The sequence below is a fragment of the Bacillus sp. FJAT-49736 genome (genome assembly GCF_018343615.1).
Taxonomy (GTDB): Bacteria; Bacillota; Bacilli; order Bacillales; family Bacillaceae_C; genus Margalitia.
Genome location: NZ_JAGYPI010000001.1, coordinates 1919536 through 1977206 on the forward strand (window position 1 = coordinate 1919536; position 57671 = coordinate 1977206).

At 37.2% G+C, this 57671-nt stretch carries 58 protein-coding genes, 1 other RNA gene and 2 other annotated features (2 of these 61 only partly in view); of the genes, 6 read left to right on the plus strand and 53 right to left on the minus strand.

Annotated features, from left to right (window positions below):
* From recD2 to KHA87_RS10155, 6 genes are all read right to left on the minus strand, one after another.
* A protein-coding gene (gene recD2 / locus KHA87_RS10130) for an SF1B family DNA helicase RecD2 (protein WP_213093934.1) crosses the window boundary here: on the minus strand, window positions 1-174 show its beginning. Its footprint begins 2229 nt before the window's first position; only the first 174 of its 2403 coding nucleotides appear in the window; the start codon lies at window positions 172-174; the stop codon falls past the left edge of the window.
* 12 nt (window positions 175-186) lie between these two features.
* Window positions 187-852, minus strand: coding sequence for a tetratricopeptide repeat protein (locus KHA87_RS10135; protein WP_213093935.1), 666 nt, complete (start codon window positions 850-852; stop codon window positions 187-189).
* A gap of 248 nt (window positions 853-1100) precedes the next feature.
* The gene (mnmA, locus tag KHA87_RS10140) at window positions 1101-2216 is read right to left on the minus strand and encodes a tRNA 2-thiouridine(34) synthase MnmA (RefSeq protein ID WP_213093936.1); all 1116 of its coding nucleotides are present in this window, start codon (window positions 2214-2216) and stop codon (window positions 1101-1103) included.
* A gap of 17 nt (window positions 2217-2233) precedes the next feature.
* Window positions 2234-3376, minus strand: coding sequence for a cysteine desulfurase family protein (locus KHA87_RS10145; RefSeq protein WP_213093937.1), 1143 nt, complete (start codon window positions 3374-3376; stop codon window positions 2234-2236).
* A 28-nt stretch (window positions 3377-3404) separates the two neighbouring features.
* Entirely contained in the window at window positions 3405-3824 is a 420-nt protein-coding gene (gene cymR, locus KHA87_RS10150; RefSeq protein WP_213093938.1) for a cysteine metabolism transcriptional regulator CymR, read from the minus strand.
* Window positions 3821-4489 carry a YczE/YyaS/YitT family protein gene (locus tag KHA87_RS10155; RefSeq protein WP_213093939.1) on the minus strand — a complete coding sequence of 223 codons (669 nt, stop codon included), beginning with the start codon at window positions 4487-4489 and terminating at the stop codon, window positions 3821-3823. Before KHA87_RS10155 ends, cymR begins: the two co-directional genes overlap by 4 nt.
* Before the next feature lie 438 nt (window positions 4490-4927).
* On the opposite strand from KHA87_RS10155, the gene KHA87_RS10160 reads away from it, so the two are divergent.
* Entirely contained in the window at window positions 4928-6214 is a 1287-nt protein-coding gene (locus KHA87_RS10160; protein ID WP_213093940.1) for a replication-associated recombination protein A, read from the plus strand.
* A 25-nt stretch (window positions 6215-6239) separates the two neighbouring features.
* On the opposite strand, the gene KHA87_RS10165 is transcribed toward KHA87_RS10160, so the two are convergent.
* From KHA87_RS10165 to KHA87_RS10210, 10 genes are all read right to left on the minus strand, one after another.
* On the minus strand, window positions 6240-7184 hold the full coding sequence (locus KHA87_RS10165) for an ABC transporter permease (protein WP_213093941.1): 945 nt from the start codon (window positions 7182-7184) through the stop codon (window positions 6240-6242).
* A complete protein-coding gene (locus KHA87_RS10170; protein ID WP_213093942.1) occupies window positions 7177-8091 on the minus strand; it encodes an ABC transporter ATP-binding protein in 915 nt (304 codons plus the stop codon). The genes KHA87_RS10165 and KHA87_RS10170 overlap by 8 nt, the downstream gene beginning before the upstream one ends.
* The gene (locus KHA87_RS10175; RefSeq protein ID WP_249310253.1) at window positions 8088-8807 is read right to left on the minus strand and encodes an ABC transporter ATP-binding protein; all 720 of its coding nucleotides are present in this window, start codon (window positions 8805-8807) and stop codon (window positions 8088-8090) included. The genes KHA87_RS10170 and KHA87_RS10175 overlap by 4 nt, the downstream gene beginning before the upstream one ends.
* Window positions 8800-9177 (minus strand): GntR family transcriptional regulator, encoded by a 378-nt coding sequence (locus tag KHA87_RS10180; protein ID WP_213093944.1) that lies wholly within the window; start codon window positions 9175-9177, stop codon window positions 8800-8802. Before KHA87_RS10180 ends, KHA87_RS10175 begins: the two co-directional genes overlap by 8 nt.
* 3 nt (window positions 9178-9180) lie before the next feature.
* Complete coding sequence (locus tag KHA87_RS10185; protein ID WP_213093945.1) at window positions 9181-9960, minus strand: hypothetical protein; 780 nt, start codon at window positions 9958-9960, stop codon at window positions 9181-9183.
* A 275-nt stretch (window positions 9961-10235) separates the two neighbouring features.
* The gene (locus KHA87_RS10190; protein WP_213093946.1) at window positions 10236-11000 is read right to left on the minus strand and encodes a tRNA threonylcarbamoyladenosine dehydratase; all 765 of its coding nucleotides are present in this window, start codon (window positions 10998-11000) and stop codon (window positions 10236-10238) included.
* 264 nt (window positions 11001-11264) lie between these two features.
* Window positions 11265-11455, minus strand: a non-coding RNA gene (ssrS, locus tag KHA87_RS10195) — 6S RNA.
* Between the two features lie 89 nt (window positions 11456-11544).
* On the minus strand, window positions 11545-13314 hold the full coding sequence (gene aspS, locus KHA87_RS10200; protein WP_213093947.1) for an aspartate--tRNA ligase: 1770 nt from the start codon (window positions 13312-13314) through the stop codon (window positions 11545-11547).
* Between the two features lie 22 nt (window positions 13315-13336).
* Complete coding sequence (gene hisS / locus KHA87_RS10205; RefSeq protein ID WP_213093948.1) at window positions 13337-14605, minus strand: histidine--tRNA ligase; 1269 nt, start codon at window positions 14603-14605, stop codon at window positions 13337-13339.
* A gap of 84 nt (window positions 14606-14689) precedes the next feature.
* Window positions 14690-14931, minus strand: a binding site (T-box leader).
* A gap of 74 nt (window positions 14932-15005) precedes the next feature.
* Window positions 15006-15182 (minus strand): RNA polymerase subunit sigma-70, encoded by a 177-nt coding sequence (locus KHA87_RS10210; RefSeq protein WP_213093949.1) that lies wholly within the window; start codon window positions 15180-15182, stop codon window positions 15006-15008.
* Window positions 15183-15358: 176 nt separating this feature from the next.
* Here KHA87_RS10210 and KHA87_RS10215 point away from each other — a divergent pair, with 176 nt between their 5' ends.
* Entirely contained in the window at window positions 15359-17107 is a 1749-nt protein-coding gene (locus KHA87_RS10215; RefSeq protein WP_213093950.1) for an N-acetylmuramoyl-L-alanine amidase family protein, read from the plus strand.
* A gap of 227 nt (window positions 17108-17334) precedes the next feature.
* On the opposite strand, the gene dtd is transcribed toward KHA87_RS10215, so the two are convergent.
* The 9 genes from dtd to KHA87_RS10260 form a co-directional block, all read right to left on the minus strand.
* Window positions 17335-17784: a D-aminoacyl-tRNA deacylase gene (gene dtd / locus KHA87_RS10220; RefSeq protein WP_213093951.1), complete on the minus strand. Its 450-nt coding sequence runs from the start codon at window positions 17782-17784 to the stop codon at window positions 17335-17337.
* A 14-nt stretch (window positions 17785-17798) separates the two neighbouring features.
* Entirely contained in the window at window positions 17799-19991 is a 2193-nt protein-coding gene (locus KHA87_RS10225) for a RelA/SpoT family protein (RefSeq protein ID WP_213093952.1), read from the minus strand.
* Between the two features lie 494 nt (window positions 19992-20485).
* Window positions 20486-20998, minus strand: a complete 513-nt coding sequence (locus tag KHA87_RS10230) for an adenine phosphoribosyltransferase (protein ID WP_213093953.1) — start codon at window positions 20996-20998, stop codon at window positions 20486-20488.
* A complete protein-coding gene (gene recJ, locus KHA87_RS10235) occupies window positions 20989-23361 on the minus strand; it encodes a single-stranded-DNA-specific exonuclease RecJ (RefSeq protein ID WP_213093954.1) in 2373 nt (790 codons plus the stop codon). The genes KHA87_RS10230 and recJ overlap by 10 nt, the downstream gene beginning before the upstream one ends.
* Before the next feature lie 139 nt (window positions 23362-23500).
* Complete coding sequence (locus KHA87_RS10240; protein ID WP_213093955.1) at window positions 23501-23860, minus strand: VOC family protein; 360 nt, start codon at window positions 23858-23860, stop codon at window positions 23501-23503.
* Between the two features lie 11 nt (window positions 23861-23871).
* Window positions 23872-24906, minus strand: coding sequence for an S-adenosylmethionine:tRNA ribosyltransferase-isomerase (locus tag KHA87_RS10245; RefSeq protein ID WP_213093956.1), 1035 nt, complete (start codon window positions 24904-24906; stop codon window positions 23872-23874).
* Window positions 24906-25631 (minus strand): SDR family oxidoreductase, encoded by a 726-nt coding sequence (locus tag KHA87_RS10250; RefSeq protein WP_213093957.1) that lies wholly within the window; start codon window positions 25629-25631, stop codon window positions 24906-24908. Before KHA87_RS10250 ends, KHA87_RS10245 begins: the two co-directional genes overlap by 1 nt.
* 643 nt (window positions 25632-26274) lie before the next feature.
* A complete protein-coding gene (gene secDF, locus KHA87_RS10255; RefSeq protein ID WP_213093958.1) occupies window positions 26275-28542 on the minus strand; it encodes a protein translocase subunit SecDF in 2268 nt (755 codons plus the stop codon).
* A 121-nt stretch (window positions 28543-28663) separates the two neighbouring features.
* The gene (locus KHA87_RS10260) at window positions 28664-28984 is read right to left on the minus strand and encodes a post-transcriptional regulator (RefSeq protein ID WP_213093959.1); all 321 of its coding nucleotides are present in this window, start codon (window positions 28982-28984) and stop codon (window positions 28664-28666) included.
* 105 nt (window positions 28985-29089) lie between these two features.
* Between KHA87_RS10260 and spoVB the strand changes: the two genes are divergently transcribed.
* Window positions 29090-30634 (plus strand): stage V sporulation protein B, encoded by a 1545-nt coding sequence (gene spoVB / locus KHA87_RS10265; protein ID WP_213093960.1) that lies wholly within the window; start codon window positions 29090-29092, stop codon window positions 30632-30634.
* A gap of 24 nt (window positions 30635-30658) precedes the next feature.
* On the opposite strand, the gene KHA87_RS10270 is transcribed toward spoVB, so the two are convergent.
* Window positions 30659-31315 (minus strand): DUF421 domain-containing protein, encoded by a 657-nt coding sequence (locus KHA87_RS10270; protein WP_213093961.1) that lies wholly within the window; start codon window positions 31313-31315, stop codon window positions 30659-30661.
* A gap of 216 nt (window positions 31316-31531) precedes the next feature.
* On the opposite strand from KHA87_RS10270, the gene KHA87_RS10275 reads away from it, so the two are divergent.
* On the plus strand, window positions 31532-31891 hold the full coding sequence (locus KHA87_RS10275; RefSeq protein ID WP_249310254.1) for a TIGR04086 family membrane protein: 360 nt from the start codon (window positions 31532-31534) through the stop codon (window positions 31889-31891).
* 107 nt (window positions 31892-31998) lie between these two features.
* Here the strand turns inward: KHA87_RS10275 and yajC are convergent, their stop codons facing one another.
* The 12 genes from yajC to nadB all read right to left on the minus strand — a co-directional run bounded on the left by yajC (window position 31999) and on the right by nadB (window position 43953).
* Window positions 31999-32283 (minus strand): preprotein translocase subunit YajC, encoded by a 285-nt coding sequence (yajC, locus tag KHA87_RS10280; RefSeq protein ID WP_213093962.1) that lies wholly within the window; start codon window positions 32281-32283, stop codon window positions 31999-32001.
* Between the two features lie 29 nt (window positions 32284-32312).
* Window positions 32313-33452 (minus strand): tRNA guanosine(34) transglycosylase Tgt, encoded by a 1140-nt coding sequence (tgt, locus tag KHA87_RS10285; RefSeq protein ID WP_213093963.1) that lies wholly within the window; start codon window positions 33450-33452, stop codon window positions 32313-32315.
* Between the two features lie 164 nt (window positions 33453-33616).
* The gene (gene queA / locus KHA87_RS10290) at window positions 33617-34645 is read right to left on the minus strand and encodes a tRNA preQ1(34) S-adenosylmethionine ribosyltransferase-isomerase QueA (RefSeq protein WP_213093964.1); all 1029 of its coding nucleotides are present in this window, start codon (window positions 34643-34645) and stop codon (window positions 33617-33619) included.
* A gap of 176 nt (window positions 34646-34821) precedes the next feature.
* Window positions 34822-35790, minus strand: a complete 969-nt coding sequence (gene ruvB, locus KHA87_RS10295) for a Holliday junction branch migration DNA helicase RuvB (protein ID WP_213094314.1) — start codon at window positions 35788-35790, stop codon at window positions 34822-34824.
* Window positions 35791-35835: 45 nt separating this feature from the next.
* The gene (gene ruvA / locus KHA87_RS10300) at window positions 35836-36444 is read right to left on the minus strand and encodes a Holliday junction branch migration protein RuvA (protein WP_213093965.1); all 609 of its coding nucleotides are present in this window, start codon (window positions 36442-36444) and stop codon (window positions 35836-35838) included.
* A 141-nt stretch (window positions 36445-36585) separates the two neighbouring features.
* On the minus strand, window positions 36586-37137 hold the full coding sequence (locus tag KHA87_RS10305; protein WP_213093966.1) for a BofC C-terminal domain-containing protein: 552 nt from the start codon (window positions 37135-37137) through the stop codon (window positions 36586-36588).
* Between the two features lie 174 nt (window positions 37138-37311).
* Window positions 37312-38034 carry a YhcN/YlaJ family sporulation lipoprotein gene (locus KHA87_RS10310; RefSeq protein ID WP_213093967.1) on the minus strand — a complete coding sequence of 241 codons (723 nt, stop codon included), beginning with the start codon at window positions 38032-38034 and terminating at the stop codon, window positions 37312-37314.
* Window positions 38035-38138: 104 nt separating this feature from the next.
* A complete protein-coding gene (locus KHA87_RS10315) occupies window positions 38139-39119 on the minus strand; it encodes a phosphotransferase (protein ID WP_213093968.1) in 981 nt (326 codons plus the stop codon).
* Window positions 39106-40281: a SafA/ExsA family spore coat assembly protein gene (safA, locus tag KHA87_RS10320; RefSeq protein ID WP_213093969.1), complete on the minus strand. Its 1176-nt coding sequence runs from the start codon at window positions 40279-40281 to the stop codon at window positions 39106-39108. Before safA ends, KHA87_RS10315 begins: the two co-directional genes overlap by 14 nt.
* 157 nt (window positions 40282-40438) lie before the next feature.
* Complete coding sequence (gene nadA, locus KHA87_RS10325) at window positions 40439-41545, minus strand: quinolinate synthase NadA (RefSeq protein WP_213093970.1); 1107 nt, start codon at window positions 41543-41545, stop codon at window positions 40439-40441.
* 19 nt (window positions 41546-41564) lie between these two features.
* Complete coding sequence (gene nadC / locus KHA87_RS10330) at window positions 41565-42404, minus strand: carboxylating nicotinate-nucleotide diphosphorylase (RefSeq protein ID WP_213093971.1); 840 nt, start codon at window positions 42402-42404, stop codon at window positions 41565-41567.
* Window positions 42373-43953, minus strand: coding sequence for an L-aspartate oxidase (gene nadB, locus KHA87_RS10335; RefSeq protein ID WP_213093972.1), 1581 nt, complete (start codon window positions 43951-43953; stop codon window positions 42373-42375). The genes nadC and nadB overlap by 32 nt, the downstream gene beginning before the upstream one ends.
* A gap of 91 nt (window positions 43954-44044) precedes the next feature.
* Between nadB and KHA87_RS10340 the strand changes: the two genes are divergently transcribed.
* Together KHA87_RS10340 and KHA87_RS10345 are read left to right on the plus strand one after the other, a co-directional pair.
* Window positions 44045-45199 (plus strand): IscS subfamily cysteine desulfurase, encoded by a 1155-nt coding sequence (locus tag KHA87_RS10340; protein ID WP_213093973.1) that lies wholly within the window; start codon window positions 44045-44047, stop codon window positions 45197-45199.
* 46 nt (window positions 45200-45245) lie between these two features.
* Window positions 45246-45788: a transcription repressor NadR gene (locus KHA87_RS10345; RefSeq protein WP_213093974.1), complete on the plus strand. Its 543-nt coding sequence runs from the start codon at window positions 45246-45248 to the stop codon at window positions 45786-45788.
* 33 nt (window positions 45789-45821) lie between these two features.
* On the opposite strand, the gene pheA is transcribed toward KHA87_RS10345, so the two are convergent.
* From pheA to KHA87_RS10420, 15 genes are all read right to left on the minus strand, one after another.
* Window positions 45822-46682 (minus strand): prephenate dehydratase, encoded by an 861-nt coding sequence (gene pheA / locus KHA87_RS10350; RefSeq protein ID WP_213093975.1) that lies wholly within the window; start codon window positions 46680-46682, stop codon window positions 45822-45824.
* Between the two features lie 24 nt (window positions 46683-46706).
* The gene (locus tag KHA87_RS10355; RefSeq protein ID WP_213093976.1) at window positions 46707-47159 is read right to left on the minus strand and encodes an ACT domain-containing protein; all 453 of its coding nucleotides are present in this window, start codon (window positions 47157-47159) and stop codon (window positions 46707-46709) included.
* Between the two features lie 71 nt (window positions 47160-47230).
* On the minus strand, window positions 47231-48523 hold the full coding sequence (gene obgE / locus KHA87_RS10360; RefSeq protein WP_213093977.1) for a GTPase ObgE: 1293 nt from the start codon (window positions 48521-48523) through the stop codon (window positions 47231-47233).
* A 49-nt stretch (window positions 48524-48572) separates the two neighbouring features.
* Complete coding sequence (locus KHA87_RS10365; RefSeq protein WP_213093978.1) at window positions 48573-49100, minus strand: sporulation initiation phosphotransferase B; 528 nt, start codon at window positions 49098-49100, stop codon at window positions 48573-48575.
* 313 nt (window positions 49101-49413) lie between these two features.
* A complete protein-coding gene (gene rpmA / locus KHA87_RS10370) occupies window positions 49414-49704 on the minus strand; it encodes a 50S ribosomal protein L27 (protein ID WP_213093979.1) in 291 nt (96 codons plus the stop codon).
* Window positions 49705-49717: 13 nt separating this feature from the next.
* Window positions 49718-50047 carry a ribosomal-processing cysteine protease Prp gene (locus KHA87_RS10375; RefSeq protein ID WP_213093980.1) on the minus strand — a complete coding sequence of 110 codons (330 nt, stop codon included), beginning with the start codon at window positions 50045-50047 and terminating at the stop codon, window positions 49718-49720.
* A 12-nt stretch (window positions 50048-50059) separates the two neighbouring features.
* A complete protein-coding gene (gene rplU / locus KHA87_RS10380; protein WP_213093981.1) occupies window positions 50060-50368 on the minus strand; it encodes a 50S ribosomal protein L21 in 309 nt (102 codons plus the stop codon).
* 14 nt (window positions 50369-50382) lie between these two features.
* Window positions 50383-50467: a sequence feature (ribosomal protein L21 leader region), on the minus strand.
* Between the two features lie 52 nt (window positions 50468-50519).
* Window positions 50520-51992: an Rne/Rng family ribonuclease gene (locus tag KHA87_RS10385; protein WP_213093982.1), complete on the minus strand. Its 1473-nt coding sequence runs from the start codon at window positions 51990-51992 to the stop codon at window positions 50520-50522.
* A 228-nt stretch (window positions 51993-52220) separates the two neighbouring features.
* Complete coding sequence (locus tag KHA87_RS10390; protein WP_249310256.1) at window positions 52221-53087, minus strand: M50 family metallopeptidase; 867 nt, start codon at window positions 53085-53087, stop codon at window positions 52221-52223.
* Window positions 53080-53850: a peptidoglycan DD-metalloendopeptidase family protein gene (locus KHA87_RS10395; RefSeq protein ID WP_213093983.1), complete on the minus strand. Its 771-nt coding sequence runs from the start codon at window positions 53848-53850 to the stop codon at window positions 53080-53082. The genes KHA87_RS10390 and KHA87_RS10395 overlap by 8 nt, the downstream gene beginning before the upstream one ends.
* Window positions 53851-54099: 249 nt before the next feature.
* The gene (minD, locus tag KHA87_RS10400; protein ID WP_213093984.1) at window positions 54100-54903 is read right to left on the minus strand and encodes a septum site-determining protein MinD; all 804 of its coding nucleotides are present in this window, start codon (window positions 54901-54903) and stop codon (window positions 54100-54102) included.
* Window positions 54904-54905: 2 nt separating this feature from the next.
* Window positions 54906-55586: a septum site-determining protein MinC gene (minC, locus tag KHA87_RS10405; RefSeq protein WP_213093985.1), complete on the minus strand. Its 681-nt coding sequence runs from the start codon at window positions 55584-55586 to the stop codon at window positions 54906-54908.
* A 133-nt stretch (window positions 55587-55719) separates the two neighbouring features.
* Window positions 55720-56238, minus strand: a complete 519-nt coding sequence (gene mreD / locus KHA87_RS10410) for a rod shape-determining protein MreD (protein ID WP_213093986.1) — start codon at window positions 56236-56238, stop codon at window positions 55720-55722.
* Window positions 56238-57113 (minus strand): rod shape-determining protein MreC, encoded by an 876-nt coding sequence (mreC, locus tag KHA87_RS10415; RefSeq protein ID WP_213093987.1) that lies wholly within the window; start codon window positions 57111-57113, stop codon window positions 56238-56240. The genes mreD and mreC overlap by 1 nt, the downstream gene beginning before the upstream one ends.
* Before the next feature lie 148 nt (window positions 57114-57261).
* Window positions 57262-57671, minus strand: the end of a protein-coding gene (locus tag KHA87_RS10420; RefSeq protein WP_213093988.1) for a rod shape-determining protein. 604 nt of this gene lie beyond the right edge of the window; only the last 410 of its 1014 coding nucleotides appear in the window; the start codon falls outside the window, past its right edge — the gene reads right to left on this strand; it ends in the stop codon at window positions 57262-57264.

Sequence of the window (57671 nt, forward strand, 5' to 3'; positions counted from 1 at the left end):
AAAAAAACCAGTAATAATAGCTTCTTTATCTTCCATATTCTCATTTGTTTCGTCTACTCTAATGCGAATGACAGAATAAAGATTTTGTTCATTGTGAAAAATCGTGACAAGATGACGGCCTTTTATATACTTTTCCTCATTTTCAAATAAGTCCATGGAATTTTGCCGTTCCAAAAAAAGCCCCCCTTACTCCGGGTCCTTCATTTTTTCAATCATTTTTAAGCCATATCCTGCTAACATATGGTCTGGTTGGATATCCAATGCTTTCGTAAAATATTCAAAGGCAAGCTCCGGTTTGTCGTATACTCCTAAATAAGCGACACCCAAATTATAATAAGCATCTGCATGATTCGAATCTTTTTTAATTACTTCCTGAAATTGCTTTGTTGCTTCCTCGTAAATTTCACATTTCGCTAGTGCCAGTCCATATTGAAAGCGTGCTTCCACATCTTCTTCTTCTAATTCAACACTTCTCTGAAGATACGGAATAGCAAGACGTACATTATCTAAATGAACAAAGCACATTCCCAACATATAGTAAACATCATTTGTCTGAAGACCGAATCTAATTGCCTTTTCAAATTGTCCTGCAGCTTCTGAGAATTGACTCAAGTTAAAAAATAAATTTCCTAAGCAATAATAAGCACTCGAAGCTTTTTCATCAAGCTCGATTGCCTTATTGTAAAAATTGATTGCTCTATCGTTTTCCCCAACCGCTGTTAAAACATTTCCGAAATTAATATATGCCACTGGATCTTTGGGATTTTCATCTATTGCTTCACTAAAGTATTTAATAGCATCCTCATATTTTCCTGCTTGTAAGCTCTCAATACCTAATTTATTTTTATCCATTCTTTCACACTCCGTACTCAAATAATTTGTACCCAAATTATAACATGATTGTTGAAGAAAATGGCCGCCTGAACTCAGAAAGAGCACGGGCGGCCATTTTTTTTGAACTTTCTACCTCTATTATTCGAAAATAGATATTAATTTCGTAAATTTCTAATCGATTCTAGCGAAAATAGGTGCTATTCTATCGAAAAGGAATGTTATTCTCGCGAAATTAACGGTTTTTCTCGCGAATCAGGTACAAAGACCTATCCTACATAAAGTAATTGCTGTTCGTTTTTATAAATTTTGTCAATCGTTCCTCCACCAAGACATTCCTCGCCATTGTAGAAAACTACAGCTTGTCCAGGTGTTACGGCACGAACAGGTTCATCAAATATAACCTTTACTTCGTTATTCGGCATCAGATGCACCGTTACTTTATGATCTGGTTGACGATAACGGAATTTTGCCGTGCACTTAAATACTTCCGTCTTCTCACGATCGGACACCCAGCTTACATTTACAGCAGAGATTGAATCAGAATACAATGACACATGATCAAAGCCTTGCTCTACAAACAGTACATTTTCTTTTAAATCCTTGCCAACGACAAACCAAGGATCACCTGAACCGCCGATGCCAAGCCCGTGTCTTTGTCCAATAGTATAGTACATTAAACCATCATGGGTGCCCATTTCTTTACCGTTCAATGTCTTCATTTTCCCTTTTTGAGCAGGTAAATAATTGCTTAAAAACTCTTTAAAGTTTCTTTCCCCGATAAAACAAATACCAGTACTATCCTTTTTCGTTGCAGTAGCAAGTCCCGCTTCTGAAGCAATTTCCCTTACCCGTTTCTTATTTATATTTCCTATCGGGAACATTACTTTTTCTAGTTGATGCTGTTGTAATTGATTCAAGAAATAAGTTTGATCTTTATTCTCATCTAAGCCTCTTAGCATTTTATATTCTCCATCTTGAAATGCTACTTGGGCATAGTGGCCAGTAGCCAAGTAATCAGCCCCGAGGTTCATCGCATGTTCAAGGAACGCTTTGAATTTAATTTCTTTATTACACATGACATCCGGATTTGGAGTTCTGCCTGCTTTATATTCATCAAGGAAATACGTAAATACCTTATCCCAATATTGTTTTTCAAAATTCACCGCATAATAAGGGATCCCGATTTGATTACATACTCTAATAACATCATTGTAATCTTCTGTAGCTGTACAAACTCCAAATTCGTCTGTATCATCCCAATTTTTCATAAAAATGCCGATGACATCATAGCCTTGTTGTTTTAAAAGCAGTGCAGCAACAGATGAGTCCACTCCGCCTGACATACCGACTACTACTCTTGTATCTTTTGGTAATTTTTCCATTTCACTTTCCTACTTTCTTATTCCTGAAAACGGCGTACAATGCTTGCAATCTTCCCAGCTGCGTCTTCAATTTGCTCCATCGTATTTGTAATTCCGAAGCTGAATCTTACTGAGTTCCGCAAGCGTTCCGAATCCTTCCCAAACATGGCAACTAATACATGTGAAGGTTCAATAGATCCAGCCGTACACGCTGAACCGCTCGACGCTGCAATTCCAGCTAGATCTAAATTAACAAGCAAGGATTCTACGTCCGTACCAGGAAAACTAATATTTAACACATGTGGCAAACTAAAATCCATTGTACTGTTAACAGAATACTGTACCTGATTATTTGTTAATATATTTAAAAATGTTTCTTTATATTTACTATATAATTTTTGCTTTTCTTCCATTGTTTCTTGGGCAATTTTCACTGCCTCTGAGAATCCAGCAATCGAGCTAATATTTTCTGTACCAGCTCTTCTCTTTAATTCCTGTTCTCCGCCGTGGGCACGCGGGGCAATTTTCACTCCATTACGTGCATACAAGAAGCCCACACCTTTTGGACCATTTATTTTATGAGCAGATACAGACAGCATATCCACATTTAAATCATTCACATCTAGTTTGACAACACCGTACGCTTGTACTGCATCCGTATGAAAATAAGCGGAGTGTTCCTTTAACAATTCACCGATTTCCTTAATCGGCTGGATACTTCCAACCTCATTATTTCCATACATGATGGTTACAAGAATTGTATCATCACGAAGGGCATTTTGGACATCTTCCACCTTAACCCTACCATCTTGGTCCACATCTAAATAGGTGATTTCAAAACCTTTTTTTTCTAAATATTGACATGCATGGAGTACGGCATGGTGCTCGATGTTACTTGTGATAATATGTTTTCCTTGATGTTGTCTAGCTTCCGCTGTTCCAATAATGGCATAATTATCAGCCTCGGTTCCACCGCTAGTAAAAATTATTTCATTAAAGTGAGCACTGATGCTGTCTGCAATTGTGGTTCTTGCTTCATCAAGTAGATGTCTAGCTTCGCGGCCATAAGCATGTATACTTGAAGGATTACCAAAAGAATCCTGAAGCACCCCAACCATTCTATCAATAACCTTTGGATGTACAGCCGATGTCGCCGCATGATCCAAATATATCCGTTCCATTTATATCACCTCTAATTAAATACAAACATTAAATATAAAACATGTATGAGTCAGTTTCTCCATCATCTTTATAATTTGCTAAATCTTCTAAAGTAGTATTATCAAGAACATTTTTAACAGCATCACGAATACGTATCCATAAAGAACGTTTTACCGGTTCTTCATCTTCAATTCCTTCCACCGGACTAATAGGTCCCTCTAACACACGGATAATGTCGCCGGCCGTAATTTGGGATGGCTCATCCGCTAAGACATAACCTCCGTACGCACCTCTTATGCTTTTCACTAAACCCGCATTGCGTAATGGAGCAATTAATTGTTCCAAATAATGCTCCGACAAGTCATGGATTTGCGCTATTGTTTTTAAGGAGATTGGACCTTCCCCATATCTTTTGCCTAATTCAATCATAATGGTTAATCCGTATCGTCCTTTTGTAGATATTTTCATAAGCTAGCACCTCTATTGATATCTTTATTCCATTTTTTGTTTCTAAGCTTTTCGATAATGGTATCCGTTAGAAGCTGACATTTTGGCAAAGCAATTCCAACAATTGTCCCAATCGAAACACTAAAAATGATTGTTCCCCAATAAACCGGGCCGCCTAATGACCAACCGATCAGTAACACGATTACTTCCATTAAACGTCTAACATGTGATACCTTCCAACCAGTTAATTTTGTAAATACAAGCATAAAACTATCTCTAGGGCCTGCACCTAACTGGGCAGAAATATATACACCCATTCCGATTCCATTAATAATAACACCCGCCACAAACATGAGTATTTTTCCAAGAATTGAAACAGGCATCATCATGAACGGTAAGTGAAAAAGCATATCCATAAATATTCCGACTAAAAGCATATTTAAATAAGCACCTAGTTTGGGCCATTTCCTCATTAAAACGGACGAAATCGCTAAAACAAAAAAGCCGACGATTATCGACCATCTGCCAATTGTTAAACCAAAATGTTGATTTAATCCCACATGCAATACATCCCATGGCGTTGCTCCAAAATGAGCAACAATCATTAAATCAAGTCCGCACGCCATGATAAGTAATCCGATCACAAAAATAAGAAATCGAACCATTAATATGCCTTTGTCCCTCATTTGTACTCCCCAATTCATGTGGTTAAAGTATTATTAGCTTATGACATTATAGCACACACGAATGCAAATTTACATTATGTTGCAATTGGTGGATTTTCTCTCGGCGGCAGACGCTTTGTTACCATGACTGTGAACGATACCACGATTTTTTCACGGAAGCGGGCACTTTAAATCGCGGAATGTGACCGATACTCCTTTTTCCTCTCGGCAACGGGCACTATTAACTTCGATGAATTCCAATGACATAACTATTCCAATTAAGAACGAATTCCAATAACTCTGAAGGAATCAAATAAAACCCTCTTAATCTAAAATGTTCTAGACAGAAGATTATCATAAAATCTGATTGATAAAACAACATTCATTGCAAAAACAACCTTTATTTAAAGGCTTTTGAAATGTTATACTTCAAATATCATACTTTTGGAGAGAGAAATAATGAATGATCAACCATTAGCATATCGAATGAGACCTAGGACGATTGGAGAGGTTGCCGGTCAAAAGCATCTCGTTGGAGATGGGAAAATAATTCACAGAATGGTGGCAGCTAAGCAATTATCGTCCATGATTTTGTATGGTCCGCCAGGGATAGGAAAAACCTCGATTGCAAGTGCGATTGCTGGCAGCACGAAATATGCATTTCGGAAATTAAATGCCGTAACAAATAATAAAAAAGATATGGAAATTGTCGCAGCCGAAGCGAAAATGTCCGGTAAGGTTATTTTATTGCTAGATGAAGTCCATCGTCTGGATAAAACGAAGCAGGATTTCCTCCTGCCTTATTTGGAAAATGGGATGATTATTTTAATCGGGGCAACAACGAGCAACCCATATCATGCCATTAATCCTGCGATTCGAAGTAGATGCCAAATTTTCGAGCTATTTCCGCTTTCATCGGAAGATTTAATGTCTGTATTAATTAATGCCCTTTCTGATGAGGAAAGAGGATTAGGTAAATATAAAGTAGTGATGGAAGAGGCCGCATTAGGGCATTTTGCGCAAGCCAGTAATGGAGACGTAAGAAGTGCCTTAAATGCATTGGAACTTGCTGTACTTTCCACACCACCGAATGGAGAAGGTTCCATTCAAATTACAGTAGAGATCGCCGAAGAATGTCTGCAAAAGAAGGCTTTTGCTCACGATAAAGATGGAGATGGCCACTATGATGTTCTAAGTGCCTTTCAGAAATCAATCCGTGGAAGCGATGTGAATGCTGCCCTTCATTATCTTGGAAGACTGATAGAAGCAGGGGATCTTCCGAGCATTAGCCGCCGCTTGCTTGTCATTGCCTATGAGGATATTGGCCTTGCTAGCCCGCAAGCTGGATCCAGAACGCTAGCTGCTATTCAAACAGCAGAAAAAATAGGATTCCCAGAGGCGAGAATACCTTTAGCCAATGCAGTAATTGAGCTTTGTCTATCACCTAAATCAAATTCAGCGATAATGGCTATTGATGAGGCGATCGCAGACATCCGGGCTGGAAAAAGCGGAGATGTACCAATCCATCTGAAGGATGCACACTATCAAGGTGCAAAACAGCTTGGCCGTGGCCTTGAATATAAATACCCTCACGATTATGAAAGTGGCTGGGTTAACCAACAGTATCTACCAAGCACTTTAAAAGGAAAAACTTATTATAAACCAAAGAAAACCGGCAAATTTGAACAGGCTCTTGCAGGCGTGTATGAAAAGATAATAAAAAATGCAAAAAAAGGAACGGAATAATTTTTTTCCGTTCCTTTTCGTGTTATTATGCAGCTACATCCCGTTTCGTAAATACGGTAAATGCAAGCACCTGGAAGATAACAAAATAGATTATGAGCATTGTGATAGAAAATCCTAATGTCATTCCTTCTACAAGAGGAACTCCATCCACATAGCGCATTAAGTCTGTATTTGCAAATAAAATATATTTAACCCAATCGAATTTAACAGCAAGTATGGTTGTAGCATTTGACCCCATGACTAATAAGAAAATAGCTATACCAATTGCAAGAGAACTGTTACGGAAGACAGCCGACACCATAAAGGCCATCGTTGCAAGCATCAACACATTAATGGATGATAACAGGAATTTTTTTACTAAAAACAATAATATACTTTGTTCGACTACATGACCGTTTGTATAGGCTAAGTGTATATTTTCTCCCGAACCTGTTCCAAATAAGATAACTCCAATTAGAGCTGCACTTCCAAATAGAATAGCAGTTATTAGGACACCAAATAATACGACAGTTAAATACTTTGATAGAAGGATTTTCGAGCGTTTTATTGGTCGTATTAACAATAATTTAATCGTTCCCCAACCAAATTCACTAGCGACAATACTCGCAGCAATTATGATGGTGAAAAGTCCTGCAAAGGTAATAAGGCCGGAACTATCATCAATAAAGGAATACATAGAACTACCTGTTTCTGGTGGAATATTATGTTCCAGTCGATATTTATTTACCTCTATTTGTTGTTTTGTAAAATTCTGAGCTATTTTTGGTGTATGCTTTAAATTCTCTTCATCATTTTTTATTTGAGCACTTACTTCTGTTTTCCAATTAGTATTATTTTCATTTGTTTTATCTAAATAAACCTTTTGTATGGTACCCATTAAAATGACGCCAACAATAATAAGTCCAATCATCACATACGTACCAACACGTTTAAAAATTTTCACCCATTCATTATAAATAAGATTATGCATGTGCAACTTCCTCCTTGCCGGTAACTTCTAAGAATCGATCTTCCAAAGATTTTGAAACAGCCTTCACTTCGTAAATACGAATTCCGTTCTCTACTAATACTTTAATGACATCAGGTACCTTTTCTTTTTCCACTTCTACTTCAATACCATTATCATAAGGAACAAATGGAAAATTCGCTAGATTTTGAACAGACTCCATTTTTTCCACATCAAGTTCAATAAAGTACTTATGAATATCACCGCTTACAAAGTCATGAACTTGCTGTACATCTATCAGCTTTCCTTTTTGAATAATGGCAATCCGGTCACACATCATTTCCATTTCCGATAAAAGGTGACTGGACACAATAACCGCCATTCCTCTTTCCTTAGAAAGAATACGCAAGTGATCGCGAATCTCTCTAATTCCTGCAGGGTCTAACCCATTTGTAGGTTCGTCTAGAATCATTACCTTTGGATCATGAAGCAAGCTTTGTGCTAGTCCTAGGCGCTGACGCATCCCTAACGAATAAGTTTTCACTTTATCATGTATACGTTCGGTTAAGCCGACTAAATTTACAACCTCATCTATTTTTTCCCTTGTTATTCCCTTGACCATACGGGCATACTGCATCAGGTTTTGGTAGCCTGTTAAAAATTTATACATTTCGGGATTTTCGACAATTCCCCCAACGTAACGTAGGGCTTCATCATGATTCTTTGTAATACTATTCCCACAGATCATTATTTCACCTGAAGTAATCCCCATTAACCCCACTATCATTCGGATAGTCGTAGTTTTTCCAGCACCATTTGGACCTAAAAATCCGAATACTTCTCCTTCATTTATCGTGAAACTTAGATTGTCGATAATTTTTTTGCCTTTGATTATTTTGGTGACATTTTTTAGTTCAACTGCCGTTTTCATTCCTTCTCTCCTCCATATACTCCGTTTTCTTCCATAATCTTTTTAAACCATTGCAAAACAGAAATCCCATATCCCTCCCGTATGTCTTCTACGTTTTGTTTTCCAATAAAGTTTCCATTATAGATAGCAACTACCTCATCTAGTAATGGCTCTATTTCATCAATCTCATGTGTAGCGACAATAACAGTTTGTTCCTCGAAATCTATATATCTTAATAGACTCTTGACAATAGAATCCCTTACCATCGGATCTAAGCCTGAAAATGGTTCATCTAAAAGCAAAATGGGAGCTTTTCTTGATATGGCCAGAACAAGCTTTAAACGACCTCGATTTCCTTTGGATAATTGTTTTATCTTTTTTGTTCGGTCAAGATTCAAGTCCTTTAGAAGAATATTGGCTTTTTCCGTATCAAAGTCGAAGAATTGTGATGCATAAAATTCAACCATATGCTGAACGGTAAATGGGTCATAGAACATATCCAGCTCTGTTAAATATGCTACTTTTGCGGAAATTTGCCTATTTACTTTTTCGCCATTTACGAGAATTTCGCCACTATTAGGGTATACAAGTCCGGTAATCATTTTTAGTGTTGTCGATTTTCCACTTCCATTTGGACCTAGCAATCCATATATTTTTCCAGGTTCAAATGTTATAGACACATTTTTTAGAGAAAAGTCCTTACCATATTTTTTAGAAACATTTTTTAGTTCAATCATGGTCATCACACTCGCTTAAATAGTTCTGTAAGCCTTGAACGATTTCTTTTTTTGAAAAACCAATATCTTTCATGCTTCTAACAAATGACTGAATAATGTCTGTTTGCAAACGTATTTTCAATTCAGCTAATATTTCTTTATTTTCCGTTACAAATGTCCCTTGACCCCTTTTTGTTTCCACAATTCCCATCCTCTCCATCTCGCTATAAGTTCTTTGGATTGTATTTGGATTCACTCCTGCTTGAATGGCCATTTCCCTTACCGATGGCAATTTGTCTCCTGACACCATTTCCCCTCTGACAATTTGCTGAAAAATCCTTTCGGCAATTTGCATATAGATCGGTTTAGATGTTTGAAATTCTTCGGTCATACCCTACACCTCAACTTTTTTATCCAATAACCAGCTGGAAATAATATAGAGAGCAATTGCGATAACAGCATAGATAATTAATGGAATGATAGCCACTTGCTGCATATCAAATTGCATATTCCATTTATGAGACGTTACTTCATAATGAAATCTTGGATTTATATACATCGGTAGTTTCCATTTCGTAACGATATCTCTAAGAAAATCTATTTGCATTATGGCCGTTTCAATGGCATTAAAGATGAAAAATAATATAAGGATGAATAACCATCTAACTTTCTTAATACTTGGATATTTTCCTAGCGAGTGAAAAAAACACCAATAAAACATAATCCAGAGTGAGGCATACAATCCAATCAACAATAAAGAAATATTAATGGCTAATACTGTGGAAATTGGAAAGTGTTCAATTTGTACACCTTGAGAAACTGCATATTTGTATGCAACTTGGGAAGTGAGAACAAGAATAAGTTGTGAAATTAATTGATAAGCTGCAAGCATCGTTATTTTCGAGAGCAACAAAGTTTTACTGCTCTGCGGGTTATACAGCCACAATTGAGTTTTCCCTTCTAGCTTCAACGATGTTAAAAGCATTATCGGCATTAAGCCAATATGAAATACTGCAATTGCTATCTGAAACCCGATTGGAACCAGTGGTTCATCTATGCGATTTGCTATAACGAAGGATGCTATATTCGCAATAAGCATGAATATGACCCATGTTAAAAAAGAAAGACGTGTAACATAAAATTCTTTTTTCAACAATCCTTGAAATGGTATCATCCTGTATCCCATCCTGTCTGTATTAGTGTTCTATTTGAATAGTACACTAATACAAGGATATTAGTCAATAGGTACTTTCAATGTTATCTTCGTATATATTGTTGTCTACCCTAGTATCGATATTGTTTGGGACTACTTTTCTTAAGATAAATATGGACTCTTTACCAAAATAACGACGGATATAAGGGTTCCTTGACCAAAAGCAACAAAGATTAAGAAAAGTGCCTTAGTCAAAAAAAAATAAGCTGCATTCATCAGCAGCTTATTCCATCATGTTATTTATCTTTCACTCGCTTGATTTCAATATCTTTCAATATTGAATTTACTACATAACTAGCCATAAACAAACCCACCGTAGAAGGAACAAATGCATTGGATGATGGTGGCATTTTTGCCTTGCGAATCTGTGCATCCTCTTTTCCAACCACTTTACGGATGTCCTCACGAATAACAATTGGACTTTCATCTGAAAAAACGACTGGAATTCCTTTACGAATTCCTTCCTTACGTAGCTTTGTTCGGATTACTTTAGCAATCGGATCCGTATGAGTTTTAGAAATATCATCAATTCTTAATCGTGTTGGATCTGTTTTATTAGCAGCACCCATACTAGAAATAATCGGAATATTTCTTTTTAAACATTCCTTCATTAAATGAATTTTGTAGACAATCGTATCCGAAGCATCCACAACAAAATCCAAATCGTAGCTAAAAAATTCCTCATATGTTTCTTCTGTATAGAACATTTTTAATGCAATTACTTCACACTCTGGATTAATATCCTTAATTCTTTCCTTCATTAAATCAGCTTTTGGTTTCCCAACCGTGGAAAGAAGTGCTGGGAGCTGTCGGTTTATATTTGTTATATCCACATCATCTTTGTCGACTAAAATTAGTTTTCCAACTCCGGTTCTGGCAAGTGCCTCCGTTGCAAAGGAACCAACTCCGCCGATTCCAAGGATGGCAACAGTACTATTTTTTAATTTCTCTAGACCTTCTTTGCCTATTGCAAGTTCGTTACGTGAAAATTGGTGAAGCATATGTATCATCTCCAAAGCTTGTTATCATTTAAATAGTTTTACATCTTAAATTTAGAGTCTGGGCATCTTTTCTTAAAAAATATTCTTAATCTATTCAGTAATGTTTTTTCTAAAAACAACATAATTTAAGAAATGAGCCTGTCCAAAACATCTATTTCTTTCTTGAATAAGAATAAACAATTCATAGTTGAATTGCAATATCAATTATTTTACCCAAAACAAAAAACTCTCTACATTTTAGAGAGTTAATGACATTAATAGGTGTTGAGCCCCAATCATGCCGTTTTGCAAAAAAGCCTTTTGTTTTGAACCCGCTCTCCGCAGGTGGGTGTTCTATCCCAACCTTTATCCGTCCTTATACGAAAGGCATGGATGCCAGTTAGAAACTCCGAACTCCCGAAGTTAGAAATGTTCGGTCAAAACGATAGGTACCTTAACGTACACATCAGGACTCAACTTGTTGTAAATAGAATATCATGGTTTTATTTCGTTTTCAATGTGACTAAAGATGGAAATGTTCTGCTAAATCCGACAAATCTCCACATTATTTTTTCACATTTAAAGACAAGCTTAACTCCACAAGCTGCTCGTTGCTTACACCACTCGGAGCTTCTGTTAATAGACAGCTGGCACTTGCTGTTTTCGGAAATGCAATTGTATCACGTAAATTAGAACGCCCTGCCAATAACATAACAATTCGGTCTAAGCCAAGTGCAATTCCACCGTGTGGAGGTGTGCCATATTCAAATGCTTCCAGCAAGAAGCCAAATTGCTCTATTGCCTGTTCCTTTGTAAAACCAAGAGTTTGGAACATTTTTTCTTGAACATCACGTTCAAAAATACGTAAGGATCCTCCTCCAAGCTCATAACCATTAAGTACTAAATCGTATGCCTGTGCTTTTACGCTTCCCGGGTCCGTGTCTAATTTTTCAATTTCATCTCTGACTGGCATTGTAAATGGATGATGGGCTGCATAATATCTGCCTTCTTCCTCGTCAAATTCAAAGAGCGGCCAATCGGTTACCCATAGGAAATTAAATTTCGACTGATCAATCAAACTGAGATCTTTTCCAAGCTTTAATCTTAATGCGCCCAAAGCATCCGCAACCACCGATTTCTTATCGGCAACAAATAATAATAAATCTCCTATTTCTGCTTCAAGCAGCTTTGCTAACTGAATTTGCTCTTCGTCTGAGAAGAATTTGGAAATAGGACCTTTTAATCCTTCCTCTTCAACCTTTAACCAAGCTAAACCTTTTGCGCCGTATACAGATACAAATTCTGTTAAACCATCGATATCCTTTCTGGAATAACTATCCGCAGCACCTTTTACATTAATAGCTTTTACTTGACCTCCAGTTGCTACAGCACCGGAAAATACCTTAAATCCTGAATCCTTCACTAGCTCAGAAACATCTACTAATTCTAATCCAAAACGTGTATCCGGCTTATCTGAACCAAAGCGGCTCATAGCTTCGTCATAGGTTAATCGTGGGAGAGGAGTATTTATTTCGATACCTTTAACTTCTTTCAATAAACGTGACATCATTCGCTCCGTCATTGCCATAATGTCTTCTTGGCTATAGAAGCTTGTTTCAATATCGATTTGCGTAAATTCCGGCTGACGGTCCGCACGCAAATCCTCATCCCTAAAGCATCTTGCAATTTGATAATATTTATCGAAGCCTGCCACCATTAACAATTGCTTGAAAATTTGTGGTGATTGCGGCAATGCATAGAACTCGCCTGGATGAACACGGCTAGGAACTAAATAATCCCGAGCTCCTTCCGGTGTGCTCTTCGTTAAAATGGGTGTTTCGACATCTAAGAAGCCTTCTTCATCCAAAAAGTTTCGAATGGACTTCGTAACATTATGGCGCATTTTAAAAGTTTCCAATAACACAGGTCTTCTCAAATCTAAATATCGATATTTCAAACGTAAATCTTCGGAAACATCTGTATTGTTTTCAATCATAAATGGAGGCGTTTTTGCTTCATTAATAATAGAAACCTTCTCCACTTTAACTTCAATTCTACCCGTTTTTAAATTTTCGTTGATGGTTCCTTCACTTCTTGAGACCACTTCACCTTGTACATCTAGAACATATTCACTTCTTATCTTTTCTGCAACAGCTAGTGCTTCCGGAGAATTTGCAGGATTAAAGACAATTTGCACCAAACCTGTACGGTCACGCAAATCAATAAAAATAAGTCCTCCTAAGTCCCGTCTTTTTTGCACCCAGCCCTTTAAAGTGACTGTTTCTCCAATATTTTTTTCCGTTACTTCTCCACAGTAATAGGTTCTTCCAAACATAACTGTTGCCTCCCTTATCGACTTATCGAGCTAATTTTTTGAATTCTGAAATGAAGTTGGAGATAGAAAGTTCAACTTGTTCTCCATTCTCCATATTTTTCATCACAACTTTGTTAGCTTTTATTTCATCCTCGCCCAAAATGGCCACGAATTGTGCCTTTATTCTGTCCGCAGCCTTTAGCTGTGCTTTCATTTTCCGATCAAGATAATCCTTATCGGCAGTATAACCAGCTTTTCTAAGTTGTTGTAATAAGACCATGGATGGAATTTTGGCTTCATCTCCTAAAGAGACAACATAGCAATCCACTTTTGTGTCTGTTTCGAGATCAATTCCTTCAGCGTGCAATGCCGCAATTAATCGTTCAATACTTAGAGCAAACCCGATTCCCGGGGTTTCCGGACCACCCATTTCTTGAACAAGTCCGTTATAACGTCCACCACCGCATAAAGTAGTAATGGCACCGAATCCTTCTGCATTACTCATAATTTCAAATGCTGTGTGATTATAATAATCTAGCCCTCTCACTAAGGTAGGATCCACTACATACTCGATACCAAGAGCATCTAAATATGCAAGAACTTGATCAAAATATAGCTTGGATTCTTCATTGAAAAATTCAAAAATAGGAGGAGCAGATTTCATTAATTCATGATCTCGATCTTTTTTACAATCCAAAATACGTAAAGGGTTTTTTTCTAAACGATTTTGACAATCTCCACAAAACTCATGAATCTTTGGTTTGAAGTGTTTAATTAAAGCTTCGCGATGGGCAATTCTGCTTTCTTTATCTCCTAGGCTATTAATAACTAATTTCAAATGTTTTAAGCCTAGACTTTGATAGACCTCCATTGCAAGTGAAATAACTTCTGCATCAATGGCAGGATCTTGACTCCCTAACGCTTCGACCCCAAATTGTACAAACTGACGGTATCTACCTGCTTGCGGTCTTTCATATCGAAACATTGGTCCATTATAAAATAATTTAACAGGTTGGTTGGCATCTCCGTACATTTTATTTTCCACATAGGAACGAACAACTGCCGGAGTTCCTTCCGGTCGCAACGTTAAATCCCGATCGCCACGGTCCTTAAAGGAGTACATTTCCTTTTGAACAATATCCGTCGTTTCTCCGCTTTTATGAAATAATTCCGTATGTTCGAAGATTGGAGTTCGAATTTCTTTATATTGATATTTATGACAAATTTCTTTCGCCTTGTTTTCGATGAGTTCCCATGTTCCAACTTGACTGGGTAAAATATCCTGCGTTCCTCTTGGAATCTGAATGGCCACTGATTTTTTCCTCCTTTAATTTTTTAAGTATGTACTATGCAGGAAACGAAAAATAAAAAAACCCCCAATCCCTTGTTTAAAAAAACAAGGGACGAGAGTTTTGTTTCCCGTGGTGCCACCCTAATTGAAGCTTACACTTCCACTTAAGTACAGTTAACGCCTGTATTACGTTCTAGCCCTACTAAATATCGTTTCTATTCGACTTTTTCAGGAAGAAACCTACAAAGTGTTCATTCGCTAAGTCATCATGCAGAGTGCTTCCAGCCAAGGCAACTCTTCTCTTTCCATGTGTACTCTTAACTACTATGCTTTATCAACGGTTTTTTTTGTAAATCAATGTTTTATATTTATATAATAATACGAGGCTAAAAACGCATTGTCAAGTCAATAATGATTAAAATTAAGAACGTTCCATTTTCTTTTTTAATAATTTTACTTCGCCTAGGCTTAAACCGAATTCGGAGGCAAGCTCTATGGAAAGTGCTTGATCTTCTCTTTCCATGAAATGATGCAAATCAGTTTGAAAGATTTGGCTGCTTCCAGCATTACTTAATTGGTTTTTATTGCTTAATCTCATATATTTTCTCCTTTACATAATGTGTGGAAAGAAATTTGCTTCATTTTGTCATATTATTATCCTTTCCCACGATAAATCTTTTCTTTCATAAAAAAGGAGATTTTTCTTTTTTCCAGAATACATATTTGTAGCGCGATTTAAAAGCGATTCAAATAATAGGGAGGTGTACCATCCAATTGGGTAGAAAATTCATCATTATATTACTGACACTGATATTCTTGGGCGCAGGTTTTGACTATCCGGAGCATAAGGTCAATGCAGAAACGGAAAAGGCTATCGTCAACGTTTCCGTATTGAATATCCGGAAAGGACCAGGTTTATCCTATCCAATTTTGAAGCAAGTCAAAAAAGGCGATCAATTTAATGTTGTACAGAAAAAGAATGATTGGTATGAACTTAAATTGCCTTCCGGAGAGACCGGATGGGCAGCAAGCTGGCTTATTTCTCTAACTAAAACCAAAGCCCTAACTGCAACTTCAGGAGTTGTTACGGTGAATGGGTTGCGATTGAGAAGCGAGCCAAGTTCGGATTCATCTATTTTGAAGGTTTTACAAGAAAACCAAGATGTGACGATTGATTCTCAAAATGGTAATTGGCTTAAAATCTCTGTTGCCGGAATTAATGGATGGGTTTCTAAGGATTTTGTTACTATTAATCAGCAGAAAACTAGCGTAAAGCTACCTAGCAGCAAGGGAATTGTTACGGTGGACCACCTTAATATTCGTACTTCCCCCAGCATTTCCGCAAGTACAATTGGTATGTTAAACACCGGCAACAAAATTAATATTCTCGAAGAAATGAACGGCTGGATTCATTTCTCCTTAGGTACCCAAGCAGGTTGGGTAAGCAGTCAATATATAGAAAAGATAAAGAGCAGCAATGGAAACAAGGAAATTTCAGCAAATCAATCTACACAAAAAGCTACCGGCAGCGTAAATGTAAACTCTTTAAATGTTCGAAGCACTCCTTCCTTAAATGGAAAAATTATAGGTTCCATCTCACAAGGGCAAAGCTTCGCAATAGTGAAAGAGCAAAATAATTGGATTGAAATTAAGCTGAAAAATAATCAAGTCGGGTGGATTGCCGGCTGGTATGTCAATAAATCCACCGCTAATGCTTCTTCTGAAAGCAACCAAAAAGCTATTGTAACGATCCTTTATAATGGAACGAATTTAAGAAGTGATGCGACCACAAATTCAACTATACTTGCTAGGGGAAATGCCGGAGATACGTTTACTATCCTTAATAAGGTAAATGATTGGTATAAAATCCAACTTACAAATGGTGGAATTGCTTTTGTAGCATCGTGGCTAATTTCTTCAAACTATAAGACATCTTCTCCTTCTGTTACCCCGAGTGATAATGCTAGCACTAAAACGGGGAGTGGTATAAAAGGGAAAACCATTATCATCGACCCTGGACATGGAGGGCAGGATAATGGGACAAGCGGTTATAGAGGGACACTGGAAAAAAATCTTACGTTAAGTACGGCAATGAAACTATATCAAAAGCTAAAAAATGCTGGAGCTAATGTTATTTTGACACGAAATGATGATCATTATGTATCATTGCCGGCACGGGTTGGGATATCAGAGAACAATAAGGCAGATGCATTTATTAGTATCCATTTTGATAGTTTAAAGGAAGACCCTAGTGTAACGGGGCATACTACTTATTACTATCATGATAATCAGAGAGCACTTGCTAATGAAATTAATCAAGCAATCTCCTCTCAAACTTCTATTAAAGACAGAGGGGTCCGTTTCGGCGATTTTCATGTTATACGTGAAAATAATATTCCTGCAGTACTTGCAGAATTAGGATATTTAAGTAATCCTAATGAGGAGCTGTTAATTAATACGGAGCAATATCAGGAGCTTGTTACAACTAGTATATATAATGGATTTGTTCGATATTTTAAATAATAAAAGCGCAAGGGCCTTGCTCATCGGCGTACGGATTTTGGAGTCTTAGACTGAGATAAAGGAAACACTGCGAGGAACGAGTCGATGTTGACTTATCGTAGGGAGAAGACGTAGAAATCCGCTAGCCGATAGGCACTGTAGCTAGACAAATCCTATGTACGTTAAGTAATAAATAGACAAAAAAATTCATTTTTTAACTTTAAAATGCAAAGAGAGAATCTGAGTAATCAGATTCTCTCTTTGCTTTCTACTATAATGGTAACAGGACCATCATTGATTAGCTTTACATCCATCATAGCGCCGAACTCCCCTGTCTCTACTTCAACACCATTCTCTTTTAAGCATTCATTAAAATAGTTATAAATGGTTATTGCATGATCAGGTTTTGCCGCATCCATGAAATTAGGTCTTCTTCCTTTCCGACAGTCACCATATAAAGTGAATTGAGAGATGGAAAGAATTTGCCCGCCCACATCGAGCAAGGAGTGATTCATTTTTTCATTTTCATCTTCAAAAACGCGTAAATGGACAATCTTATCTGCAACATACTTAGCATCCTCTATTGTGTCCGAATGAGTAATTCCTACTAAAAGGACGAAACCTTTAGAAATCTCACCTACAATATTTCCATTTACTTCTACACTTGCTTCTTTACTTCTCTGTAATACAACGCGCATTTAACTTACACCTTCTAACTCATAATCCTGCGAACTGCATATATATCATGGATTTGTTTTATTCTCTCTACGACCTTATGAAGATGACTGATATTCTGAATTGCAATAGTCATCGTTATGGTAGCCATTTTATTACGGTCTGAGCGTCCGCTGACAGCAGTAATATTTGTTTTTGTTTCATTTACTGCTTGAAGCACCTCATTTAATAAGCCTCTTCGATCATAGCCTGATATTTCGATATCTACATTATATTCCTTACGATTAGCTGAAGCGGATTCCCATTCCACAGCGATAAGGCGATTTTGTAAATCATCGTCCGTTACATTCGGGCAATCTGCCCTGTGCACCGATACACCGCGACCTTTTGTAATAAAGCCTACAATTTCATCTCCAGGAACAGGATTACAGCATCGTGATAAACGAATTAATAGATTATCAATACCTTTTACCGTTACCCCTGTTTCGTGCTTTTTCTTCTTAACGGGAGGAGCCTTGAGTTCTGTCATAACCTCTTGTACAGCTTCTTCCTGGTCCCTCTTTTTACGCCATTTTTCTGTTAATCTATTGGCAATCTGCAATGCGGTAATACCATTATATCCAACGGCAGCATACATATCTTCCTCTTGGGCAAAATTAAATTTTTCTGCTACCTTCTTCACATTCTCTACAGTTAAAATTTCTTTTAAGTCGAAATCCATATTTTTAATCTCTTTTTCGACTAATTCCTTGCCTTTTATGATATTTTCTTCTTTTTGTTGTTTCTTGAAGAATTGCCTAATTTTATTTTTTGCCTGCGAGGTTTGCGCTAATTTTAGCCAATCCTGACTTGGACCATAGGAATGCTTGGATGTTAGTATTTCAACAATGTCCCCTGTTTTAAGCTTGTAATCAAGAGTCACCATTTTGCCATTGACCTTCGCACCGATCGTCTTGTTGCCGATTTCCGAATGAATTCGATAGGCAAAATCAATAGGAACAGACCCGGAGGCAAGCTCTATGACATCCCCTTTTGGCGTAAAGACAAATACCATATCAGAGAAAAGATCGATTTTCAAGGATTCCATAAATTCCTCTGCATTAGCCGATTCATTCTGGAATTCTAAAATTTCTCTAAACCAAGATAGCTTTTTTTCAAAGGAAGTTTGATTATTAACGGTTTTTCCTTCCTTATAGGCCCAGTGTGCGGCAACCCCATATTCTGAAATACGGTGCATTTCAAAGGTTCTGATCTGCACTTCTAACGGATCGCCCTTCGGACCAATAACTGTCGTATGAAGAGATTGATACATATTAGGCTTTGGCATCGCGATATAATCTTTAAATCTGCCAGGCATTGGCTTCCAGCATGTATGAATAATACCAAGCACTGCATAGCAGTCTTTAATGCTGTTTACCACAATACGTACGGCCAACAGGTCATAAATTTCATTAAATTGTTTATGCTGAAGAACCATTTTCCGGTAGATGGAATAAATATGCTTCGGTCTTCCTGAGATATCCGCTTTAATGGATACATCAGCTAACCGTTCCTTGACCTCTTCTATTACGTCGTCTAAATACTGCTCCCGTTCATCACGTTTTCGTTTCATTAAATTCACAATTCGATAGTATTGTTGGGGATTTAAATATCGAAGGGCAGTATCCTCGAGCTCCCATTTTATTTTGGAAATCCCGAGTCTATGTGCAAGGGGGGCGAAAATTTCCAATGTTTCATTCGCTATTCTTCTCTGTTTTTCAATAGGCAAATGCTTCAAGGTTCTCATATTATGAAGACGGTCGGCAAGCTTAATTAAAATGACACGAATATCCTGCGCCATTGCAACGAACATTTTTCTGTGATTTTCCGCTTGTTGTTCTTCATGAGATTTATATTTTATTTTTCCAAGCTTCGTTACCCCATCTACTAGCATAGCAACTTCATCATTAAATGCATCCTTGAGTTCCTCAAGAGTGACACTTGTATCCTCCACAACATCATGAAGAAATCCGGAAGCCACTGTTGCAGGATCCATCTCTAAATCCGCCAAAATTCCCGCTACCTGGATTGGGTGTATAATATATGGTTCACCCGATTTACGAAACTGATGCTCATGTGCATCCCTTGCAAATTCGTATGCTTTTCGTACGAGCGAAACATGTTCATCGTTTAAATATTCTTTTGTACGATTTATAACATCATCGGCGTTTAATATTTGATCTTTCGCCATAATATAAGCTCACCTTTAAATGAATTTTTGAATGATTGTATTTATTATCGAAAAAAAAACGAATAATGTAAAGTAATTCAATGTGTTTTTTTATGGAAATCACAAAGATTGTCGAAAATATTCATATTTCTGGGATAATTTATAAGAAAAAAACAAGCACCTTGCTTATCGGCGTACGGATTTCGTAGTCAACGATGGAGATAAAGGAAACACAGCGAGGCAGTTCACGAACTATTAAAAATTGCACTATCATTTTCACCGAGTGAAATTCGTAGTTCAATTTCACCGAGTGAAATTCGTAGTTCAATTTCACTTGATGTTGACATATCGTAGGGAGGAGACGGAGAAATCCGCTAGCCAATAGGCGCTAGTGAAATTGGAAGTGTCCATTTCACTTGGAGCTAAACATAAATTAAACTTGTCAAAAATATTTTATATGGTAATAAACCTTTACTTTTCTTCGCTCTTGAAAAAAAGCACTCCAAGAGTGCTTTTTAATATTCCATAAGAGTGAGAATATCATAACCATCTAATTTTTTGCGGCCTTCTAAATAAGATAATTCAATTAGGAATGCGATTCCAGCAACGACCCCGCCAAGCTGTTCCACTAGCTTAATGGTTGCTTCAATGGTTCCACCTGTTGCAAGAAGATCATCTGTGATCAGAACTCTTTGCCCTGGTTTAATCGCATCCTTATGGATAGTTAAGGAATCCTTACCATATTCTAAGCCATAATCCACTTGGATTGTTTCACGAGGAAGCTTGCCGGGTTTTCTAACTGGTGCAAAGCCCACTCCTAGTGCATAGGCAACGGGGCATCCAATAATAAATCCACGTGCTTCTGGTCCGACTACAAGATCGATTTCCTTTTCTTTCGCATATTTTACAATTTCATCTGTTGCAAATCTATATGCATCTCCATTATCCATTAACGTTGTGATATCTTTAAATACGATTCCTTCTTTTGGCCAATCAGGAACAATTGTTACAAACTGCTTTAAATCCATATCTTCTTTTCCTCCTCATGTTCCGCTTTACTGTGCGAAACTCGATCATCAAACCATGATTTTAACTCTTTATAGGATGAATATAAGAGTTCATTTTCAATAGTAAGCTGCTCTTGCTTTTTTTGATAGGTTATTGATTCAACAAAATCCCTCTTCGCTTTCACTGGGTTAAGTGAAATAAGCCCATCCTCTATTGTAACAAAATCTAGATCAAAAAACACCTGTGACATGAAATCTATTGTTTCCCGAGACCATCCTTTAAATGAAGCCAGTTCATCCTTATGCTTATTCAAATTAAAAGGATTTCTCTTCATTAATAGCCCATAAAACCATTTAAAATGTTCTCTAGTTGGAATGGTACTAAAATAATGATTTTGTTTTTGATAGAAATAGCAATAGATACGATTCGGCAATTTATTATTTATAAGGTTCTCCAACATTACTTTCGATGTTGGGAGATCTAGTAATACAATATTACGTTCGTCTATAGAAAAATCCTTCGCCATCTCTTCATCTTTAATATGTTTGATATTGAGATGCGTTAAGTCATACGAAATCTCTTTTAATGTTTGTTGTTCAAAAGTAATAAAAATACTGTTATCTGCAGGAATAAGTGGTATCCATTTATTTAACTGCTTTACTCCGCGAAAATCAAAAAGCTGCCATTCGTTGATTTTCAAATCCTTCAAAAATATTTGCGGTTTTCGTATATTATTCCATTCATTAATAGAAAGCTCTCCCAATACCGAAATTCTTGCTAATGGCGATATTTCTGGATAATAATCTCCCATTCCGAAACCTACGCCATCTAAATTGACATCATCCTTTTCCAAAAGTATTTTTAAATGCTTATTGTCTGCTCCTATTTGCTTTAGTTGTTGGATGGATAAATCCTCGATGATAATTTTCGGTTTCGTATTTCCAGTACCGTATGGAGCAAGTCTATTTAATTCCTCAATAGAATCCAAGCTCACATCTTTAATGGAAATGCTTGCATCAATTTCTGTTACTGGAACTAAATCTTCTTCCGATAAAATATCATTTGCTAATTGGTTCAACCGTGTCCGAAGTACCGGTACATTTTCTAACTCAAGTGTCATTCCTGCTGCCATGGTATGCCCTCCAAAATGAGGTAAAATATCTCGGCATGTAGATAAATTTTGAAACAAATCAAATCCAATAATACTTCTGGCGGATCCCTTTGCCAGTCTTTTCTCAGCATCAAAACTTAGAACAATCGTTGGACGATAATATTTTTCCACTAACCGGGAAGCAACGATTCCAACGACTCCCGGATTCCATCCCTCTTTGCCTATTACGATTACTTTATGCTCACTAAGATCGTATTCAGACTCAATCATAGAGATGGCTTCCTTCGTAATGTCACCTACAATTAATTGTCTTTCTTTATTCATCAAATCAATTTCTTTTGCAATCTCTTTTGCCTCTTGCTCGTCATCGGTCATCAATAAATGAACAGCAGGAGATGCATCATCCAAACGTCCAGGTGCATTTAAACGCGGACCAAGTAAGAACCCTACCGTTTCTTCGTTCGTATCTGCAAGTGATGTATTGGACAATGCATATAATGCACGAATTCCGGGACGTTCTGTACTAGCTAATTTTTTTAGTCCACTCTTCACAATTAGACGATTTTCTCCATGAAGTGGAACTAAATCTGCAACTGTGCCAATCGTAACTACATCTAATAATTCCTCCGGTACTCTATTGTACAAAGCATGTGCTAGCTTAAAAGCTACTCCAACACCTGCTAGCTCTTTAAACGGGTATGCACTATTAGGATGTTTTGGATGGACAATCGCCATTGCATCTGGAAGCTCCGGACCTGGCTCATGATGGTCTGTAATGATTAGGTCAACCCCTAATTCTTTCGCAAGTAAAGCTTCATTCATAGCAGCAATTCCTGTATCAACCGTAATAATTAGCTTATATCCTTCTGAAGCTGCCCAGCGAAAGGCTTGCTCATTCGGACCATATCCTTCGGTAAAGCGGTTAGGAATATAAAAATCAACATTGGCACCTAATTCCCTCAAAGCAGTCATCATTACCGTTGTACTGCTCACACCGTCCGCATCATAGTCACCGTATACAAGAATTTGTTCTTTATTATCAATTGCTCCTTTAATCCTATTAACGGCAATTTCCATGTCAGGAAGAAGATAAGGATCATGGAAAGAAGCATCCTCCAAAAATAAAAAAGACCTCGCTTCCTCTGTCTCAATGATTCCTCTATTTACTAACAATGTGGAGACAAGCGGGCTTATGTTTAATTGTTCTACTAATTTTTCAACTGCTGAGTTCACTGTTTCCCGAACAACCCAGCGTGTTTTTGATTTCAACATAGGTTCACCTCTTAACATTCCTATTATACAATTATTTTTTCTGCCCTGTCATCCAGACATTGAAGAAGATAAAGAAAGAGGGGAAAGGAAAATAATTCCCCTCATTATATAAAAAGAAAAAACAAGCGAATTCGCTTGTTCATTTTAGATATTTTTGTTGAATAAATTCTATTATCTCATTATCTGGCCCATTATAGAAAACTGTCTTCCATCCATTTTTCAGCTCATATGGTCCTTCTAATGGCTCAAAACCTTTGCTTCTAAGCTGTTCTATCCATTCTGTTAATGGATCAATCTGAATCGCAAAATGAATGGAAGCGGGGTTTGTACATTCATTAGAGGAAATGAGTTCCAGTGTAAACCCATTCCCCTCTAAAAAAACAAGTTGTTCCCCTTGAAAAGTAATAAATTGTGAAGGCTCAAGCCCTAAGAAGGACTTGTAAAACTGGATGGATTTTTCTATTTCACGCACCTCAATACCAATATGGTGAATATTCATATCCGTACCTCTTATAATATAAGATTCATATCCCCAAATTCATGCCATAAATATTTTCTATTAATTGCTTCCTGATAAGCATTATACAATAGTTTTTGATCAACAAATGCTGTTAATAAATCGAGATGGCTTGCCTCCGGTTCATGTAATCCGGTGATAAGACCGTCTACTACCTTTAATTTTGTATCAGCATGAATATATAGATTTGTCCAGCCGGTTTGTGAACACAATTTTCCTACCTCATCGGCAACCGTCTCTAGAGTTCTCACAACGGTTGTGCCAACCGCAATAATCCTTCCTCCTTCTTGCTTTGCTTTATCTATCGCTTTTACCGTTTCTTCTGGTACATGGTATTCCTCATAGTTTTCCCTTGGTCCCAAATGCCATTTATCATCTAAAAGATAGCTTAGACCAGTATGAAGCTGGATAAAAGCAATATTAACCCCTTTCTTTTGCAGTCGGAATAACATCTCCCAGCTGAACGCTCTGCCTGCTGATGGCATTTCCACAGATCCGGGTTCCGTTGCAAATACCGTTTGGTAATAATCAAGATCCCATGGCTGTTCGATATATTCATAACGTACAGGCTGACCAATCTGATAAATTTCGTTATATAAATCAGAACAGCATAGATTGAAGTCCAAAGTTACAAATGGCGCTTCAGGGTGTGCATGTGTAATCGTAGCCGTTAGAGAAGGAGTAAATCTAATGGTTGCGCCAATTTGCAGCGTCTCTTCCACCACTAGCGCCTCCCAAATATTTGCACTTTTTCTGTGAGCCAGACGTATTTCTACTTCTTTGCTATTGTTCCCTTGTTCCCAAAATCCTTTAAGCACAGCCGGTACTGTCCGGCTTCCATTTAAAATAATCAAATCGCCCTTCTTTAAGTATTGATCAAGTTGAAAAAATACGGAATGAACTGTTGCCCCACTTTGTTTGTTTAACACCATCATTCGTACATGATCTCTGCGGACACCTCTTCTTTCAGGAGGCATTTTGGCATTTAAATCTTCAGGAAGAGTAAAATTCATCGCTGCAACAGACATTATTTTTCACCCCTATCTACTGTAAACTCTGCCGCACTAATACGTTGCCCGTTAACAGCCTTTGATTCATCCGATGCCAAATAGCCGAATACATGAACAATATCATTTGGATTAATGAGCTCATAATCACAATCGGGTACTGCAAGTGCATGCATTTCTGTATCCATTTCACCTGGATCCACCATATTTACTCGTACTTCGGTTTCACTAACTTCATCCGCCCAAGTTTCCGTTAACCCTTCCAATGCAAACTTCGATATCCCGTATGCACCCCATCCAGCGTAGCCAACATTACCTGCTTCGGAAGTCACATTGATAATACTGCCGGAATTTCGTTTCAGCATCCCAGGAAGGACACGTCTTGTCACTAAGAACGGACCAAATGCATTTACCCTAAGCACCTCAGCAAAATCCTCCTCAGGATAATCCAACAAATATGGCATCGGGCTTGGGCCGAGAATAGACGCATTATTGATAAGAACATCAATTTTCCCAAAATGGTCCTCTGTCATCGCCACAAACCGTTCAACATCTCTTGGAATGGACGCATCCGCCTTAACAGCTAACACTTGGGCTCCAAAGTTTTCGGCTTCTTTTTTTACCTCTAACAGCTTTTCCTCACCTCGTGCGCAAATGGAAAGATCATACCCCTCTTTTGCAAAATACAAAGCAAGAGCCTTTCCTAATCCTTTCGATGCCCCAGAAATCATAACAACCTTAGTCATTTTTACATCCCCCTAATAATACTTTTTAAATTTATTATACTTTTTATACTTAAATGTATAATAAGTATTTTGATTATAATCTATCTTTTTCCAATCAGTCAATTCCTTTTGTTTAAAATTTTTCGACTTCGATCTCCATAAACTTTGCAAACCATTTATTTTTAAATACAATATTATTTGCATTGAAAAAGAAGCTGTATTTCCAAATTTAAAATATGATACATAAAATCCTGCTTGACTAAGCACTTGATGCTAAAAGGATATTCAAATTTGAAAATGGGTCACCAAAGCAGACGAATCGTGCCCCGGTAGTGATAAAAACGGAAGTACGGGCACATTCTGCAACCGATCGTGACCTCGGGAGCGAGATAAACGGCGGGGCAGGCACATTCCACAACCGATCGTGACTGCGATTGCAAGAAAAACGAAGAAGGGATCGCATAAAGGACAATAAATTATACAAAATCGAATAAAAAACTATATCCATCCTCCATTTAAGAAATTAGAAAAAGTCCAGAAAGTCTGTTTTCGAGAAAAAGCACAAAAAAAACCCAAGAATGTTGGCTTTATGCCATTCTTGGGTTTTACTATTTTTAATATTGAGGCTGAAATACCACTTTTCAGTCAGCCCCTTTTGCTATTATTATACTTGTGGTTCATCAGACCACTTGCGTTTTTCTTTTACTGTTTTAATTGGACCTTTTTTCTTCAATTCCTTTTTCTTCAGATCATACCATAGCTGTGCTGCAATGAAGATAGAAGAGTAACAGCCCATAACTAATCCCACAAGCAATGCGATAGAGAAGTTTCTAATCGATTCACTTCCGAAAATGAATAATGCTAGAGCAGTAATAACAACGGTTAGAACGGTATTAATGGAGCGGGTTAATGTTTGCCTGATCCCAGTATTTACAACGTCGGCAATTTCCTCCGCTGTTTTAAGACGTCCTCTAACCTTCAAGTTATCACGGATTCGGTCAAATGTAACAATAGTGTCATTGATAGAGTATCCGACAATCGTTAAAACTGCCGCAATAAAGGTTAAGTCGACCTCCAGTCTCGTGATACTGAAGAAGGCAACGATTAAAAAGGCATCATGCAATAGGGAAACAATCGCTGCTAGCCCCATTCTCCACTCGAATCGAAGCGATACATATATGATAATTCCAATGGCAGCAATGAGAACAGCAATAATAGCATTTTTGGCTAGTTCCTTACCGACCGTTGGTGATACTTTACTTATGTTAGTGGTATTCTTTCCATATTTGTTGTCAAAATAAGATTTTACTTGATCTTCATCATGCTTTGTCATGTCGCCTTTAAATCGAACAACACCTATTTGATTTTTATTGCCGCCTAGTACAACATCCTCTGATTTTAAATGCAGTGCATTTAAATCCGACTTGATTTGCGGTTCTGTTAATGTCTGATTTGCCATTATTTGCAGACGAGTACCACTTGTGAAATCAATGCTTAGATTTAGCCTGAAAATGGCAAGCACAATAATTCCGATAATCGTTAATGCTATTGAGATCGTATAGAATATTTTACGAGTCTTCACAAAATCAAAGCGATCAAAATGAGTTGGCAAGTCATGAGTATCTACATTTTCGGAAAGGCTATGAATGGATTTTTTGTTGACGCCAAACCAACCCGGCTTATTTTTCATAAGATTGCTATTAACCCAGAATCCTAAAAGAATTCTTGCCCCGTACACTGCTGTAAGGAAGCTTAGTAAGATACTGATTATTAACATGGTTGCAAACCCTTTAACAGAGCTTGATCCATATACAAACAGAACTGCAGCAGCTAATATCGTCGTGATATTGGCATCAAAAATCGCGATAAAGGATGATTTATTCCCCGCTTGAAAGGCTGCCTTAATGGACCTTCCAACACGAATCTCTTCCTTAATCCGCTCATAAGTAATAATATTCGCGTCTACGGCCATACCGACCCCGAGAACGAGTGCTGCAATACCTGGCAGGGTTAATACGCCATGAATTAAATAGAAAATTAATAGCGTTAAATAAATATAAATGAACAATGTAACTGTCGCGATAACTCCTGGTAAGCGGTAATAGCCAATCATAAATAGGAAAATAATTAAAATTCCTATAATACCCGCTGTTACAGTTGTTTGAAGAGAATGCTGGCCAAATTTAGCTCCAACAGATGTTGAATATACTTCCTTCATTTTAACAGGTAATGAACCGGCTTTTAATAGAGATGCTAGATTTTGTGCCTCTTCAACCGTAAAATGTCCTGTGATTTGCACATTGTCTGTATTTAATTCACTTTCCACATTCGGATTAGAAAGGAATCTTGGATTTTTCTTGCCCACTTCTGCTTTGTAGGAATCCTTTCCTTCCTGGAAATCCATCCAAATAATCAATTGGTTATTAGGGTACATTCCCGCAATTTTCTTTGTTACATCTTTAAACTTATTGCGGTCCTTCACTTTCAAAACAATATCAGGATTTCCATTTTGATCAAATGATTGCTTAGCAGAACCCTCTACTAAATCTGTTCCATCCATCATTTTTTTGTCATTTACATCCCGAAAGGATATATTTGCTTCGGTAGAGAGCATTTTCCGTGCTTCAGCCTGATCCTTAACACCCGCCAGCTGAACACGAATCCTGTCTTTTCCTTCAATTTGAATGCTTGGTTCATTAACACCTAACGCATTTATACGTTTATCAAGTGCCTTTACCGTATTATTCAATACATCTTTCGTAATTTTCTGCCCTTTTATTGCAGGTTCCACCTTGTATAAAACTTCAAACCCGCCTTGTAGGTCGAGGCCAAGATTGATTTTTTTGACAATATTGTCAGTGGTTCCTCCCATTAGTCCTGCAAACAATAGGACAATCAAAAAAAAGGCAATGATGCGACTTCTTTTAACCATTATGTAAATCCTCCCAGCAAAATAAAAAAGCTATAAAATATTACTTTTACATTAATAAGTGCAATTTTTTAACAGTTACTAATCATTATGAAGTAGAAAAAAAAAAGTGTCAATTTTTCTTTTAATCATTCGTTTTATCATTAGGTTTTAACAGCTCTTGCAATTCATCACTATTAAGTTCTGCAAACCAGTTGGGAGACTTAAAAGCTTCAATGGTAGCATAATTCATATAATCTCCAGCTTTAATAGATAGAACGTCTGAAACTAATTCATGTAAATGGACTTCCGTTTTCGGCTTTTTCCATTTTTTCCTTGTAAGGTAGTTCCATAATTCTTGAGCTTCAACTTTTCCGTACCCAATTAGCAATAATTCTTCCGCCTTGCTTTTAAGTGCAGGCTGCAGCTGCTCCCAATAATCATCATATGGATGTATCTTATCCAACCCTTTTTCCCCCTTCATAATGAACTTGTCATGCTTTGTCCATCATGCAGCATATACATTTAATTGTATATGAAATTACCGATTTTGAGAAGGTAGGTTATAAACATGTCAAAGTTTCTCAAGGGAACGATGATTTTATTGGCTGCAGGACTTTTTACAAGAGTCTTAGGGTTTATAAATCGGATTGTAATTGCTCGCTTCATCGGAGAAGAAGGTGTTGGTTTGTATATGATGGCATTCCCAACACTTATGCTTGTTATCACCATTACACAGATCGGATTGCCTGTTGCGATTTCCAAATGTGTTGCGGAGGCAGATGCAGTTGGAGACCGCCAAAAAATTAAAAAGATACTAGTCGTATCTTTATCCATCACAATCTTATTATCTTTCATTTTCACACCAGGTTTAATATTATTAGCTCCTTATCTTACAAAGACCTTATTTACGGATCCAAGAATCTACTATCCTCTAGTTGCAATTACACCAATCATTCCAATTGTTGCTGTATCAGCCGTGCTGCGAGGATATTTTCAAGGTAAGCAAAACATGAAGCCATTCGCAATTTCTCAAATGATTGAGCAAGTCGTGAGAATTTTTTTAATCGCACTATTAGCAAAAGCATTTCTACCTTATGGTATAGAATATGCAGCCGCTGGGGTCATGTTTGCATCTATTTTAGGAGAATTAATTTCCTTATTGTATATGTTTGCAATGTTTAAATTGAAAAAGAAATTTAAAGTCAGAAGAAATTTCTTTAAGGTGGTCAAATCAGGAAAAGACGCTTTTAATGAGCTTATGAGAGTGGCTCTTCCGTCACTAGGGAGCCGATTAATTGGAAATATATCTTGGTTTTTAGAACCGATCATTGTAGCAAATAGCTTAGCGCTTGCTGGAGTGACAGCAAGTTTAGCGACAAAGCAATACGGACTCTTGACCGGCTTTGCTCTTCCATTAATGATGCTGCCTTCATTTGTCACAAATTCCTTATCTACCGCACTCGTGCCTGCTATTAGTGAGGCAAACATCAAAAGGAACAGTCTATTGGTGGAACATCGTCTTCAGCAAGCACTTAGGTTTTCTTTACTAGCAGGAGGCTTATCCGTTATTATTTTGTACGTTTTTGCGGATCCATTAATGACACTTATGTATGGCTCGAAAAATGGATCACAATTCGTCAAATTAATGGCGCCATTTTTTTTGCTACAGTATTATCAGGGACCATTACAGGCAGCATTACAAGCCATGGATTTGGCTAGGGCCGCCATGATCAATAGTTTAATTGGAGCCATCGTGAAACTTGCGGTTATCTTTGCGCTTGCCTCTCAGCCGGAGTTTGGGATAAATGGGGCAGCATTAGGAATTGTTACGAGTATGCTTTTAGTAACACTACTTCATTTTGCAACCATATTAAAGAAGATACCATTTACCATTTATGTGTCAGAATATGTGAAATTTGCTGCAGTAACCATCGTAGCAGGAGTGTTTGGGTTTTGGTGCTTTGATCATTTCTTTTCCAATCAAATATTAATCCTTCGTCTAATAATTTGTATAATATCTACTTCTCTTTTATATGTATTATTATTAATCATGACAAAGCTTTTGAAAAAATCCGATTTACAAATGATACCAATAATTAATAAATTTATTTAGAGAGAGTGGTCCATAGACACACTCTCATTCTCTTTCATCAATTAAATCAATATAAAATTGACCATCTTGAAAGCTGCAAAGGGAAATATCATTTATATTTGGATATCCTCGTTTTCTAAGCTCCCTTCTTAGCCACATTTCACTCTTTTCGGTCTTCTGTAAGTTTTCTTGGATGATTTGTCCATCCATGATAAGGGGCTGAGTGAATGTGTTTACTTTTTTCTTTTTCTTATCTTTTTTTATAATAGATAATTCTCCAGATGTTTCAAGAATCGCAAATTCTACATCAGCAATATTATTGATATCCTTCGTTCTTAATTGGGTAAGTAAATCATCAAAGTTATAACGAATTTTCCGCATTGCATTTTCATCTATTTTTCCTTTATTAATAACAATGGTCGGAGATCCGTCTACTATTTTTCTAAACCTGGAGCTTTTTAATGATATAAAAGCAAGAACCGTCTGGATTACTAACAAAATAATCATTGGCATGAGAGTATGAGAAATAGGAGATTTGAAATTTTCAATAGCAATTGCCGCCATCTCACCCATCATAATAAATACAACTAAATCTAAAACACTTAGTTCACCAATTTCCCTTTTTCCCATTAAGCGAAAGATCACAAGGATACTGGCATAGAGCAGTAACGTCCGCAAAATAATTACAATATAATCTGGCATCCTTATTCCCTCCTGTAAATGACACTTTAATAGTTAGTATGTACAATACGGGGATAAAAATGATTTGGTAATAGTTGTTAGATTTTTTCTTAATGATATTTGTCCAAATTTTTGATTCTAAATTTCAAGCTTAAGAATATGCTTGTACTAGATAATAAAAAGTTTTAATGGAGGGAGTGAGGAAAAATAGAAACGAAAAAAATCGGTACCAGTGTATTGTACGGTGTACTAGTTATCTTTGTATTGATCACATTTTCAAGTTTAATTTTTTCTTTTATTTTGCGATATACCAACATACAAGAGCATTCCATTAAACTAATTGTTACCATTATTTCCTTTATTGCATTATTTGCAGGCGGTTTTGTTTGCGGTGGTAAGGGAAAGGAGAAAGGTTGGCTGCTTGGAAGCTTAACGGGAATTCTTTACACTTTTATTATTTTTCTTTCTCAATATTTAGGATATGGAAACGTCTTTACTTTTGATCAAACCATTTATCATATTTGCTATATCCTTACAGCCATGATGGGCGGTGTTTTAGGAGTAAATATGTTATCTGGAAAATCAAAATACGTATAATAAAATAGGATCCTTTTAGATTAAAATATTCCTATCGTGCATCTATATTTAAGAAAAAATGCCTAAAAAAAGAGAAGCTATTCAGCTTCTCTCTTTTTTTTAAATAATTATTCCCCGATTGGCTCAGGCTTTTTAGCAGATTCAACCACTTCGCGAATAGCCGAACGGTCATATGTAAGACGGCTTCCATCTCCACATTTAATAACGATTTTGCTGTCGTCTAGAGAGTCAATAATGCCGTGTAATCCACCAATTGTAACAATTTTATCGCCCTTCGAAAGACTATTTTGCATATTTTGGATGTTTCTTTGACGCTTTTGATTTGGCCTAATCAATAAGAAATAAAACAAAATAATCATAAGGACAATCGGGAGTATTTGAGCATATGCCATGTTTTTTCCTCCTTTCCGTTAGATATCTATTAGAAGTTTTTCGCATCTGGACGGTTAAATCCGTACTGCTCAAAAAATTCTTCTCGAAAATCTCCAAGCCTGTCTTCCATAATAGCTTGTCTAACCTTCTTCATTAATTGTAACAGAAAATAGAGATTATGGTAAGAAGTAAGTCTAATTCCAAATGTTTCATCACATTTTATCAAATGACGAATGTAAGCACGTGTATAATTTCGACATGCATAGCAGTCACAGTTCTTATCTAGAGGACTGAAATCTTTAGCATATTTCGCATTTTTGACAACTAATCGACCTTCACTTGTCATTACCGTACCATTTCTAGCGATCCGTGTAGGCAGTACACAGTCAAACATATCAATTCCTCTTATCGCGCCGTCGATTAAAGAATCAGGGGAACCAACTCCCATTAAATAACGCGGCTTATTTGAAGGAAGCAGTGGGGTAGTAAATTCAAGCACCCGGTTCATAACATCCTTAGGTTCGCCTACGGAAAGGCCGCCAACTGCATAGCCTGGGAAATCTAATGATATAAGATCGTTCGCGCTTAAACGCCTTAAATCCTCAAACTCTCCTCCTTGTACAATACCAAAGAGACCTTGATCTTGTGGCCGACTATGAGACTTTAAGCATCTTTCTGCCCATCTTGAGGTTCTTTCTACAGACTTTTTCATGTAATCATAAGTAGCAGGATATGGAGGACATTCATCAAATGCCATCATAATATCTGATCCTAAAGCATTTTGAATTTCCATTGATTTTTCTGGAGATAAAAATAATTTATCTCCATTTAAATGGTTACGAAAGTGCACGCCTTCCTCTTCAATCTTCCGAAAATCACTTAAACTAAATACTTGAAAACCGCCAGAATCTGTTAAAATTGCTTGATCCCAATTCATAAACTTATGAAGTCCGCCAGCTTCACGTACAATATCATGCCCTGGACGTAGCCACAAATGGTATGTATTACTCAAAATAACTCCAGAGCCTATTTCCTTTAATTCCTCCGGAGACATTGTTTTTACTGTCGCTAATGTTCCTACCGGCATAAACATTGGTGTATCAAATGAGCCATGCGGCGTATGTATCTTGCCAAGACGTGCCCCTGTCTGCTTGCACGTCTTGATTAATTCGTATTTTATAGCTGTCAAATGTAAAAGCTCCTTCCTAGTCCATCACTAAAGGCCCTTTCTTAAACTATGTTGTTTTGAAACGAGACCTATTATAACCATAATTTTGGTAAAATAATCCTTTATGAAAAGATGGTCTAAGTCCCGTTTATGCAAGCAACAAGATTTAAGAAAACAGCCTATACTTAAATAATAAGCATTGCATCACCAAAACTGAAAAAGCGGTACTTTTCCGCAACAGCTGTTTCGTATGCATGGAGAACATGTTCTCTTCCAGCCAACGCACTGACAAGCATGATTAATGTCGATTTTGGTAAATGAAAATTAGTAATCATCCCATCAATTCCTTTAAATTCATAACCTGGATAGATAAAAATGTCTGTCCATCCATTTTGGGCAACTATTTCTCCATTATGCACTGAAGCAATGGTTTCCAATGTTCTTGTGGAGGTTGTACCAACTGAAATAATTCTTCCTCCTTGTTTTCGCACTTGGTTAATTACATCAGCTGTTTCCTTCGTTACTTGATAATATTCAGCATGCATATCATGATTCTCAATATCTTCCACATTTACTGGCCGAAAAGTTCCAAGCCCAACATGCAAAGTAATAAATACAACTTGTACACCCATATTTTTTATTTCATCAAGAAGTTCGTGAGTAAAATGGAGTCCTGCCGTTGGAGCTGCAGCGGAACCCCTTTCCTTTGCATATACTGTTTGATAGCGATCACTATCTTCCAGCTTCTCTTTAATATATGGAGGTAAAGGCATTTCTCCCAATGCTTCCAATACTTCATAGAAAATGCCTTCGAATTCAAATTGTAATACTCTTCCGCCATGTTCCTCTTCTTTAATACAGTGAGCAATAAGTCTTCCATCACCAAAAACTAATTTTGTCCCAACCTTTACACGTTTTGCTGGTTTAACAAGTGTTTCCCAATTATTATCCTCCAGCTGTTTTAATAATAAAACCTCAATATGTGCACCTGTATCCTCTTTTACTCCAAACAATCTAGCAGGAAGAACTTTCGTATCATTTAAGACAAGGCAATCACCTTTCTTTAAATAATCGGTGATGTTCTTAAAGACAGTATGCTCTATTGCGCCACTTTGTTTGTTTAATACCATTAACCGGCTTTCAGACCGATTTTTCAACGGGGTTTGTGCAATTAATTCTTCTGGTAAATGAAAATCAAATATGTCAACTTTCAATGATGTCACCTTCGTTTTTTAAATTCGTTTTTTTAATTAAGACAGGCTATTTTCGCATAGATTGTTGTTCTTCGTATACTGTTATAAATCCTAAAGTTGAAATAGCTTGGGTCAACTTTTCGTAAGAACATGTGCGAAAATTGCCTAGAAACTTTTACGAAAAGTACCTTATTCATTTAAATCGTTGGTATTTCCATGTGGAAATGCTCATAGACAAGTCTTGTGACAATCCTGCCTCTCGGAGTTCTTTGCAAAAAGCCAATTTGCAGCAAATATGGTTCGTATACATCTTCAATCGTGTCCGGCTCTTCTCCGATACTTGCAGCAATTGTTTCTAATCCAACAGGACCACCTTTAAATTTATCTATTATGCCTTTTAACAGTTTATGATCTATATGATCCAGCCCCAAACGGTCCACTTGTAATCGTTCCAATGCTATTTCGGCCAGTTCAATCGTAATTTTGCCATCTCCTTGGACTTGGGCATAATCACGAACCCTTCGTAAAAGCCGATTAGCGATTCTCGGTGTTCCCCTCGACCTTCTGGCAATTTCCACGGCACCTTCCACATCAATATCAGTATGGAGAATTTCTGACGTTCTTAAAACTATATTAGCAAGCTGACTTTCGGAATAATATTCCAACCTACTCAGAACACCAAAGCGATCTCGGAGCGGTGCAGAAATTGCACCTTGTCTGGTTGTTGCACCAACAAGTGTAAATGGAGGCAATTCTAAGCGAACAGACCGAGCACTTGGCCCCTTACCAATCACAATATCTAAGCAAAAGTCTTCCATAGCCGGGTATAAGATTTCTTCAATCGCTCTCGGTAGCCGGTGAATTTCATCGATAAATAAGACTTCCCCAGGATCAAGTGCTGTTAATATAGCAGCTAAATCTCCGGGACGCTCTATTGCCGGGCCAGATGTAGTGCGAATACTTACTCCCATTTCATTCGCGATAACTGCAGCAAGTGTTGTTTTTCCTAAACCTGGTGGTCCATAAAGTAATACGTGGTCTAGTGTCTCTTTCCTTTGCTTTGCAGCTTCAATAAAAATCGATAAATTACTTTTCACTTTATCTTGCCCGATATATTGGGATAAAAATTGTGGCCTTAAGCTTTGTTCGAAAGACAGGTCCTGCATATTTGCATCCCCTGAAACTACCCTTTCCACTTTTCGCCCTCCTTCCTATTTCATTAATTTTTTCAGTGCTAATTTTATATATTGATCCGTTGTTAACTTTTCTTGCTGCAATTCCTTTGAGACTTTCTTAATTTCTTTATCTGAATATCCTAACGCCTTTAATGCCAAAATGGCCTCATCTAAAGACTCCGTATCATTTTCTTGATTGCCTATATTACCTTCATTGAACAGATTTGGAAAATAGTCCGGAACAATATCTTGTAGCTTTCCTTTTAAATCAAGAATCATTTGCCGAGCTGTTTTCTTTCCTACCCCCGGAAATTTTATCAAAAATGCTTCATTTTCATTTTCAATTGCCTGAATGACTTGAGTGGGTTCTCCATAAGCAAGAATAGCCAGTGCTCCTTTGGGACCAATTCCTGATACTCCTAACAATTTCTTAAATAATGTCCGCTCCTCCCGAAGTTGGAAGCCATATAAAGCAATAATATCTTCCCTTACATGCTGATATGTATAGATTTTCGTCGTTTGTCCGAAAAGCGGTGAAAAGGTAAACGGATTAGGCGTTGAAATTTGATAGCCAATCCCCCCATTTTCAATCACAATATACTCTGGACAAACATACTCAATCGTTCCTTTTATAAACTCATACAATCTTTTTCTCTCCTCTAAAATCCCAGTGCATGTATAAACTAAATCTTAGAAAGGATTATACATGCTATTCTTCATTGTAACATATCAGCTTGTTTATTTGGTAGATTACAAAACATAAGAAAAAACCGGTATTTACCGGCCTCATTGTTCTTGCTTCGATATTGAGTAACGTTTTAACGTTTCTATTACATTCGTAAAGTCCTCTTTTGATTTTATAGGGATACCTTTCAATAGCTCTTCCTGCTTTTTACCCTCCAATTTTTTCATATCAATTTGAAAAAAGGACTGTATTATATCTGCTTTATTAGGTTTCCCGTTAAATATGCTGAGCGTCCCATCATCCGATAATCCAAAGTATCCATTTGATTTGAGTAATGGGGAAATGTCATCGACTTTCTTTTGAAAAACCAATTGATCGTCATCCATTTCAACTAGCTGCCAGCTTTTATACTTATTCATATATACTTTATTAGATAATCGTTTTTCATGGAGAATTTCTTCACTTACCTCCCCATCCATAAAAACTCTTTCTAAAATAATCGTTTTTTGTCCTTTAGATAGGACTTGGGCAGAAGGTTTTGTCATCATCATTTTATTTGTATTTAAAGGATCCTTATGTGATTGCGGTAAAGTATAAAGGTTTGCTCCAAAGAAAAGCGCCGCCATCAATATCGTTCGTACAACAATTGTCATAGTTGTCACCTCTACAATCCAAATATACTTGTTTATAGTGTGACCTTTTTTTAGATTAATATCCTTTAAACATAGGAAAAATCGATGTAACTGCTTTATAGGATAACCAATTTCAAAAAAACACACAAAAAAAAAGAATAGGTAAGGATAAACCTTATCTATTCACTAAATTTATTATCGTGTGGAAGTTTTATCCTTATAGCTTTCAAACATTTTATCGGCATCCAGCTTAACTAAATCCTTTGGTCCCCCATTACGTAATTCATTATCTAATTGTCTTACACGATAATAGGTCCCTATATTTGTCGCTACTACGTAATTTCTGTTATTTAGATATGGAAGAACCGCATTTTCAACGGATCGTTTCGTCGCCTGATCCTTGTTTTCATCTTTTAAGGCAACCGCAATTAAAACCCTTTTTCCATCAATAATCGTTCTGGCGTCCGTTACATTTGGGACGGAAGCAGCAGTATTAGAGATCGCCTCTGATAGCCTTCCTTCATAGCCATTGTAATACGATGGTCGTGCTTTGCTGTTTCTCGTATTAAATTGACCATGATAATTTATATCGCGCAAATGTCTCTCTTTATTTACCGTCGTATTGTTCGTGTCAAATTGAGTCATCGGCGAACCTAGATGAGGACCATAATCATCCGGATAACCTGATGGAAGAAACCGATTATTATTTTTGACATAATCTACATTACCTGTTGAGTAATCCATCAATTCCGTTAATGGTCCATCATGGTCGACAATGCTTTGATCATTCGTAGAATACCCGACAGGCTGGAATCTGTTCACGTTTCGATCATTCACTGCATTTTTATCCTGAGCACAAGCGGTCAAACCGCAAATCAATAATGCTGATATAGGCGCAACAAATAATTTTTTTTGCAAACCAGAACTCCCCCTCCTCTTAGGTAGAGCAAGTACATGCTCTTTTTTAGTTTGTGAGTCGGGGCCTTGCATCATTACACAGAAATTCTGGCATACTTACCAATTTACTGATATTTTATATGCTTCATTACTTCTTCTACAAACTTTTCTCGTTGTTTGAACTCCCAAAAGGTAATTTCGGTTAAAAAGGAGGACAGTCCTCTTCTTTCCTCATATTTTAGAAAATAGTTCCACTCCCTCAATAGGTCGGTTGGAAAAATTAAAGCACTTAAGAATGCTTTATCATTTTTATATACTTTCAATTCCCTATGCATAAATAATTTTTCCAAGGACCAATCAAGATGGGGTAAAATTCTATTACAAAATTGTAAGTCGTCGATCGATGCGGGGGCAATTTTCGCCAAATCAAAATCGATTAAATATAAACCCTTATTGCTTAAGATAAAATTATGATGAGCAACATCCCCATGAATAATGCAATGGGGCTTTTGCAAAAAGTATGCTTTATTTTTTTCCATGTATTCGATGGACCATTCTGACCAATCTATAAAGGAATAATAATATTTGTTTGGAAGCCACTTTGAAAGATATTTTTTATTTTCTTTAAATTCATTTAGTCTATGCTTCCATTTTTTTATTTGATTAAATTCATGCAAATCTTTATCCAATTCATTGGTGAATTTTCCGGTAACTTCATGGAACTTTTTTAAAAGCTGCAATGCCATATTTTGATGCTCATGTCTTTGGTAAGTAAATTTCTTCCCGTCCGTATTATTTTCCAAATACTCAATTAACCCATATATTTTTTGATTTATTTTTATATGCTTTTCCAAATGTATAGGATGAAATTGATACGTATGATTAAAATTATTGGAAAGCAAGAGTTCTGTCAGTTTTATTTGAGCAGATAATTTCGATGAACTCGAGAATTCTTTCAAGATCCATTTCTTTTTATCAGTATGACAAAGCCATACCCCATCTTTAATGGATGTTATTTTTATAAATTTCTCACCAGTTATTTGCGATAAATAACGAAGGAGACGCTGACCTCCGTCTCCTTCGTTTCCTTTTTTAGCAATCTTCACAGTCATCATCTTGCCTTGGTGTAGGGTAGCTACTCTGCATTGGTGGAAATGCCGTGCCGTAAGGGTTGTATCCGCCTTGCATTCCATATCCATATTGGCTATATTGTCCATAAGGATGATGCTGATATCCATAAGGATATTGGCCATATGGGTATGCTCCACCCATTTGTCCACCAGGATATTGACCACCCATGTATTGTCCACCTGGATAATGCATCCCTGGATACTGCATACCTGGATACTGCATACCTGGATATTGACCTTGCTGGTATTGAGTTATCGGATATTGCCCTGTTTGGCCGAAATTGCCAGGCATTTGTCCTCCTTGAACGGAAAGCTGACCTGGAATATTTTGACGCCCAGGAATTTCAAATCCTTGTTGGATCACATTTGTTGTTGTATATTGAGGTTGCTGATATCCATGGTATGGTGCATATCCATCTACCTGATAACCTCCATGAGTATACATCTGCATAGAGGAGGAAGATGATTCATCTTCATAATGTCCCCAATGCTCATACTGAGGCATAGTAGGCATCATCATTTCCGTGCCGGCAACCGGCATATTGTAAACGGGCATTTGGTGCATGTACGGATTTTGGTAAGCATATGGATTAGGACCGCATCCACAATCAGGCATAGGCATCATATAAGTTGGATACATTTCATAACACTCCCCTTGAACTGGCATAATAGGCGGATATTCCATTTCTTTTTCTATTACAGGCTGTTGTTGAACTGGTTGTTGAGTTTGGATTTGTGCCATATTCGTCATATAATAATTATTTATATCGATTTCGGGAATGACTGGTTGAGGCATTTTTGGAGTATATATTTCTTTATGAACGATGGTTTCTTTTTTTGGAACTTCCTTGATGATCTCCTTTTGAACAGGCAAGGTTGGCTGTGGCTGCTGTGCAAATGGATGAACTGCTTGCGGAACTTCTTTTTTCACATATCCTGGATTTCCTGGATTCCCCGGATTCCCTACATGTTTTACTACCGATCCTCCTGCAGTTGGTACTTTTACTTTCATTCCCGGCATGATCATATCCGGATTGGAAAGTTGAGAATTCATTTTCTTTAGCTCTTCAAAATCCACGCCATATTTTTTGGCAATTTTCCAGAGTGTATCGCCTTTTTGTACTATATGGATCTTCACTCATTTCCCCTCCTCAGGCATAAGTCCATATATCGTATGTGAAAATAGGCAAAATGCTAATAATCTTCACAAAAATTTATGATGGATTTCAAGAAAATATGCCTTCTCATAGCAAGAAGGCATCCAGGTGAATCTATTTATTTTTTCATCAAATGGCCTATCTTTGCAGCATTCGATTTAACGCTAAAATAGCAAATTTCGAGGTTTCTTCATCAACCGTGATTTGATTTATCGGCTGCCCACCCACAATACTCTCTAAATTCCAAAGCAAATGCGGAAGGTCAATGCGATTCATCGTTAAGCATGGACACATATGTGGATTTAATGAAAGGATATGTTTATCCTCATGCTTTTGGATTAATCGATTCACTAAATTCATTTCTGTCCCTATAGCCCATTCTGTTCCCGGTTCACTTTTCGCAATCGTATCTATAATATATTTTGTGGAACCATTATAATCGGATAATTCTACAACTTCCCGACTGCATTCAGGATGAACTATGATTTTCATATTCGGATATTTTTCTCGTACAAATTGTATATTTTGAACCGTAAATTTCTCGTGTACAGAGCAATGTCCTTTCCAAAGAATAACCTTAATTTCCTCAATAGTCCCATCAAACACTAACTCATTTTGTATTGGGTCCCATACTGCCATTTTCTCTAGAGGAATCCCGATATCAAAAGCGGTATTTCTTCCTAAGTGCTGATCCGGTAAAAAAAGTATTTTTTCTTTTTGTTCAAATGCCCATTTAATCATGGAATGTGCATTAGAGCTTGTGACCGTAGCCCCTCCATTTTTACCAACAAATGCTTTAATTGCAGCGGTTGAATTGACATAAGTTAATGGAAGAATAGTATCACCAAAGAGCTCTTGCAGTTTCTCCCAAGCTCTTTCCGTTTGAAATATGTCTGCCATGTCTGCCATTGAACAGCCTGCTCTCATATCTGGCAAATAAACCTTTTGATTATCACCTGTCAAAATATCTGCAGTTTCTGCCATAAAATGCACTCCGCAAAAAACGATATATTCCGCCTTCTTATTACTTGCGGAAACCTGTGCAAGCTGTAAAGAATCTCCGGTTGTATCTGCAAACTGAACAATCTCATCCTTTTGATAATGATGGACAGGTAGGAAGAGCCTATCACCTAAGTGATCCCTTATCTCCAACACTCTTGCTTCCATTTCCTTTCTATCCATCGCAAGGAATTGCTCAGGAATTAATGACTTATTTTCCTGCTCTAAAAATTGTAAAATACCCATTATGAATCAACCCCTTTTATTAGTATTTGATTAACACTTTTGCGCTTATATCAAATGCTTCAACAGAGTGAGTTAAGCTTCCCAAGGAAATATACTGTACACCGGATTCTGCATATTCCCGCACATTTTTGGAGGTAATATTTCCTGATGCCTCTGTAATGATCCTATCTGGAACCTCCAGCAGCCATTCTGATATTTCATGTGGAGATCGGTTATCAAACATGATTATATCGGCACCTGCCTCTATTGCTTCTAGCAGCTGTTCTTTTGTTTCAATTTCCACTTCTACCTTTACCATATGGCCTAATCCAGCTTTTACCTTGGATATTGCTTGTGTAATAGATCCAGCAAATGCAATGTGATTGTCTTTGATTAAAACAGCATCATATAATCCATTTCGATGATTTGCTCCTCCGCCTACTCTTACCGAATATTTGTCCAGCACACGTAGACCGGGCATGGTCTTTCTTGTATCACATATTTTCGTATTGGTTCCTTCGATTAGATTCATAATATTGGCCGTCTTAGTAGCGATGCCACTCATCCTTTGAATTAAGTTTAAGATAACTCTTTCTCCTTTTAATAAATGGACAACTGCTCCTTTTGCAATTGCAATTATCTGGCCTTTTTCAATATTCGTTCCGTCCTGTACCATTATTTGAACCTGAATATTATGATCTAACAAATGGAAACCCTCTCGTATGATCCATTCGCCGCAAAATACTCCTGATTGCTTTGCAACAAAAGACAATTCGCCCATATTTTCAGATGAAAAAATGAGTTCACTCGTTAAATCCCGATCTCCAATATCCTCCAAATAAAAATCATTAAGCATGGACCGCAATTTGATGATATTCATTTTGATATCTCCTTATAAAAATTTGATTCATGGTTTGAATAATATGCTGTTCCTGCATGCTTTCCTCTTTATTGGGAAAGTCTTTGCGAATATGTCCCCCACGGCTTTCCTTTCTTAAAAGAGCTGATTTTACAATTGTTTTTGCCGTAATAAGCATAAAAATGATTTCGGTTTCCTTCATTGACAATTCATTAAAATGAATAAGATTAGTTTCATATTGCTCCAGCCATTGATAAAATTCTAATAGCTTATCACCAGTCCGCATAATACCGGCGCATTCCATCATTTTTTCCTGTATTTCTTCCTTTGCAGGCAATTTAATGCTTTGTTGCTCTGTAATTGGATTCTCAACGGGATAGCTTATCTTCGTTACTGAATCTGTTAAATTATTAAAATAATTAGCTAGTTTTCTTCCAAAATATAAACCTTCCAGCAATGAATTACTTGCCAAACGATTAGCGCCATGAACACCACTGCAAGCCGTTTCCCCAACAGCATATAATCCTTCTACAGTTGTTCTTGCTAATGAATCAATTACAATACCTCCCATAAGAAAATGACAGCCGGGTGCTACAGGAATTTTCCCTTCCGCAATGGAAACTCCATTTTTCTCACATAAAGCGGTAATAGTCGGGAACTTTTCTTTAAAATGCTCAATCATTGTAATATCCAAATATACTTTTTTTCCGCTTTGTAATTGCATAAATATCTGTTCTGCCACCACATGTCTTGGTGCAAGATCGAGACTAGGATGTATCCCCTCCATTATTTTTTCATTAGAGTCATTCATCAATATGGCTCCTTCCCCTCTAACAGCCTCAGAGATAAGACCATATGTCTTCCCATTTACATATAAAAGTGTTGGATGAAATTGAATGAATTCCATGTCCGCTATCTCCGCTCCAGCATTAAAAGCTAATGCTATGCCATCGCCTGTTATGGAAGATGCATTGGATGAATATGGATATAAACCGCCCACACCACCAACGGCAAGAACCACATGTCTAGAATAATAGCGCCGAATTTGATTTTCGGGAGTTTTGGTTTTTACCCCTATACACCTATTCGATTGCGGGTCCAAGATAATTTCATATACAAACTCATTTTCGGTTATTTTCACATTAGAGGGCATATTCATAAAGAAATAGTCCATCAGGTTTTTCCCTGTGGCATCCCCCCCACTATGGACAATTCTTTTTCGACTATGAGCTCCTTCTTTTCCAAGACAAACCTCCCCCTTTTCATTCATGTCAAAGGTAAAGCCGGATTGTTGAAGCTCAAAAATCAGCTCCGGAGCAGATTTTACAAGCTGTAGTACTTCTCTATTGTTATGAAAATAACAGCCAGCCTCCAAAGTATCCTTATAATGCAGTTGAAAATGATCGTCATAGGAAAGCGCTGCTGCGACCCCTCCTTGTGCTAAGTAAGAGTTGCTGTTCCATTTGGTTGACTTTGTGATAATCATCACATGAAACTGCTTAGATAAATGATGGGCTAATTGCAACGCAGCAATACCACTACCAACAATTAGAATATCTATTTTTTCCATAAAATACATCCTCCTGTTTTAACAGGTGTCTTGACACATATATTTACATATTATTAGACTGAAAGCAAGAGATTTTTTTAGGAGGAATAACATGTTATATTTCGATTATGCAGCTACTACACCGATGGATGAGGAAGTATTAAGCGTTTATGGAGAAATTGCAAAAAATATTTACGGTAATACGAGCAGTCTTCACAATATAGGTGCTAATGCGGAGCAAGTGCTGGACAAATGCAGAACAAGCCTTGCCAACATGCTTCAAGTCCATAGACAAGGTATCTATTTTACATCGGGCGGCACAGAAGGTAATCTATTGTCCATTATCTCTCTTGCTAAAAGCAGTTCAAAAAAGGGTAAGCATATTATAACTTCTATTGGTGAGCATGCATCCGTTCATTCTGCTATTAAGTTTCTTAAAATGGACGGCTTTGAAATTAGTTGTATCCCCTATACACCTGATGGGATCATTGATATTCAAGCATTAAAAGCGGAAATCAGACCCGATACAATATTAATCACTATCCAACACGTGAATTCTGAGCTTGGTACCATTCAGCCAATTCGAGACATTTCGGCAATTACTCGCGAAAGAAATATTCTTTTTCATTGTGATTGTGTGCAATCCTTTGGGAAAATTAATATTGCTGAGATTAGTCCACTTATCGACAGCTTGACTATTTCGAGTCATAAGATTTATGGACCAAAAGGAGTTGGTGCGGTTTATGTGAATCCAAAGCTGCACATTGTACCTGTTTTTCCAGGGTTTCATCATGAAAATGGCTTTAGAGGGGGAACGGTAAATGTACCTGGAATTGCTGCATTTATTTTTGCTGCCCAAAAAATTCAAACCGAAAATAAACAAAAAACGTATGAGAAGCTTCGTGATATATTTTTATACAAATTAAACAGCCACCCAGATCGTTTCGAAATATTTCAAGCGAGTGATAAGAACAAGCAGTTGCCTCAAATTATCGGTTTGTGCGTTACTGGGTTGGAAGGGCAATTAACCATGTTAGAATGCAATCGTAATGGGTATGCCATTTCAACCGGAAGTGCATGCCAGGTTGGTCAGCAGGAACCATCACAGGCTATGAAAGCATTAAGAATTGATAATCAGAGGGCAAATGAATTTATTCGCATTACATTTGGAAAAGAAACAAAGGAATGTCATGTAGCAGAACTTGCAGATTATCTTATTCAACTTTCCTTTGATATGGTAGGAAAGAATATTTTGTCCAATATATAACATATGTTAATATTCAACTATAGCGAAAAAATTGGAGGGGAGCGCATTGTCCAATAAAAAACTTCTTGGAGAGGAACGCCGTGCTTTTCTATTAAAAGTACTGCAGGAGAAAAAATTACCAATTACTGGAAGTGAACTTGCAAAGGAGACAAATGTAAGCAGACAAGTAATTGTAAATGATATTACTTTGTTAAAGGCGAAAAATGAACCGATTATTGCTACCAGTCAAGGTTATTTATATATGCAGCCTCCTACTGAAAAAACTTCAGCAGAAAAAATCATTGCCTGCTTGCATCGTCCGGAAGATACAGAACAGGAGCTTAATCTATTAGTAGATCATGGAGTCACGGTGAGAGATGTGAAGGTAGAGCATCCGGTATATGGTGATTTAACCGCGTCCATAATGGTGTCAAATCGGAAAGAGGTTGAGCAATTTATGGAGAAAATCCAAAGCACGCGTGCCTCTTATTTATCCGCATTAACGGAAGGAATACATCTGCATACGATAGCTGCTTCTGATGAGAAGACCCTAGAAGATGCCATTATATCTTTAAGAAATGCGGGATTTTTATTAAATGAAAATGAATGAGGGCACCACATTTTTTTGCGGTACCCTCATTTCTTATATTTTTTCTACTTTATATGTATGATAGCTTCCTAGTAATTTAACGGTACATTGCAATGCCTCGATTTCTTCCACTGCATTTTTCACTAGTGTTTCTTGAATGCTTTTATTTATATCTATCATAAAAAAGTAATTGCCTAGCCCTGTTTTTAACGGTCTTGATTCAATCTTGCTAAGGTTAATTTGGCGCCATGCAAATGCCGATAAAACCTGATGAAGACCTCCAGCACGATCAGTTGGTATCGTCACCATTATCGTTGTTTTAACATCGGATGTCCTGGTTAATTCAATTCCTAAGCATTTCTCCTCGTACTTGCTTACTACAATAAATCTTGTATGATTAAAAGAATAATCGTGGATGTTTTTCTCCACGATAGAAAGCCCGTATTTTTCTGCAGCCAATTGGTTGGCAATTGCAGCTATTTTCATTTCTGGATGTGCGCTTACGAATTTTGCAGCAGCTGCAGTAGAGGTCATTTGTTCAATGGCAACACCTTTGAAATGATGGTGCAAAAATTTATAGCTTTGAGCAATAGCTTGCGGATGGGAAAGAATTTTCTCCACTTCGCTCCAATTTTGATGCTGGGAAGGGTGAACCATAAAATGTTGTTCTATTGGTATGATAATCTCTGCTCTAATCGGAGCTGCTATCTCGTGAAATAAATAATCAATCGTTAAGTGAACAGAACCTTCTAAAGCATTTTCAAATGGGACTACAGCAATATCTACTTCCTCTGTCTTTACTGCTTCCAAACATTCAGGTATAGTCGTATAAGCAATGCCATCGTAGCCAGGAAAAGCGGACTGAACTGCAATATCAGTAAAGGTTCCTTTTGGACCTAAATAGCCAACTCTCATCTTAGTTCCTCCCCATTGCTTTCCTTATGCACCAGATCCAAGGATTTCTACTTTATCTATAAATTCTAATCTTCTTAGTCTCATTAGTAATTCATCTAAACTAGTTGAAATTTCTGTCACATTTAGTGAAATGGTGACGTTTGCTCTGCCTTGAAGAGGTATTGTTTGATGAATTGTGAGTACATTGCATGAATGAGAGGAAATAATACTCAGTACTTCTGAAAGCGTACCTTTTCGATCTTCTAAATAAAGAAACAAAGATATTATTTTTTCTTTTACAATCGTATGGAATGGAAATACTGTATCTTTGTATTTATAGAACGCACTCCTGCTCAAATCCGCTTCCTGAACTGCCTTCCCTACAGATGTTGCTTTGCCCCGTTCAAGTAGTTCCTTAACTTCCAATGTCTTTTTCATTGCTTCCGGCAATACATCTTCCCGAACTAAGTAAAATTGAAGATTGTCTTTTTCCTCCATTACAAGTTCCCCCTGAAGAAGTAAATTTCAGGGGTATAATCAAATAATTGAATCACCCCTGAAAAATATTGTTATTCTACAAATTCAAATTCATATTCAAGAATTCGAACTATATCCCCATGCTCTGCCCCACGTTCTCTTAGTGCCTCATCAATTCCCATAGATCTCATTTGACGGGCAAACCTTCGTACTGATTCATCATGATTAAAGTTCGTCATTTTGAACAGCTTTTCTAATTTTTCTCCTGAAACAACAAAGCTGCCGTCCGGATCTCTAGTAATGATAAATTCGTCCTCTTGCTTTTCATGTTTATATAAAACACGATGAACTCCTGCTTCTTCTTCTTTTATGTCATGAAGAGGGAACTCTGGGGTTGTCTCTAATAAATCAGCTATTGCAAATAACAAATCTCTCAAGCCTTGTCGAGTCACTGCTGAGATAGGAAATATCGGATAATCCTCTTGAAGCTGTTCTTTAAATAGCTTTAAGTTGTCCTCCGCCTCCGGGATATCCATCTTATTCGCTACAATGATCTGCGGTCTTTCCGTTAATCGTAAATTATATTCCTTTAGTTCTTGATTAATTGTAAGGTAATCTTGATACGGATCTCTGCCTTCCAATCCGGACATATCGATAACATGGACGATTACCCTTGTTCTCTCAATATGACGCAAGAATTGATGTCCTAGTCCTACACCTTGATGAGCACCTTCTATAAGCCCAGGTAAATCTGCCATTACAAAGCTTCTGGCATCCTCTGTTTCGACAACACCGAGGTTTGGCACAATGGTTGTAAAGTGGTACTCGGCAATTTTCGGCTTTGCTGCAGAAACAACGGATAATAGAGTTGATTTTCCGACACTTGGAAATCCAACTAAGCCAACATCCGCAAGCACCTTCAATTCAAGTACAATATATCTCTCCTGACCAGGTTCTCCATTTTCCGCTATTTCCGGAGCAGGATTTGCAGGTGTTGCAAATCGAGTATTTCCGCGGCCGCCTCTTCCACCTTTTGCCACGATTACTTGCTGTCCATGTTCTGTTAAGTCTGCGATTACTTCCTTTGTATCATCATCCATAACTACAGTACCAGGAGGAACTTTTACAATCATATCTTCCGCACCACGACCGTGCTGGCCTTTTGACATTCCATGCTCCCCGCGTTTGCCTTTAAAATGGCGTTGATAACGGAAATCTATCAATGTTCTTAAGCCTTCTTCTACTTGAAATATGACATTAGCTCCCCTGCCTCCATCACCGCCGGCAGGTCCGCCCTTCGGAACATATTTTTCTCGGCGGAAGGCTACCATACCATTTCCTCCATCGCCGCCTTTTACATAAATCTTGACTTGATCTACAAACATAGATGCACCACCTTTTTTTTGCATTTTTTTATGTAACTTTCCTTTTACGTTATAAAATCACTTCAGCATTCAATCTCTCTATGCTAATCTCATCGACCTTAACCACTTTTAAAATGGCTTCTTGTTCTGCAAACCAATCCTCTATTGTCTGCTTATTATTTATTGTTCCGCTGAAATCAAAAAAGAATCGGATATTTTTATCCTGTAAATCAATAGAAATAGTTAAGTGGTTATCGGCAAATGAAGCTACGCAGTTTTCTAATGTTTCAAAAAATGCCGTAATCCATCCCGAAAGTTTTTCGTCGTCGACTGGCCATGAACAAGATTCATCCATTATTTCATATTCGATATGAAAGGGATGTCTCTCCCAATTAAAAGTTAGGAGGATTTCCGCAAATTTCGGAAGTTTTAAATTTGAAAGCTTCGTTTCTTGCTTTGCCTCCATCACAATCTCGTTCACTAACCGTTCAACCTGATCTATTTTATTAAGTGCAAGATTTCCTTTTATTAATTGCAATTTGTTCATCCAATCATGTCGAGCATGACGCAGCACTTCCACAACCGTCCAATTATTCATTCTTTTTTCGTGCTCCCCTACTACATTTCAAATCATTACTTCTTGCTAGTATATCAAAAATGGAGAAGATATGCATTACCTGAAAGACGCAGTCGCAAGACCATCGACGCTCAAACTGTAAAGTTTCGAGGGAAAATTTAGGACACCACAGTGTGGCAGTCAAGCTGAAGCTCTACCCGGGAGGAGACCGGTAGTTTGCCAGTCGATAGGACATGAAGTTTGACAGAGATACTGCTCATTTCTTTATTACACTTTTTACTTTCTCAACATTAAAAAAACCCCAATCGGCTTAACGATCAGGGTTTTTGACGTATTATGCTTCTTGTGCAACTGGATATACGCTCACTTTTTTCTTGTCACGGCCTAAACGTTCGAAACGTACAACACCGTCGACTTTAGCAAAAAGTGTATCGTCTCCACCGCGACCAACGTTTTCACCTGGGTAGATTTTAGTACCGCGTTGACGGTATAAAATAGATCCACCAGTTACGAATTGACCATCAGCACGCTTTGCACCAAGGCGCTTAGCGATAGAGTCACGACCGTTCTTTGTAGAACCTACTCCCTTTTTAGAAGCGAAAAATTGAAGATCTAATCTTAGCATTTTGTTCCACCTCCTACCTGAAGGTTATTTTAATGTATTTCCCATAATCTCTCTCAATGGTTTGTAACGAAATGACCATACCATGTAACAGCAGCTGTACCTTTTCCGCTATATCATTCGGTAATGCATCAGGAATCGTACACTCCAGATATCCGCCATTGGATTGCTGAATGTCCGGCTTTACCCCGGTTAATTCCATAATAGCATTGATAGATCCGAACGATACTGCTGATGCACCTGCACATACAATATCTTGGCCTTTTTCAGCAAAATCTGCATGTCCCTTCATCTTAAAAGATGAAATGTTTCCGTCAGATGTTTGCATGATTTGAACATGAATCATGCTCTGTCACCCTTAGGCATTGATTTTTTCAATGACAACCTTTGTATATGGTTGACGGTGACCTTGCTTTTTATGATAGTTTTTCTTTGCCTTGTATTTGAAAACTACAAGTTTCTTTTGACGTCCTTGCTTTTCAACTTTAGCTGTAACAGTAGCTCCAGCAACAACTGGGCTTCCTACCTTTACAGTTTCTCCGCCTACGAAAAGAACTTTGTCAAATGTAACTGTTTCGCCTTCAGAAGCAGCTAATTTTTCTACGAAAATAGCTTGGCCTTCCTCAACTTTGATTTGTTTTCCGCCAGTTTCAATAATTGCGTACATATCTGCACCTCCTCAAATAAACTCAGACTCGCCAATTGCAGGCGTTTCGCTAATAAAAAGCAAAAACTTATAACCTGAACTGTGCGGTTGTAGCACGGGTGCTACAAACATAACATTAAAATCCTAACATATTGATAGATTTATGTCAAGGTCATCTTCCAGATAGAATGTCTTCTTTCGTTCCGAATTGACGAATAAAATACACGGGCGATGAATTCCAAATTACTTTAAATATTATTTTAATATGCAAATGCTGCTCCAACCTTACTAAATGAACATTTTGCTCTCCGCAAAAGATATTTTTCACATTTTCTGTTAATTCAACAAGTACTGCTTCGTGATCTTTAAATGGTTTTTCCCATAATTCTCGTTCCAAACGAAAAGCCATGGTTTCTGCACTATAAATCTTACCTTTGCCACTACAGACAGGGCATGTTGACATTACCGTTTCAGGAAGCGATTTTTTTGTTTTTTTTCTTGTGATTTGCAATATACCAAGCTCCGTGAACCCGACGATACGGGAATACCTCGTGTCCTTGCTTAGCTCTTTTGTTAAAACATCCACTACTTGTTGCTGATGTGCTCCTTTTTTCATATCGATAAAATCAACTAATATAATTCCACCGTAGTTCCGAATGGACAGCTGTCTGCCAATCTCCTTAGCGGCCAAAATATTGGTCTTTAATACGGTGTCCTGGAGATTTTCTCGTCCCGTATACTTACCTGTGTTAACGTCCACAATAACCAATGCTTCTGTTTCATCTATTACAATGTAGGAACCATTGCTTAACCATACGATTCTTTTTAAGCCATTTTCAATATCCCCTTCAACATTAAAGGCAGAAAAGATATTTTGGTCCTCTTGGTATAACGAAAACTCCCATTTTAGTCCATCTATATTTAAAGTTTTTTCTTGTAGAACTTTGATGGCAGTAGAGTCATTTACTACTACCTTTCCTTCCTTAAGCCTTACCATTTCATGTAAAACCTCTTCAAAGAAGATTGGCTTTTCCCATAATATGGTCGGATGCTTGTGATTTTTTGCCAAATGAATAATCTCCGAATATTGGCTCCGAAGCTGTTGCAATTCTTGCGCCCATTCCTTTTCATTGCCGCTGACAGCCTCTGTTCTAATGATAAATCCCTCATGCACTTTTTTATTTGCATAAGCAATTTCCTGCCATTTTTCACGTGCAGCTTTATCCGCTTTTTTTGAAACAGCAATATAATCCCCTTCTGGTAAATAGACCATTCTTTCCCCGGAAAGTTCAATTATTGCTGTCAGCAGCGGACCTTTTAAATCTGTTTCGTCCTTTTTAACCTGTACGATTATTTTTTGACCTTCCTGGATAAATTTTGATATTGGCATTGCTTCTTTATTTAGGTTCGGGTTTTGTATATACAAAGGGAGCTGATCCCGATGCAAATACCCATTTTTCCCTACACCAATATCAACGAAAGCTGCATTCATACCTACCTTTACATCGACCACCTTACCTAAATAAATATTCCCTACTTTTGATTGGTCGGTCGGCTGTTGAATACTAATCTTTGTTACTATATTATTTTCAATTACACCAAATCGTTTTTCCCTATATTTATAATCCATTATTATTTGATTCATTTTCTTGCACCTGCCAAGACAACTTTTTAAAAGCATCATTGCTTCTATTCGCCTCAACATTATACACCATTTTCACTATTTATTAATAATGGCTATTGTCATACTGATTAGCTTCTTGTAAGAAAAGCTTAATGTCAGGCAACCTTTTTTAAAAAAATTATTCATTTTCCCTTGAATTAGGATGGATTAAAAGTTTTTCTTCTAGCCAACAAAATAAAAGAAAAAGCCTTAATAAACATACATTATATCCTTAATTTTCGCTGTAACCATTTTTTCAGCAAAATAGGCATGAAGCAATTCATTTTCGTCGAGCTTTCCCATTTCCTGCCCATCATTCTCTACAATTAAAGGATGTTTGCTACCACGCTGAAATTGTTCCAGCACTTCAAACAAAAATGCATTACTGTCCACCACAATCGGCTTTAGACCTTTAATACCATTCTTTCTTCCGTAATATCTTTCGAGCAGAAATCGAATAAATACATACCGTATTTGTTTCCATTCAAGCCATAGAGATACATAGAGGTAGATAACCACCACCCAGATATTTAAATTAAACGGAGAAAGAAAAAGAGAAATGAGATGAAATAATACTAGGAAGATAAATGAGCTTAAGATGCTCAATCGAAATGCTTGTAAATATGGAATATGCCTCGAAAATAGTAGCTGCAAAAGCTTCCCCCCATCCAAAGGCCAGATTGGTAAAAGATTAAACAACAGGATCATCACATTGAATTCCATAAACATATGAAATAGATGACTAGATATAGCATCCAAACTCCATAATAGAAATGCTAGAGCTCCAAGCCACACATGCTGTAGGGGTCCAGCTAAAATAACTAAAAATTCCTCCTTTAAAGGGCGATTTCCATGCTCATCCATTTCCGCGACTCCGCCAAATGGAAGAATGGAAATTTTCTTAATTCGCCACGAAAAAAAATGGGCCATTATCCCATGACCCATTTCATGGACGAAAAGAATAAATAAGAGGGTTAGCATTTCATAAAACCTTGCTGTTATTACAGCTACCCCCATCACAATCCAAAATAATGGATGAATATGAATTTTACGAAGAATATTTAGCATACTATTCAAATTTTATCACCTGTATTGGATCAATAAATGTCTCGCCTTTTTTTATGGCAAAATAAAACTCGCCTCTTGTCCCATCATCCTTACTGGATACTGTACCTAATTTGGTTCCAGCTGCTACCTCTTGATAAACCTTCACATTAATGGCCTTTAAATTTCCATACCATGATTCCGTTTTATCTGAATGCTGGATAATTACCGTATTTCCTAGTTCATCCTTTTTTCCGGCATATACTATTCTTCCACTATCCATTGATTTGACAGCTTCATTATTTTTCGTTTCAATCATGACACCGCGCCCATCGGAGGAAAAGTTAGTTAGAACCTTACCAGATGCGGCAAGATCATATTCTGGTTTTACATTATTTTTTTGATTATCCTTCTTTTGAATAGGTAAAAACGCTAAAGGCTTTCCAAACTTTTTCTCATACCAATCTGATACTGCCGCAAATTGAAATTCCTTTTCCATTACCTGGTTCACCATATTTCTTGCATCATGAAAAACACCTGACTGAGACTTAAAGATGATCGCAACTGCAAGTACTAATAGCGCAGATGCAAGGATTTTAAATAAAAACATTTCTTTATTCCAGAGGGGATGAACTCTATCGGCAGGAGGTTCGGTTTCGAATATAGTCGTTTCTCCCTGCTCATCCCATACATTTTGATTGAAGGATAATGGACTTTCTGGTTTTTTTGTTTGTGTTGGCTTAAGCTTTTTTCTTCTCTCAATTTGTTTCCTAATCTCATCTGCACGATTTCCCACAATCACCCTGCTCCTTTTTTTCTATTTACTCTAATGTATGAGTTGTCCACTTTTGTTATGACAAGCCTTCAAATATCCCAAAGAAATTTTTCAAAATAATAGGGTAAAAAAAAAGAAACTGACATAAAAGTCAATCTCTTTTTCATTTTAAAAGATTATTTTATTTAACCTTGTGAATAACTTTTTTAACATATTGTCTACGACGAGCGCAAACAGCAATCGGTTAGCGGCACGATGCGCAATTGTTCTTTATTTAACACCAAATAACTTTTTGATTTTGGTGAACATGCCTGATTTGTTATCTTCAATCGCCTGAAGAGGTACAGATTCTCCTAGAATTCTTCGCGCTATATTTCGATAAGCAATTGATGCTTTGCTATTAGGATTTAATGCAATCGGTTCACCTTGGTTCGCAGAACGAATAACCTCATCATCATCCATTACAATTCCGATTAGGTCAATAGATAAATGAGTGGTAATCTCATCAATGTCCAACATATCACCATTTGACATCATATGATTTCGAATTCTATTAATGATTAATTTAGGAGGGTCAATATGCTCCTCTTTTTCTAGTAATCCAATTATTCTATCTGCATCACGTACAGCTGATTTCTCCGGGGTTGTAACGACAATAGCCCTTTGGGCACCGGCAACTGCATTTTTGTAGCCCTGTTCAATTCCGGCAGGACAATCAATAATAATATAATCATACTCTTGTCTTAGCTCACCAACTAGTACCTTCATCTGTTCTGGAGTAACCGCAGATTTATCACTTGTTTGTGCAGCAGGAAGAAGAAACAGCTTGTCATCAAAGCGCTTATCTTTTACTAATGCCTGGTGAATTTTGCATCTTCCCTCTACTACGTCTACTAAATCATATATGATACGATTTTCAAGGCCTAAAACGACATCAAGGTTCCTGAGACCGATATCGGTATCAATCAAACAAACCTTCTTCCCCTGTAATGCAAGAGCTGTACCGAGATTCGCCGATGTGGTCGTTTTCCCAACTCCTCCTTTACCGGAAGTAATTACAATCGCCTCACCCATGATTAGTATCCCCCTTCAAATCTATTAATATTTGGTCTAAGATGTCTTAAAACTTGCAGTCGATCAATGACGATGTGATTGGAATCGTCTATATATGCACATTCCATTTCATGCTGGTCCTCTTTATCATAATGGTCAGGGGCTCGATTTAAACAATCTGCAATACGTAATTGTGATGGAACCATAACACTTGCCGCTATGACTGCTTCTCTCATACCGTTAACACCAGCGTGGGCAATACCTTTTAAAGCACCTAGAACAAAAATATTGCCTCCTGCTAAAACAGTACCACCTGGGTTAACATCGCCAACCAGCAATAAATCTCCGGGAACCTGCAATACTTGTCCGGATCTTACGATAGTGGTAATAGAAAGGATATCATTATCCTCACGAATCCTTTTCGCTTCTGATTTCGTGATAACATTACTAATAATATCCCCAACTACTAAATTACGTTTGTTCCTTACAAGCTCTTTTAACTCTTCCTCTTGCTCGGGTGTTAGATAGCGGTTCCCTATTTGTATCTTTACAGATATAAGCGGACTTTCTTCATCTTCAATATGATGAAGTAATAGCTTTTCTTCTAATTCGTTTTTTAGGTCAGTATAGGAACATTGATCATTTAAATGAAGCGTTAATCCATCCTTCGTTCCCTTTATCATGACATTATGTGTCTTTTTCATCGCAAAATGCTCACCTCAGTGGCTTATTAATTCGACAAATAGTAACGAAATTCCTTTTTTATAAACTATATTGGTTATAAATACAAAAACTAACAATCTTTAAGATAGTGCACTAAAGAAGGAACTATAAACATTATTCATCCAGAACTTCCTTCTTCATTCGCAGAAGCCATTTTCGCAGCGGATAAAAAATAATGAAATAAAATACTAGATTTAAGATTAGAGTTGAAAGTAATCTTTCGTTTAGAAAATCAATTGCTGACATAGATGTTTTTAAAATCAAAATATTCAAACCATATACAATAAATTCCGCTATGGCTATGTTTAATAGGGTCACAAGCGCAGAAACAAATAGATTCGATTGCAAAACCTTCATTAGTGTAGAGGTTATATAAACCACTAAAGGAAAGACAAATAAATAAATACCTAAAATTCCAGTATAGAAGGCATCAAATAATAAGCCGAAAATAAAGGCATAAAGGATTGTGCGATTCCGAACATAATAAATCCCCATCAAAATTAGCACAACTAAGAGGAAATGGGGCACAAAAATTTTATGGATCCCAAATAAGCCGTTTGGAAAATATTCCACAAACAAGCTTTCAAATATAAAACAAACACTTAAAATAAGAGGAAGAACAATACGTTTCATTATTGTCCCCCCCCATTAATATCTGTCATTCCTTTATCGACTGAACTTTTTACTACCATAACATGTTCAATATCATAAAAGTCGGCAGCAGGCTTCACGTAAGCAGTTTGCGTTAAGCCGTTCTCATCTGGGACTAGCTTCTCTACAGTACCAATAGGAAGTCCTTTTGGAAAAATGTCAGCTAAACCAGATGTAAAGACGCTAACACCTTTTTTAATTTTTAAATCATACGGAATCCCTTTTAACAGCAATACTTTTTCCGATTGGTCATATCCTTCAATCGTTCCGTAGATAGCCTTCTTTTGATCGCCTATAAGCGCTGCTGAAATTCTATTCTTAGGATTTACGGCACTTAGTAATTCGACAGTAGAATATAGGGCAGAAACACTTTTAACCTTTCCGACAAAACCTTCAGAAGTTATGACGGCCATGTTTTCTTTAATACCGCTTGTTTTCCCTTTGTTAATAATAATATGCTCATACCATTGATCAGGATTTCGGGCAATTACAGTAGCTTGTATGGTTGTGTAAGCACTTAAATCATCTTTTTTATCTAGTATTTTACGTAATTTATCATTATCATCTTTTAAAATACTTACTTCAGAACTTAGCTGTGATAATTGATCAATTCGTGCTTTTAGCTTTTTATTCTCTGTATATGTATGTTGAATATCACTAATACTACCAAAGAAATCTCTCACACTATTTGCAGGTACCGAAATGATTGTTTGTCCAAATCCTACGACATCCTTTAAAAATTGCTCCGGCTTGGATAGATGGCCGCGTTCACGTATAGAATATCCTATCAATGCCACGAGAAGTATGATACTGATGAGCAAAATAATCAGCCGTTTATTTAGAAAAAATTGTGGCATGCTGTGTACACCTCATTAAAAATAATCCTTATCATTAAAAATTCCACTGCTATTTTTCCATAGCTATTATACCATACAATATATTGATATAAATCAGAAAGAAAAAATTGGCCGGTAGACATTTCGAGTTCTATCGGCCGTATTTATGTTATCTTGAGTCTTTCGCCTTGTTTTTGAATATATGAATATGATCTAATGCATTTCCCGTACCGATTGCAACACAATCAAGAGGATTCTCGGCAATGATGACCGGCATGCTTGTTTCCTTGCTAATTACCTTATCTAAATTGCGAAGGAGCGCTCCTCCGCCGGTTAATACAATACCTCTGTCCATAATATCTGCTGCCAGTTCAGGTGGAGTTTGTTCCAATGTGCTTTTAACAGCATCAACAATAGCATTAACTGTATCATGCAGAGCTTCAGCAACTTCCTCTGCAGTAATTTCTATTGTTTTCGGAAGACCTGTTAGAAGATCACGTCCACGGATTTCTATTGGCTCGATATCAACAATGTCACCAGCAGAACCGACTTCCATCTTAATCGATTCAGCTGTACGGT

Excerpts from the sequence above, each read along its gene's own strand:
- KHA87_RS10135 (WP_213093935.1), bottom strand. The coding sequence starts at position 852 with ATGGATAAAAATAAATTAGGTATTGAGAGCTTACAAGCAGGAAAATAT.
- mnmA (WP_213093936.1), bottom strand. The coding sequence starts at position 2,216 with ATGGAAAAATTACCAAAAGATACAAGAGTAGTAGTCGGTATGTCAGGC.
- KHA87_RS10145 (WP_213093937.1), bottom strand. The coding sequence starts at position 3,376 with ATGGAACGGATATATTTGGATCATGCGGCGACATCGGCTGTACATCCA.
- cymR (WP_213093938.1), bottom strand. The coding sequence starts at position 3,824 with ATGAAAATATCTACAAAAGGACGATACGGATTAACCATTATGATTGAA.
- KHA87_RS10155 (WP_213093939.1), bottom strand. The coding sequence starts at position 4,489 with ATGAGGGACAAAGGCATATTAATGGTTCGATTTCTTATTTTTGTGATC.
- KHA87_RS10160 (WP_213093940.1), top strand. The coding sequence starts at position 4,928 with ATGAATGATCAACCATTAGCATATCGAATGAGACCTAGGACGATTGGA.
- KHA87_RS10165 (WP_213093941.1), bottom strand. The coding sequence starts at position 7,184 with ATGCATAATCTTATTTATAATGAATGGGTGAAAATTTTTAAACGTGTT.
- KHA87_RS10170 (WP_213093942.1), bottom strand. The coding sequence starts at position 8,091 with ATGAAAACGGCAGTTGAACTAAAAAATGTCACCAAAATAATCAAAGGC.
- KHA87_RS10175 (WP_249310253.1), bottom strand. The coding sequence starts at position 8,807 with ATGATTGAACTAAAAAATGTTTCTAAAAAATATGGTAAGGACTTTTCT.
- KHA87_RS10180 (WP_213093944.1), bottom strand. The coding sequence starts at position 9,177 with ATGACCGAAGAATTTCAAACATCTAAACCGATCTATATGCAAATTGCC.
- KHA87_RS10185 (WP_213093945.1), bottom strand. The coding sequence starts at position 9,960 with ATGATACCATTTCAAGGATTGTTGAAAAAAGAATTTTATGTTACACGT.
- KHA87_RS10190 (WP_213093946.1), bottom strand. The coding sequence starts at position 11,000 with ATGCTTCACCAATTTTCACGTAACGAACTTGCAATAGGCAAAGAAGGT.
- aspS (WP_213093947.1), bottom strand. The coding sequence starts at position 13,314 with ATGTTTGGAAGAACCTATTACTGTGGAGAAGTAACGGAAAAAAATATT.
- KHA87_RS10210 (WP_213093949.1), bottom strand. The coding sequence starts at position 15,182 with ATGAGATTAAGCAATAAAAACCAATTAAGTAATGCTGGAAGCAGCCAA.
- dtd (WP_213093951.1), bottom strand. The coding sequence starts at position 17,784 with ATGCGCGTTGTATTACAGAGAAGTAAAGAAGCAAGTGTAGAAGTAAAT.
- KHA87_RS10225 (WP_213093952.1), bottom strand. The coding sequence starts at position 19,991 with ATGGCGAAAGATCAAATATTAAACGCCGATGATGTTATAAATCGTACA.
- KHA87_RS10230 (WP_213093953.1), bottom strand. The coding sequence starts at position 20,998 with ATGGATTTAAAGCAGTTTGTAACAATTGTTCCTGATTGGCCAAAAGAA.
- recJ (WP_213093954.1), bottom strand. The coding sequence starts at position 23,361 with ATGTTGAAATCAAAAACACGCTGGGTTGTTCGGGAAACAGTGAACTCA.
- KHA87_RS10240 (WP_213093955.1), bottom strand. The coding sequence starts at position 23,860 with ATGAATATTCACCATATTGGTATTGAGGTGCGTGAAATAGAAAAATCC.
- KHA87_RS10245 (WP_213093956.1), bottom strand. The coding sequence starts at position 24,906 with ATGTCTGTTGCAGCGATGAATTTTACTCTTCCTGAAGATTTAAATGCC.
- KHA87_RS10250 (WP_213093957.1), bottom strand. The coding sequence starts at position 25,631 with ATGACTAAGGTTGTTATGATTTCTGGGGCATCGAAAGGATTAGGAAAG.
- secDF (WP_213093958.1), bottom strand. The coding sequence starts at position 28,542 with ATGGTTAAAAGAAGTCGCATCATTGCCTTTTTTTTGATTGTCCTATTG.
- spoVB (WP_213093960.1), top strand. The coding sequence starts at position 29,090 with ATGTCAAAGTTTCTCAAGGGAACGATGATTTTATTGGCTGCAGGACTT.
- KHA87_RS10270 (WP_213093961.1), bottom strand. The coding sequence starts at position 31,315 with ATGCCAGATTATATTGTAATTATTTTGCGGACGTTACTGCTCTATGCC.
- yajC (WP_213093962.1), bottom strand. The coding sequence starts at position 32,283 with ATGGCATATGCTCAAATACTCCCGATTGTCCTTATGATTATTTTGTTT.
- ruvB (WP_213094314.1), bottom strand. The coding sequence starts at position 35,790 with ATGCAGGACCTGTCTTTCGAACAAAGCTTAAGGCCACAATTTTTATCC.
- KHA87_RS10305 (WP_213093966.1), bottom strand. The coding sequence starts at position 37,137 with ATGACAATTGTTGTACGAACGATATTGATGGCGGCGCTTTTCTTTGGA.
- nadA (WP_213093970.1), bottom strand. The coding sequence starts at position 41,545 with ATGGGTATTTTACAATTTTTAGAGCAGGAAAATAAGTCATTAATTCCT.
- nadC (WP_213093971.1), bottom strand. The coding sequence starts at position 42,404 with ATGAATATCATCAAATTGCGGTCCATGCTTAATGATTTTTATTTGGAG.
- nadB (WP_213093972.1), bottom strand. The coding sequence starts at position 43,953 with ATGGAAAAAATAGATATTCTAATTGTTGGTAGTGGTATTGCTGCGTTG.
- KHA87_RS10340 (WP_213093973.1), top strand. The coding sequence starts at position 44,045 with ATGTTATATTTCGATTATGCAGCTACTACACCGATGGATGAGGAAGTA.
- pheA (WP_213093975.1), bottom strand. The coding sequence starts at position 46,682 with ATGAGAGTTGGCTATTTAGGTCCAAAAGGAACCTTTACTGATATTGCA.
- KHA87_RS10355 (WP_213093976.1), bottom strand. The coding sequence starts at position 47,159 with ATGGAGGAAAAAGACAATCTTCAATTTTACTTAGTTCGGGAAGATGTA.
- obgE (WP_213093977.1), bottom strand. The coding sequence starts at position 48,523 with ATGTTTGTAGATCAAGTCAAGATTTATGTAAAAGGCGGCGATGGAGGA.
- KHA87_RS10365 (WP_213093978.1), bottom strand. The coding sequence starts at position 49,100 with ATGAATAATTGGACGGTTGTGGAAGTGCTGCGTCATGCTCGACATGAT.
- rpmA (WP_213093979.1), bottom strand. The coding sequence starts at position 49,704 with ATGCTAAGATTAGATCTTCAATTTTTCGCTTCTAAAAAGGGAGTAGGT.
- KHA87_RS10375 (WP_213093980.1), bottom strand. The coding sequence starts at position 50,047 with ATGATTCATGTTCAAATCATGCAAACATCTGACGGAAACATTTCATCT.
- rplU (WP_213093981.1), bottom strand. The coding sequence starts at position 50,368 with ATGTACGCAATTATTGAAACTGGCGGAAAACAAATCAAAGTTGAGGAA.
- KHA87_RS10385 (WP_213093982.1), bottom strand. The coding sequence starts at position 51,992 with ATGAATCAAATAATAATGGATTATAAATATAGGGAAAAACGATTTGGT.
- minD (WP_213093984.1), bottom strand. The coding sequence starts at position 54,903 with ATGGGTGAGGCGATTGTAATTACTTCCGGTAAAGGAGGAGTTGGGAAA.
- minC (WP_213093985.1), bottom strand. The coding sequence starts at position 55,586 with ATGAAAAAGACACATAATGTCATGATAAAGGGAACGAAGGATGGATTA.
- mreD (WP_213093986.1), bottom strand. The coding sequence starts at position 56,238 with ATGAAACGTATTGTTCTTCCTCTTATTTTAAGTGTTTGTTTTATATTT.
- mreC (WP_213093987.1), bottom strand. The coding sequence starts at position 57,113 with ATGCCACAATTTTTTCTAAATAAACGGCTGATTATTTTGCTCATCAGT.